Source organism: Pseudomonas sp. P4_B3, from assembly GCF_056402295.1.
This window is the reverse complement of sequence record NZ_JBFUHR010000002.1, coordinates 282927-340597: the sequence shown is the minus strand read 5'-3', so window position 1 is coordinate 340597 and position 57671 is coordinate 282927. Positions and strand designations below refer to the sequence as shown.

22 protein-coding genes and 2 pseudogenes (2 of these 24 cut by a window edge) are annotated in these 57671 nt (G+C 56.3%); 12 read left to right on the top strand and 12 right to left on the bottom strand.

Features of this window, described 5'->3' with window-relative positions; translation table 11 throughout:
• Nucleotides 1–1604, bottom strand: partial view of an NACHT domain-containing protein gene (locus tag AC1DWG_RS03485; protein WP_477762233.1) — the start only. Its footprint begins 2338 nt before the window's first position; the window shows 1604 of its 3942 coding nt (coding positions 1–1604); it begins with the start codon at nt 1602–1604; the stop codon falls past the left edge of the window.
• Between the two features lie 388 nt (nt 1605–1992).
• On the opposite strand from AC1DWG_RS03485, the gene AC1DWG_RS03480 reads away from it, so the two are divergent.
• A complete protein-coding gene (locus AC1DWG_RS03480; protein ID WP_477762232.1) occupies nt 1993–4881 on the top strand; it encodes an AAA family ATPase in 2889 nt (962 codons plus the stop codon).
• A gap of 473 nt (nt 4882–5354) precedes the next feature.
• Here the strand turns inward: AC1DWG_RS03480 and AC1DWG_RS03475 are convergent, their stop codons facing one another.
• From AC1DWG_RS03475 to AC1DWG_RS03460, 4 genes and pseudogenes are all read right to left on the bottom strand, one after another.
• Nucleotides 5355–5798: a hypothetical protein gene (locus AC1DWG_RS03475; protein ID WP_477762231.1), complete on the bottom strand. Its 444-nt coding sequence runs from the start codon at nt 5796–5798 to the stop codon at nt 5355–5357.
• A complete protein-coding gene (locus AC1DWG_RS03470; RefSeq protein ID WP_477762230.1) occupies nt 5795–6265 on the bottom strand; it encodes a hypothetical protein in 471 nt (156 codons plus the stop codon). Before AC1DWG_RS03470 ends, AC1DWG_RS03475 begins: the two co-directional genes overlap by 4 nt.
• A 236-nt stretch (nt 6266–6501) precedes the next feature.
• A complete protein-coding gene (locus tag AC1DWG_RS03465; RefSeq protein ID WP_477762229.1) occupies nt 6502–7305 on the bottom strand; it encodes a hypothetical protein in 804 nt (267 codons plus the stop codon).
• Nucleotides 7306–7611: 306 nt separating this feature from the next.
• Nucleotides 7612–7971: pseudogene (locus AC1DWG_RS03460) on the bottom strand (DUF3085 domain-containing protein); the annotation flags it as partial.
• Between the two features lie 199 nt (nt 7972–8170).
• On the opposite strand from AC1DWG_RS03460, the gene AC1DWG_RS03455 reads away from it, so the two are divergent.
• From AC1DWG_RS03455 to AC1DWG_RS03440, 4 genes are all read left to right on the top strand, one after another.
• Complete coding sequence (locus AC1DWG_RS03455) at nt 8171–11452, top strand: hypothetical protein (protein WP_477762228.1); 3282 nt, start codon at nt 8171–8173, stop codon at nt 11450–11452.
• A gap of 247 nt (nt 11453–11699) precedes the next feature.
• Nucleotides 11700–13958 (top strand): nSTAND3 domain-containing NTPase, encoded by a 2259-nt coding sequence (locus AC1DWG_RS03450; protein ID WP_477762227.1) that lies wholly within the window; start codon nt 11700–11702, stop codon nt 13956–13958.
• 17 nt (nt 13959–13975) lie between these two features.
• On the top strand, nt 13976–15169 hold the full coding sequence (locus AC1DWG_RS03445; RefSeq protein ID WP_477762226.1) for a restriction endonuclease: 1194 nt from the start codon (nt 13976–13978) through the stop codon (nt 15167–15169).
• A 100-nt stretch (nt 15170–15269) separates the two neighbouring features.
• Nucleotides 15270–19799 carry an NACHT domain-containing protein gene (locus tag AC1DWG_RS03440; RefSeq protein WP_477787209.1) on the top strand — a complete coding sequence of 1510 codons (4530 nt, stop codon included), beginning with the start codon at nt 15270–15272 and terminating at the stop codon, nt 19797–19799.
• A gap of 329 nt (nt 19800–20128) precedes the next feature.
• On the opposite strand, the gene AC1DWG_RS03435 is transcribed toward AC1DWG_RS03440, so the two are convergent.
• Nucleotides 20129–20431, bottom strand: coding sequence for a hypothetical protein (locus AC1DWG_RS03435; RefSeq protein ID WP_477762224.1), 303 nt, complete (start codon nt 20429–20431; stop codon nt 20129–20131).
• 1012 nt (nt 20432–21443) lie between these two features.
• Here AC1DWG_RS03435 and AC1DWG_RS03430 point away from each other — a divergent pair.
• The 5 genes from AC1DWG_RS03430 (at nt 21444) to AC1DWG_RS03410 (ending at nt 30811) form a co-directional block, all read left to right on the top strand.
• Nucleotides 21444–25208: a hypothetical protein gene (locus tag AC1DWG_RS03430; protein ID WP_477774113.1), complete on the top strand. Its 3765-nt coding sequence runs from the start codon at nt 21444–21446 to the stop codon at nt 25206–25208.
• A 351-nt stretch (nt 25209–25559) separates the two neighbouring features.
• Nucleotides 25560–26750 carry a hypothetical protein gene (locus tag AC1DWG_RS03425; protein WP_477762222.1) on the top strand — a complete coding sequence of 397 codons (1191 nt, stop codon included), beginning with the start codon at nt 25560–25562 and terminating at the stop codon, nt 26748–26750.
• Between the two features lie 4 nt (nt 26751–26754).
• Nucleotides 26755–27930 (top strand): caspase family protein, encoded by a 1176-nt coding sequence (locus tag AC1DWG_RS03420; protein ID WP_477762221.1) that lies wholly within the window; start codon nt 26755–26757, stop codon nt 27928–27930.
• Nucleotides 27927–29348 (top strand): hypothetical protein, encoded by a 1422-nt coding sequence (locus AC1DWG_RS03415; RefSeq protein WP_477762220.1) that lies wholly within the window; start codon nt 27927–27929, stop codon nt 29346–29348. The genes AC1DWG_RS03420 and AC1DWG_RS03415 overlap by 4 nt, the downstream gene beginning before the upstream one ends.
• A gap of 8 nt (nt 29349–29356) precedes the next feature.
• Nucleotides 29357–30811, top strand: coding sequence for a caspase family protein (locus AC1DWG_RS03410; protein ID WP_477762219.1), 1455 nt, complete (start codon nt 29357–29359; stop codon nt 30809–30811).
• A gap of 238 nt (nt 30812–31049) precedes the next feature.
• On the opposite strand, the gene AC1DWG_RS03405 is transcribed toward AC1DWG_RS03410, so the two are convergent.
• Genes AC1DWG_RS03405 through AC1DWG_RS03395 form a run of 3 tightly spaced genes read right to left on the bottom strand, consistent with a single transcriptional unit; the run spans nt 31050 to nt 50539 of the window.
• Nucleotides 31050–31829 carry a hypothetical protein gene (locus tag AC1DWG_RS03405; RefSeq protein ID WP_477762218.1) on the bottom strand — a complete coding sequence of 260 codons (780 nt, stop codon included), beginning with the start codon at nt 31827–31829 and terminating at the stop codon, nt 31050–31052.
• 36 nt (nt 31830–31865) lie between these two features.
• On the bottom strand, nt 31866–39746 hold the full coding sequence (locus AC1DWG_RS03400) for a hypothetical protein (RefSeq protein WP_477762217.1): 7881 nt from the start codon (nt 39744–39746) through the stop codon (nt 31866–31868).
• Nucleotides 39747–39757: 11 nt separating this feature from the next.
• Complete coding sequence (locus tag AC1DWG_RS03395) at nt 39758–50539, bottom strand: hypothetical protein (RefSeq protein WP_477762216.1); 10782 nt, start codon at nt 50537–50539, stop codon at nt 39758–39760.
• Between the two features lie 434 nt (nt 50540–50973).
• Here AC1DWG_RS03395 and AC1DWG_RS03390 point away from each other — a divergent pair, with 434 nt between their 5' ends.
• Entirely contained in the window at nt 50974–51408 is a 435-nt protein-coding gene (locus AC1DWG_RS03390; RefSeq protein ID WP_477762215.1) for a hypothetical protein, read from the top strand.
• 68 nt (nt 51409–51476) lie between these two features.
• Here the strand turns inward: AC1DWG_RS03390 and tnpC are convergent.
• The 3 genes and pseudogenes from tnpC to AC1DWG_RS03375 all read right to left on the bottom strand — a co-directional run.
• Nucleotides 51477–52226, bottom strand: a pseudogene (gene tnpC, locus AC1DWG_RS03385) (IS66 family transposase); the annotation flags it as partial.
• Between the two features lie 98 nt (nt 52227–52324).
• Nucleotides 52325–55840, bottom strand: coding sequence for a DEAD/DEAH box helicase (locus tag AC1DWG_RS03380; protein ID WP_477762214.1), 3516 nt, complete (start codon nt 55838–55840; stop codon nt 52325–52327).
• On the bottom strand, nt 55830–56600 hold the full coding sequence (locus AC1DWG_RS03375; protein WP_477762213.1) for a Hachiman antiphage defense system protein HamA: 771 nt from the start codon (nt 56598–56600) through the stop codon (nt 55830–55832). Before AC1DWG_RS03375 ends, AC1DWG_RS03380 begins: the two co-directional genes overlap by 11 nt.
• Nucleotides 56601–56965: 365 nt before the next feature.
• Between AC1DWG_RS03375 and AC1DWG_RS03370 the strand changes: the two genes are divergently transcribed.
• Nucleotides 56966–57671, top strand: the 5' end (the start) of a protein-coding gene (locus AC1DWG_RS03370) for a TrlF family AAA-like ATPase (protein WP_477762212.1). Its footprint extends 2288 nt past the window's final position; the window shows 706 of its 2994 coding nt (coding positions 1–706); its start codon is at nt 56966–56968; its stop codon lies off the right edge, out of view.

Below are 57671 nucleotides of genomic sequence, written 5' to 3'. Positions count from 1 at the left end.
GACTTGAGCGGGGCGAACTTGTCCCACAGCTCACCGAAGCGGTCGTTCTGGTCTGAGCAGCCAATGATCAGCGCGGCGAGGAGTTCATTTTCGACACCGTCGAAATCGACCAGGCAAGCAAGGTCGAAGGCTAGCCTGACGGAGTCCGGATCGGCATCTGCGTGCAGGGCGCGAATGCACTCAAGGGACTCATCACCTGACAAGAGGGCAAGCAGTGCTTGTAGTGCTGCTCGACGAGCGCCATACACATCCGTACTGTCGAGTATGACGGCCGACAACCGGTTCTTGAACGGCTCTAGCTTCGCCGAGGCGTCCAGCGATTCGAGAACAAGAAGGCGCAGATGCACTGGCTTGCTTCGATCTGTACCGATGTTTACCAACTCGCCCACCAGGCCTTTGCTGGCCAGTTCAACGGCGGCGCCGGTGCGCCACCAGGAAAGTGCCATTGGGTTACTCGAATAGCATTCTTCTAATCGTTCTAGTAACAGGGTGGTTGAGGCTGGATCAAGCCCGGCCAGGTCCGCGTTCTCGATGACGCCTGCTGGGTCCATGCATATCACTCTTTGGGCCAGATTCGGGCTCATGCACAACCATGCGTGCATGCCGCGCAGGCCAGAGGGCACGATGCCATGCTGATGGAACATCGCAAGCAGCCGGCGCTGGGTTCTGCGAGGCAACGGTTCGTGTGCGAGCCAGTGAGCGGCCAGGTATTCGGCAATGCTGCGGTGGATGCATTCGAAGCGATTGGCATCTAGCGCCCTGAACAGGCGGGTACCCAGCAAGTCTTCGACCCGATCGGCGTTTGGCAGTTGCCTCAGTTCGATGATGGAGACATCGGTTGATCGGGCAGGTTGTGCTTGGCGTGAAATAGCTGTGTGGCCCGTTAGCAGAAGTGCCGCACAGACTGCGCCGGCCAACTCGAACGCTTCCTTGATGGCGAACGCGTTGTTTGTCTTCAGGTCATTATGTTCGCTCACCAGTTGCTCCACGGCCTTGCGGAACAGTTCGGAGCGGCTGCGGGGGAGTTCGCCATGCATGGCGCTTTCGGCAATCAGTTTCAGTGTGTGTGGGTTGCCAAGCCAGTGGGTCAGGCCGAAGCGCTCGAGGTGCGACTGAAGAGTGATGACCCGCTCCGGGGGAAGGTATGCATGCAACTGTGCCTGGATATCTTCGTCATCGAGTGGTTGCAGGTGCAGCTCGGTGGGTTTCTGGCGGTAGGCGGCCTCGATCAAGTGTGCATGCTTCGCGCGCGACCAGTCCGAGGCACGGCAGGACAGAATGAAGGGTGGGTAGTTGCGTTTCTTCAGTTCCAGCAACACCGCCTTCAGCGCAGTTCCGGTGGCAGCGTCTGTTGACTCGTCGAGCGCATCTATCAGCATGACTGTCGAGGTAGCGTCGCCAACCAGCTCGATCTCGTCGGCTCGCACGATGTGCCAACCTGCTTGTGCGGCCAGTTGTGCGAGTAAGCGGCTTTTCCCCATTCCAGCCTCGCCCAGTATCACGATCGGGGCTTGATGCGGGTCAAGCTCGTTATCACGAAGGGGGCCGTGTCGCCCATCTTGGTGCACCAGAGTACGCGGGATGAAAGGAACTTCCTTTTCCATAGCCTGTTTCTTCAGCCAAAAAATTTCGTCTAGGTTAACCTGTCTGAAGACATCAAGAACAACGCGATCACCGCCTCAGGTTACATCTGCCAGAGCCGGCAAGACCTCCGGGTCATTTGCGATTGATCTGCCGGGCCAGCTCGCAACACCCTTAGTTAGATTTGAGTGCGACGACGGGGCTGGATGACGTTGTCGTCGAGCGCGCAGACGGCTTAGTAGACCTCCTACAGGTCAAGTTCACCTCTGCTCAAGCTGCGAATCGCGCTGGCAGATTCCCACGTTTAGTATTGGCCTGACATCAAACTCAGTTGAAGCGTAAAAAGAAGTAGCAGTGATGGCTTTCTGATTTCAGCATGGCTAGGCTGGTGCGTACCAACAAGGAGGTGTAATGAGCCAGTATCTTTTGAGTTTCGCAAGGCAGAACCTTGAAGGAAAGCCTGATGCTTACCTCATGCTCCTCTGGTGTATGTTTAAGGCTAATCAGAGTAAAGGGCGCTACTCCGACCACATCAAATCGCACATCACCACGGCGGCTGATGAGCTGCTGGGCCGTAACTATCAACGGGCTGCTGCACGCTTCAAAAGAGTTCTCGATAGCAGACCGGAATTGGATTGGGTGGCACCGTCAGGTCTGAATCCGCTGGCTAATCTGCGAGTAAAGAATTTTCGAGGGTTCGGAGAGTTCGGCTCCGATGATAAAGGCACTCTCCTTCACTTCAGCCCTCTCAAGAACATCTTCTACGCCCCTAATGGTGGCGGCAAATCATCGCTGTGTGAAGCATTGGAAATCGGCACCACCGGGAATATCAAGGAGGCCGGACGCCGCAAGACCAAGGTCAAACAATATGTTGCGCGTGGAGCAACCAGACCTCAGCTAAGCCTGATCGACACAAACAAGGCACCGGTGACGCAGAGCCTCAGTTGGTCGAGTTGCTTTATCGACCGCAACCGTCTTCAAGAATTTTCGCTGCTGGGCTCGAAGGACACGGGAAGCGCCGAGGGAGACGTCTTGGCCACCTTGTTTGGGCTGGAAGAGTTCCAGGAGGTCCTTTCCCGATTTGTCAGGCCTGAGAGTTTCGTCCTCAAGCCCTTCATGCGCCCTGACCAGACTGATTCCCTGGCAGCTTTAGAGCGCGACCGGGTTGCTCTTGGAAAGACGCGACGAATTCATGCCGCTGCAGTGAGAGCCTCTATCTCAAAAGTCTGTGCGCTTTTGGGGCTGCGAGCTGACCAAGATTACGATGTGCGTCTCAGATACCAGAGGCTACCTAAATTAATCGAGTTGAGGATTCGTAAAGCCGAGCGCCTACGAGTAGCGCAAGGCCCGAGCGTCATTTCCCTGAAGCAAGTGAGTCGTGCCTGTTCCATCGCTAACCGGCTGTTTAGACACAAGGCGACAATCGAAGCAGAATTTCTTCGACGAGCTTCGGATGTAAACTATCGGGCGATTTACCAAGCCCTTGAGGCAATCGAAAATTCGGAAACAGGCGACACTTGCCCGGCTTGTTTGACCCCATTGGATAGAGTTTCTGTGAACCCTTTCGAGAGGGCGCGGCATGAGCTTCAGGCGTTAAGTGCTTTAGAGCAATTGAAGCATTCGAAACGACGGAATGACGAACGAATCGCGTACTTGGCGTCTAGGGTTGCTACAGGGTTGACCATCGTGAAAGCCAATGAGCAAGCTGGCGTTCCATGCGTTTTGCTTACAGATGATCTTCAAGTGGCACTTTCGGACTTTCACGCAGCGACGGATCGTGCCGAGATAGCGTCGATCGTTCTCCGCTTATTTCTGGAACTCCGAGGTAAACACACCAGCGAGCTTGAGGCGTATCTCCAAGCCTGCCAACGCAAGAGCAATGAAGTGGCTCAGTCTGAAGCTCAAGCAACAGAACTCGAACTTCAGGCCAAGGAGCTGAGTCAGCTTGGCGAGGTGCTAAGGCGCCTATTCGATGAAAAGAGAACCGCCGAGAGCGAGTTTAAGATCGTTAGCAATAAGATGGCTGATCTCTCAGCGCAAAAAGCTGAGCTGATGAATGATGCAACTGACAATAGTCACTTTAACCTGCTACTAAAAAATCTTGAGATTGAGTACGGCAACCTTTATCGCGATTTTCTGACTTACAAACTGACATTGGAAAAATCCCGCATCTCCGGGATCGAAGCTAAAGCGGCAGAGTACTATCGAGCCATCAATAATCACGACGATGAGCATGAGCAAATCGATTCGTTGAGCTTTGACAAGGTAGCTGACAGCTACAGGATTAAGATATCAAATGCAGACGGATCCTCGTTAGATGCGTTCTCAATATTGAGCGAAGGGCATCTAAGAGCGCTCGGGTTGTCGTTATTGCTCGCGATGGCTCAAAAGAATAAATTTCCCTTGATAGTCTTCGACGACGTGGTCAACGCCATCGATAGCGATCATCGCTCGAATATCATCGATCTGTTTTTCTCTGACCCCTATCTCCGCCAAATTCAAATGGTGGTTACCACCCACGATCGACTTTTCTGGGAAAGGTTTTGCATCATTGCGGAGCGTCATACCCAATGCGATCAACACACCAGCAACGTGCTGAGCTATACGAATAAGGGCATCGTGGTTATTGATCACGCGGGAGGCTTTCAAGAGAAGGTATACCGCGCATTAGCTGTCTACGATATCAGGCAGGCGTTAATATATTGTCGCATCTGGTTTGAGTCAATGGTGCTGGAGTACTGCATAGAAAAGGGTGTAAGTGTCACTGCTCACTTCAATAAGTCTCAGCTTAAAAAGAGTATGTATCTACAAGTCAGTCTTGAATCGACGTTTTCACTCGTTGAACCCTATATTGATTACGATCTTACTCATTTTGACGTTATCAAGAATGATCTCGTGAACTGGGGTGGGCAGAACCAGGAACATCATGCTTTCGATGAAGGTAGTCTGAATTTCGTGCACTCCAAAACCAGCAAGGAGGTAGTCAGGATTTATGATGCAATCCGCTTGCTAGAGTGTCAGTTATTCACCGCGAGGAAAAAAGATTCCGGGGAAAAATTCCTTGCGGACATCAATGGAAAAATCGAGTGGGGCAAGAGAAAAATGGCGTCGCTTGCTCGCGCACCGGACCATGTCCAGCAGGAGCAACAGATGAGATTGAGCGCGCTCGAAAAGCGTGCCGCCGACCTTGTCCAAGAGCTTGAATTTATCGACTGTTGCCTTGCAAGCGTGGCTCAACGGGATCAGGTCCCAGAAGACCAGCAGATGCAGACTGAAAATCCTCTCCTTGAGGAGCAATAGCCCAATGCAGCTGTTGAGGGTTTATGTTGACCCAGAGCAACCTATGCCGGTACGGGGGGTGAAACGGAGTGGCTTCTCGCCACCGAAAAGTCGGTGGCGACAAAAGTAATGGCATGCCGCTTAGATTTCCAGGCTTGGCTGCTTGATCAATAAAGACTTAAACCTCTGCTTCCCAAGGGCGACGCACGAATCGGACATAGACGCCCAGGGCGTCAACTGGTGATGAGTATTTCCTTACCCCGACGTCGGAGCTGATGAGAAGGATCGGTGCACTCGGTTCCGCGGGAACCTCAGTGACCAACCAAGGGGCGAGGCTTTGCACAGGCGTCTGCAGGAACGCCGTCTCGCGCCGCAGCCCCAATGCCTCACGTACGTTCTCCTTCGAGGAACTGCGCACGTCTTTGCAACTGATGCCCGCAAAGACCTGCAAGTGAGACGGACGCTCTCCCGCGCCAGGCTCAAGTACACAAACGTCAAGCTCGTGTCGGGCTTGGCGGGGGGGCCTTGCCCGGAGCTCCGCCGTTATGTGCCCAACTCAGCGACTCAAACTCGACCGAGGTCCAAGCTTCCCCTACTAACTGTCCAGCGGCGTCGAGCAGATCAAAATGCGAGAACCTTTTGCGATCGGCCAGAGCTGGTTTACTCGCCACGACCACCTCTGACGTCTTGCCTCCCTTGGATGGTGGCCTATGAATGATTGACCCTTTTGGGTGTGCACGCCGAAATACCCTCAGTAAACGAGCTAGAACCAGCATTTCGTACAGCTTGTCGCGGGTCATCGCTTGCAGCTGAAGAGGGGGAGGTGCTTTCGCGGCAATGTCGAAGAGCGCGCCTACCGCTTTGACCAGTTCCGGTGGTGCCGGTTGGTTCTTCTTTTTCTTCTTGACGCCTGTCGCGTGGGATGTAGTCGTACTCATAAATCCTCCTTGGTCTCTCGAGGGAGAAATTCGAGCAACGCTCCCCGCAATGCAATTTGCTGCTTCGTCGGGCGCCGTCCAAGATTACGTCGTAGGCTGGATTTTCGGTTGCCGACGCGCATTTGCATTGACTCAACCTGCTGATCGCGTGCGAGCACCTCGTTGAGTTCGCGGCGAACTGCTTGCTCGGTTCCGCTGTTCACCGGAAAAGCGAGCACCATCAGTAACGACAGGGCTTCTTCAAATCGCTCTTTGGTCTCGCTGCGCCTCGCGGGTTCCGCGTTGGCATTGCTTAACTTATTATCCTGGAATTCCTCTCCAAGGGGCTCATCAGGCTCGACTGGCGCGCTGAGCTTGGCCAGCTCCATGAACTGGTGCATCAACGGCCCCTCATACGTGCAAGCTCGTCGATGTATCTCGCGAAGCGCCTGTTCCAGGTCGTCCTCACTTTGCAATGTGATCTGCATGCTTCCTCCATGAATGGTTTCAGTGTCGCGGTTCTGGCAGCTATGCGGTATTTTTCAGAGACGACTGTGCGGACTGTGAATTGAACGCTGATGGTTCCGTGCGTTTGTCGCAGAAAAATATTGACGCTTTCAAATCTCTCTTAAGAAAAATCTCGGTGGGCACTCACCTGAAGCGAATCTCCTCAGCTGCTAACGGTAATTCCAGAATTAAGTGTTTCGAGGTGATATAGGGTGCTCTAGCGTTCACGCTCGCGCTGCCGGAAGCGCTTGATGAAATCTCCATCGATCAGTTTGTCTGCGTTGAGATCAAGGACACAATTGACCAACGAAGCCACAGTGTTATCAGACACGCTGAGGTTATTCGGAATGAAGCCGGCTTCCCTTACACTGTTTTCCTTCAAGCGAGTGAAGAATGCCTTCAGGAAATCGGAGAGCCCAGGACGGCGACCCTCTGTCGCCGAGTCAGTGGCAGGGTCCTGTGCATATACTTCTGCATTTTCAGCATCTTCGCCAATAGCCTCAACGAGTGAGCTCAGCGAGGGCCAGTATTTCAGGTCGTACTGATACTGCAACATTTCCAAACCATCTTTGACGTAGGACTCGAAAAGGTGATGGTTCTCATGTTCAGCAGCAGCGTTCAGCACATCAAGTGGGTGGTAGAAGGTGTCGCAACTAAAGCTTGAGCCTTCCTTGATTTCGTCACGACGCGTGAGCAGTAGCGCAAGTGCCTCTGCAGCGGCGGCGATCTGTGCGTTGATACCCGTGAGCTCTTTGCGCGCTTGTCGCGCTTCGGTGATCTTTTCCGGACTCCATGCCACCGGAGTCGAGGTGAGGATGTCAAAGAACGACTTTAAGGCATGAGGGCGTTGCGCGAGCGACTCATGAAGTTCTTCGTAAGCGTCGCACAGCTCATTGCGTCGACTGAGCATACGCTCAATCACGCGATTCACGCTTGGCCATATCTTGTTAGTCTGGTTGTACTCCAAATCCGCTCGAAGAACTGCTTCGCAGACTTGAATAGCTTGTGAGGTGGTTGTCATCGTTCGGTTCACCTGAGGTGTAGAAGATGTGCCAAGGCTAATGTGCAAACACACGTCTGTCGGTACCTGTGCACAAAACTATTCGTTGGTTGTAGGTACCAGGTCCTTTGTTCGCATGTCCAGGAAAGACCCATTCCAACCCATGAAAGGTGTTTTTGAACCCTCCAGCCGCAAGGCTGACTACCAGCCCTAGCAATTCAGCTCTAGGGAGCAAATTGCGAAAGGATGTGATGCGAACTGGCGTCGTTACGTACCGGGTGCTGCGCCGTAACTTTTAAGACCGATGGTTGCCTGGCATGTCACTGGCTACGTCCGCAGGCAAGGGCGGAGCGTCACACTGCGCGCGAAGGTTCGCCACGACCAATAGGAAATGGCCGGCTCTCGCGTTAACCTCAGCCAAAGAAGCGGAGCCTTTGACAGGCGAAGACTTTTGGTATCAACGGATGCAGTGCTTCTCGTCAGTTGATGCCAGTCCGTGCAGGGAAATTGCATGTATGTGACCGACAGTTCTAGGTCGTCAGTGCTTTTAAGGATACGCGTGAGCATGCCTTCGTTCGGGTCGAAGAACTCGCCGCCCAGCGCGACGCGTGCTAGTTCCCAGCAGTTGTCAAATGGCACGACGTCGGGATTGCAGTCAACTGCGTAGGCTATCAGCGCCTGACGCTTGTTGGACCTCGGCCGCCGATTGCAGTATCACCGGCACCAGTAGCTGGCGGCTGGCAATCCACTAGGTCGCAAAAATATGAAGGCCGGCTCTGTTTGAGCCGCGCATCGGGTCTGTGTCAGTCTTGTCCCGCCATCGATTACAAAACTGATTCAACCGCATTCGTTTGCACGATCTCACCGCCACGTAAAAGGAATGACAATGAGTGATCAAAGCGGGTATCGGGCATTTCGTACCCATGCCATAGAGCAAGGGCGAGATGCGGTTAAACGACTGGTCATTTCCGATTACGATGAAAGTGCCGACGTTCACTCCAGATATACTCAGCGGATTGCCTTAAGAGCTGCGCGGCGTTGGGTGCAGAACAATGTCAGCGATCTGCTTGCCGAAGACTCTGACCAGGCACTTCATATCCGCCGAATGCTTGGCATACCCGCTTCGCAGTCACTGGTTAAACCAGAGGCGTGGCCCTGGTATGGCAAATTGGGGATATTCTTCGTCCCGCATTGGCTGACATGGCAATACACGCGTAGGCAGTTAGCAAAAACACGCACCTACGAAGGACGTTCCTTTCTTTACGAGACCTTTTACGAACGAGTCGTGACGTGTCGCTTGAACCGCTACACCCCAGCCGTTGATCAGGCCATACAAGGCATACCGCTGCTCTCCTATGAACGCGCAAGACAACTCGACAGACTGGATGCTGGCTGGTTCATGGCCGTGCGTAAGGTTGGCGTCGAGAGCTTTGCGAGGATCGAGCATTATGCTCGCTATGGCAGCTTCAGGTTGAAGGGCTCACTCGCCAATCTGCTGGTGCTAACCAACGTGGTGCAGACAGAAGCGGAGCTGGCCTGGCTAGACTATCAAATGAAAGAGCGCTATCACGCGCCCGAGATCACCCCTGAAGCCCTTCGCACCTTCAAACAGGCCATTGATCTATTGCTGGCCAATGGTGTTAAGCGCAAGCAGGTAGCGGGTATCTTTCGTCATGACCTGGATGCTATAGACCCGGATCGGCTGGAGGTAAACTTGCAACTGATTGTTGCTTCTGGCGCAGCAGGCGCAGAGGCGATCTACGAGGTCATTGGCGAGTCGCTTTGGCGAGCTTCCAGCGCAAATTGGGCCTTTGTATTGGATGTGGTTAAGGCCCGTTCAGCTGATCAGATTCAACACTTCAAGCGTATGCTGGCCCACTACTGCAAGCCTTCTTCATTGTTGGTCGAGCACTTGATTGCTCTGGGCGCGAGCGTCGAAGACCTCGCGCATTGCCAGACGCTCATATTGGAGCTCAACAAAAGAGAGGGAGAGGGCGAACCGCTTGCCGAGATCGCGCTGTTGGCCGGTGCTCCATACTGCTTGAGCTTCGAGCAGATAGGGCAGTGTTGCACTTACCTGGCGCGCCCCGGTGCATTGCTGGAATACTTGGCAGTGCTTGAGCGACATGGGTATGGCTACCCTGAGGCAGTTCTGGGTTTTCAGCATGCGTATACCGGCATCGGTGTCCAGAGCCTTGAAACTTGGCTTGAGATCAAAGGGCAGCGTAAACCGCGTAAAGAGCGCGAGTTGGTTGACTGGATCATGCGCTGTGCTGGCACTCTTACCGCCCAACCGTATCACTATCTGCTCACCGCCGTGCCCATGCCAGAGTTCAGTCATTTGTGCCAAGCGGAGCGCGTGGTACGGTTTGGACTAGGCACTTTGCAGTACTTGGTCGAGGACAAGGGATTGAACTCATTCAAAGCGATCATGGACTGGTACTACAAGGCACGTGGCGTACATACGCTTTGTTGCTGGGACCTGAATTCAACATCTCGTGTACTGCTGGACGATGCCTTCCGTCGTAACCACTTTGCTGCTTTCACTGAGAACCTGAGCTGTGTCATGAGGGCCATTGATGATCGGGTGTTAGCGGACATCGGTTATCGCCATAAGCAACCGGACGACGCGGCACGCAAGCGCTACGACGAACGAAGGGAAGTGCTTGCTCAGGCCGAGTGTCTAAAACTTTTGCCTCGTTTACCAGCCATCCTGAACCAAACGGGTGGCGTCCTGCTGCCGAGCATGGTTCGCCATGCGTGGTCGTCAGCTGAGCAGCTACAAGAACAGATGGACGCATTGGTGCCGTTGGTAGAGAACCTGCTAATGGGGCGCGGACCATCAGGCGCTGAGCTGCAGGCTCAGGAGGCTGAGGCTATATCCATGATCTACAAGGCTGACAGCCACAGCGTCAGGTCACAGTGGAAGAATGTCCTGGGTTTCGAATCGCACCTGGCTGGATTGAAATTGTGGGATGGTTACCCCATGCGCTGGGCGCGCTCGATTCGTCGCATGGAAAAGCGCCTTGAGCGCAGTAGTCTGCAAGCGCTGATTCAGGCAAAGACGATCAGCGCGAAGATCTGTTCAAAGAAGGACTTCACCGACGTGTGCCTGGCCATCCGTTCCAAGCGGCTATACGACAAGTCGCGTGATCCTCAGTCCGTGGCGGCCCATCTAGGTGTACTGTTCGCGACGAGTCGTGAGGACTCATTGATCGGGTCGTGGCTCGAAACCGACCTCGGACAGATAACTGCCTTGGAGGATTTCAGTGCCGACATCGCCGAGGGGCTGGAGCAGCTCGACACGCTGTTCACCAGCAACTTGCCGGACGCTCTTGAGGCGCATATGCCGGCGTTTGTTATGAGCTTCAACGATGAGCAGGCTGATAGCCTGGCCAAGCGAATGGTGGGTGAGGCTAATCTGGCCGGGTCGCAAACTGGCCGTGGAAGATTGCAGGCCGCGCTTAGACACACCCAAGCAATTGTGCTCGCGACATGTGCAAGCTGGCTGAAGCGCGAGCAGGGCAAGTTCACCGCTATGCCTGCTAACGACGAAGTCACTGAATTGCAGGCGTTCGTGTCAAAGTATCCGGCAGCGTTTTTCGCCAGGCAAGCCGCGAACCTGTGCACGCGCGATGACACGGACATGTGGAAGGAGGAGCGGCACGCGCATATGGTGGTGTTCGACCCTGTGCAACGTCGTCTTGCTGGTATGGCCATGATCTATTTCGAATCAATCCCGGAGCTCCATCCAACCAAGCGTTGCCTGATCGTTCGCGCGATCAACCCGATGGATGAGATGTTGGCTACTCATACGGTACACAGCATCGTCAACGCGTTTTTTGATGTCGCCGTCAGCATTGCTCAAGAAAATGAGCTGGTAGCGGTGCTTTTCCCGAACCCTGGTGGCATGCATCTCCTTTCCAATCAGAGCACTGTTGAGAAGTACTTCAGAAAACGCCTCATTGAGCGCGCCGAGCCTTACCGTCAGATTGAGTCGGGAGCAAGCGCTGCGCACTGGCGTACGAGACCTAGGCGCCTGAATACACGATTTTATGCCTACGCGCAGGGGCAGCAGCAGGTTTCGGAGTTATACGTCGTTTGGGCGAATAGCCGAATCATTCTGACGGCTCAGAAGCGCAGATCGGTTGAGTACATAGATCTCTGATTGAGGGCTGACGCGTTTTCGCAAAAGGCGTATCGCTATCTCGATGAGGTCACTAGGCAGTAGGCATTCGATTGCTACTCCTCACCGGAGTGAAAACGGATGAGCTACGTCTGCATCGAAGGATCAGGTCCCGAGATCCAGATTAGAAAGTAGTGCTGCCGCTATCTCCAGGCACGGCATTTCGACAATTCCGCTATGATGGCACTTTGTCCGGCATCAGGACTTGGCTGCAAGGATCGAACGTCAGATGAGCGTCCCTAAATACGACCTTCACCTCCTGGGTTGGCATAGCTTTCAGCAGTTATGCATGGCCGTAGCCTCTACGGTATTGGGTCAGACGGTCGAGACGTTCCTTGAGGGAAATGATGGAGGTCGCGACGGTGGGTTCAAGGGGACGTGGTCTCCTCAGCCAAATGAGTTGTATGAAGGCGCGTTCGTCTTCCAGTGCAAGTTCACATCGCGCCGTGATCATAATCTCACGCTGTCAGATGTAGCTGGTGAGCGTGAAAAAGTGCGCAGACTCGTCGCCAAGGGACAGTGTGATGTCTATGTTCTGATGACGAACGGCGACTGGACTGGGGAGAGCCATCTCAAGATCAAGCAGGCGTTTGAAGATGCTGGGGTCAAGCACGTTCTGCTGCTGGGCTCCACATGGATCTGCGAGAAGATCCAGCTAAACAGTAACCTGCGCATGAATGTGCCTCGGCTCTATGGTCTGGGTGACCTCAGTCAGATCTTGGATGAAAGACGGTACAAACAGACGAAGGCGCTGCTGACGGAGCTTCCTGAGCTTTCAAAGCTTGTTGTGACTGGCACCTATCGCAAAGCACTCCAGGCCCTTCAGCAGCATGGTTTTGTTCTCCTGGTTGGAGAGCCCGCTGCAGGAAAGACGACGATTGCCTCACTTATGGCCATGTGTGCGATGGATAAGTGGGGAAGTAGGGTGTTGAAGCTGGAAAAGCCCGAGCAAATTCGAGATCACTGGAATACGGACGAAGCATCGCAGTTCATCTGGGTTGATGACGCCTTTGGGGCGATGCAGTACGAAGCCGACCTGGTGATGGAATGGAACCGGATACTCCCTGCGCTCTCGACGATGATCCGAGCGGGCCATCGGGTAGTCCTGACTAGCCGTGATTACATCTACAACAGCGCACGGCGTGATCTCAAGAGAACGGCATTTCCTTTGATCGAGGAAAGCCAGGTGGTCATCGACGTGAAAGAGCTGACCCCACGAGAAAAGTCAGAAATCCTCTACAACCATGTGAAGCTTGGCAACCAACCGCGGCGGGTTCGGACGGCTTTAAAGGAGTTTCTTCCTGCGGTGGCAGCTCACAGTCGGTTCGCTCCCGAGACAGCTCGGCGCTTGGGCAGTATTGAATTCACCAGGGCCCTCAAGATCGACCAAAGAAGTATCGATGAGTTTGTCGCCAAGCAGGAGCGATGGCTCGTTGAGACAATGCAGGGCATGGATGACGAAAGCCAGGCCGCATTGGCTTTGCTTTACATGAAGCACGGAGCAATCGAAAGCCCGATAAACCTCTCAGGGGATGAGGTGAAGACAATTGAAAGATTGGGTGGTAACCAAGCCGGTTGCATCCGTGCGCTTGAGAGTCTCCGGGGAAGCTTTGTACAAGTGGCAGATACTGCTGAAGGACGCTTTTGGCGGTACAAGCACCCAACGATTGGAGATGCATTTGCGTTAATACTCGCCCAGAGTCCTGATCATCTGCAGATTTTTGTAGATGGCACACCTCTTGAGCAGTTGATGGAACTTGTGACGTGCGGCGATACGGGCATTCAGAATGCGACGATTTTGCCCTCGAGCATGTTTGCAGCGATCGTACAACGATGCTATCAGTACGTCACTTTTGGGGCCGACGTGGAGCGCATGAGGCGGGGCAGACTGTACTCTTTCCTGCTGCGCAGGACTGACCACGTATTCCTGGCCATGTACTCGAAAACTGATGGAGAGTTGACCTCCAGCCTGGCTCGAGATTTCGCGAGAAACCTATTCACGAAGTCGTCTGACCTGGCTCTGCGCTTGCTTCGGCAAGGTCATTTACCGGAGTCAGTCAGAGATGCTATCTCGACCAAGATTCACGGCTTTGTGTTCGATGAGGATGACCTAGGGTACATCTACGATGAGGACATGCATGAATTCTTTGGTGATCAGGAGCGGGAAGACTTCTACAGCGATGTACAGAAGCATGTCTTGCCTGACCTAGACAGGATTCGCCAGTCTCAGCAGGAAACGTATAGCTATGAGGATGATCCTGATTACCACCTTTCTGATTTTATTGATCAGCTAGAGGGAATACGTGCGGCTTTCCCAGAATGGCCCAGGGTGGAGGATGTGGTCGAAACCCAAAGGCGCCGAGTCGACGATTGGGTGAGTGAAGTATCACAGGAGCGGGGAGAAGAGCCAGCAGTTGGCCGAAGCGATCTGATGCGGCCATCTGCACAGGAGGGCGGCCGAAACATCTTTGACGATGTCGATCTCTAGACCAGGTAAACGAGGGTATGCCGGTGTCTGCATTTTCCGATCGCGATCTCGAGCAACGAATTCTCAACGCTCAGAACTATATCAAGTTGTGGGCGGAGAGAAATGACCTCTGGTACGACAGCGGCTTTACGTCCTACGCAGAGCGTGTGCAGGGTGAGCCAGGAGAGGAGGCAGTGGTCTTCATCCTCTACAGCAGTGGAGATTTAGCTCGTTTGCTGGATGAAGATCTTGATCCTCCCTTGCGGGCTGAGCTTGATCATATCTGCGAGTCGCATGGGTTCTGGTTCGAGAACAACGACGGTTGCTCCTACTATTTCTTTGCAACTACGGACGAAGTGCAGGCCGCTTACGATCAGTATTTCCATTGGAAGTGGGTGTGCAGCCTGATCGTCGAAGACGTTGGTGATGTGTACGCCGAGCTTTACCAGTATTTCCAAGCTCGTCCTGAACGACTCCACAACCTTAGCCCTCGAGATTTCGAAATCCTGCTCTCCCGTGTTTTCCAGACCTTGGGATATGAATCGCAGGTTGGGCCTGGGGTCGGTGATGGAGGTGTAGACGTTCGCCTCCTTCAACGAGGCCCTCTAGGCGACACGCTCACATTGGTTCAAGCCAAGCGTTACGATCCCAAGTGGCCAATACGTCTCGAGGCAGTCCAGGCCCTGTTCGGTGTAGTGTCTCTTGAGAAGGCGGAGCGCGGCATTTTTGTGACTACTTCACGGTATCTCCCAGGAGTTGAAGCTTTCGCCGGGCGGTGCGAGGGAAAGCTGGATTTAAGGACTTCAGCAGATATTGCTGATTGGTGTAGGCAAGCCCAAGAAGGGATTATTCGTGACAAGTCGTTGCTTGTGTCCGATCAGCACCTGCTGTCGGCATTGCGCTGTATTGAAGGTGGCAGTCATGCCCTGGTTCTTCATGCAGATACCGGATACCGCACGATCACCAACTCCTTCGCGCTTGTGCTCAAAGAAACCAGGCATGCGGCTCTGTTGATGCGCTTACCAAGACGGATCGTCAGTCAGGATGGACATGGCCTCGAGGGGCATGAGGTACCTATCCTGGACAACCGGATCCTCGCAGCGAGGAACGCCGCCACCGTCTTTCGAGCTAAGCGAACTGTCGACGATCAAGGAAAAGTTGATTACTGGGATGGCAGAAATCTGTATTCCAAATGGAATCGCCAGTCTTGTTTTTTCAGTCACATTGACTGAATGTTAGTATTGTGGGAGCCATTTTTCCTAATGATAAATAAAAACTTCTACCAGCTACGAAATTCAGTTCTCGGTTAAGAATGGAAGGCAATATACAGATATGGATTTTTCCAAAATCAGGGGTTTGGAAACAGGTCAGCGTCAGTCTTTCGAGTCGCTAATGTGTCAGCTGGCAAGAAGAGACAGGCCGGCCGAGGCGAAGGAGTTTAGACGGGTAGAGGGGGCAGGTGGGGATGGAGGTGTAGAAGCCTACTGGCTACTTACTAACGGCTCGAAAATCGGCTATCAGGCTAAATTTTTTACTCGCACAGGTAATATTGATTGGGGGCAGATCGATGAGTCCGTTGAGCAGGCAATCACTACTCATCCAACCTTGATCAAGTATGTCGTTGCCCTGGCATGTGATTTAACCGACAAGGCAGGCGTGAAGGGAAAGGGAACTACTGGGTGGGAACACTGGCAAACACGTGTTGCTAAGTGGAATGCTCGCCGGGCTGAGTTGGGTTTAAATGATATTGATTTTGTCGCATGGCCGGCGTCTGAAATCTCAGATAAATTGATGGCGCCAGATTGTGAAGGGGTGAGTCGTTACTGGTTCGGAGGCGTTGAGTTTTCTGATTCTTGGTTCAAAGACCATGTCGAACGAGCGCTGACATCACTGGAGGAAAGATATCACCCTGAAGATCATGTTGAGGTGGAAATTGAAAGATTATTTGAAGTTATTGGTCGAAGCAAGCTTGTAAAAAGCGAAATACAAGATTTTGCTCTGACGATTGAAGATAATTTTACTCGGCTGTCTTCGTCAACTTCAAGGTCCATCGCGGATTTGCAGCCTGATGTTGCTGCTGCTGGCCACATTGTTAGTGAGTTGCAGGGGGTTCTAGGTTTTGCTGGTTTAGAAAACTTCGACCCCTGGCCAATTGTAGCTAGTATTGAGATGGCGCGCGAACTGGTTAAGAAGATCAGAGAATTTCAGCGTAAGCTTATTTCGCAGCACTCCGGGAACGACAACTCAAGCCTAGATAAGTCCACGTATCAATTCGCGCTAGAAAAATGTAGCGGGGTGGTGGACGCGATAGATGGTCTAATTAGCTTGTTGGATTCTAAATACTTCCAGGCAGAGAGTGATCGCTGTGCGCTGATTGATGGAAGGGCTGGAACTGGGAAGTCTCACCTTCTAGGAAATGCTGCGCAGAAATGTCTGCGAAATGATCAGCCCGTTCTTCTTGTACTTGGGCAGCAACTGAGTTTGGGCAATGTTTGGCAGCAGATTACATCCCGCCTGGAGCTCACTGATATTTCTCCAGAGGCGTTGCTGCAAGCTCTTAATGCTAAGGCAGAGGCGCGAAGCTGTCGCGGTCTGATACTGGTTGATGCAATCAATGAGGGTGCTGGAGCAGCTCTATGGAAGAACGAACTGGCAGAGTTCTTCTCGCGGGTTCGTAAATATCCTAATTTGGCAATTGTGGTTAGTTGTCGAGCGGAATATACAAATTACATTGTGAGTGAGGCAGTATTAAAAAGCGTAGAAAAATTCAAGGTCTACGGATTTGCAAGTCCTAGTGAACAAAGACGAGCGGCCAAGGTGTACTTGAGTAATTATGGGATTTCTCATCCGAACAATCCTTGGTTGGCATCTGAGTTTGTAAATCCATTGTTTCTGCGCAGTGCATGCATGGCACTGGTGCAGTTAGGCGCGAAGCAGTTTCCTGTCGGGCTTCACGGCGCAAAAAGTATATTTAGTTTTTACTTAAAAAGCGTCGCTGTGAATCTGGGGGCGGGCTATGACGGAAGTAGTGAATTATACCCGTCGATGTTGAAATCATTGTTGGGGATCGCGAAGGCCATGGCTTTTGGTCGAAATGATTTCATATCGAAAGCAAGTGCTGAAGCCATTAGTAATGCTGCATTTGCAGGTTTTCCTATCCCTGTAGGTTTGACTTGGTTGACTGTGCTGCTTCGCAATGGGTTAGTTCGTCTTGATCCAAATCCGTTGGTAGTGTCAGATGATCCGTTTGCTTTAGCTGATGATGTCATCCGTTTCAGCTTTCAACGGCTGCAAGATCATTTAATTGCAGAGTCTCTGCTTGACGCCACTACTGATATCTCTGCTGAGCTCGAAGCGGGGATTTTGAGTTTTGTGCTAAAAGACTCTAAAGTTAGATGGGAGTGGAGTGGCTTAGTTGAGGCTCTGTCTATCCAAGTTCCCAAAAAATTTGGTGTTGAACTTTTTGATGTGATGCCGGGCAACTCGAAAAAGTGGTTGTTTAATCGTGTGCTCCGCGAGGCGTTTGCTGAAAGCATTCGCTGGAGAGATACCGATGCGTTTACCGAGAGAACTCTAGAGATTTTTAATGAGCTGGCACTAGAGGATGAACAATATTTCTTTATTTTGATTGAGCTTTGCGCGGGTAAAAAGCATCCATGGAACGCTGAGTTTCTTCATGACAACTTAATTGAAAGGAAGCTTGCTGATCGAGACGCCTTCTGGACGGTTAGGGTAAATGAACTTTATCTCGACGAAGGAGGTGCTGTTGAGCGGCTTTGGAGCTGGAGTATTCAAGACCAGACGCCCAAGACAGACGGAGAGGTGCAGTATTTGTGCTCTCTAGCTCTAGCTTGGCTCACAACGGCCTCCAATCGAGAGGTTCGCGATTACTGCACTAAAGCCTTGACTTCTTTGTTTGTCGCTGAAGTTAGGCTTTATGACAGATTGTGCGCGGCGTTTTCCAGCGTGGATGATTTGTATATTCTGGAGCGCGTGCATGCTGCGGGATACGGGGCGTCTTGTATTGATCCAACCATTCATCGTCTCAAATCGTACGCCGGAACTGCTTATAATTACGTGTTCAACACGAAAGACGTCCCTCTTTCCCTGCTTGTTCGCGACTATGCACTGGGGATAGTGGAAAGGGCAGTATCGCTGGATTGTTTAGATGAGGGCGTGGATTTGAATGCCTGTCGACCTCCATATTCATCGGCGCCTGCCAAACTGAATGTTTCGGACGCAAAGCTGAAGCGTGTAGCCTCTGCAGCCGGGGACGATACAATCTACTATTCATGCGCGTGCTTGATGGGGGATTTTGCTAGTTACGAGGTTAAGCCTCGGGTCAGAGATTTTTTGGACGCTGTGCTGACCTCTCCTGCACCGAAGTCACCCAGAAAAATTGAGGAATCATTCAAAGCGGAGGTCATAGCGCCGTACGCTAAGAGAGCAAAAATATTTGAGAAGATGCAGGAGCAAAAATGGGGTAGTAATCCTTTTACTGAGCTTTTAAAGGCCGGTAATAAGAAGAAAGCCAACATCGACGAAGCTATAAAAGCCATGGAGGCCTACCAGGCAGATTTGATGGCGCTTTTGTCCGATGATGAAAAAACTAGGTACACCCTTGAGTACAGTCACAATTTTGATCTTAAATCTAGGGGTACTCGGCAGCTGGCCAGAATAGATGTAGAAAGCGCGCAGCGGTGGGTTGCCCAAAGAGCTTATAGATTTGGTTGGACGTCCAAGCTGTTTCCGGATGATAGATCTAGGAGCGATGGACGTGATACGAGGCAGCGAGCTTTAACTGAAAGGATTGGGAAAAAATATCAGTGGCTGGCGCTTGATGAGTTGTTGTGTCGGCTGGCGGATAACTACTGGCTTGCTGAGTCGTTCAATGAAGACGCGAGGGTGTATCAAAATCCGCTCGATGTTGGTTTTCACAGAGATATTGATCCCACAATACTTATGCCTCCAACGGATGAACAGAAAACTCCATCAAAATTCTATGGCGTAGATCTCTGTGCGATAGATGTTGGCTCAACAAGCGAGGATGAATTATCTGCGTGGCCATTCTCTGCTGATTTTACAACTGAGTTTCCCAGTTTTATTTCTCGGATTGATGCCAGTGGGCGACATTGGTTGACGCTGTATGAGCATGCTTCGAACAGAATAAGGTACGAAGATGGTCGAGTAACTCAGCATGGGTTGAGGCAGGAAGAGTGGCGATTCCTGCTGCCGGTTGTAATAGATAAAAAGGATAGGCGTAAATTTATTCAATACCTTGAAGGCGAAAAAAGTATTGATGTTGACAGTTGGTCTCCGACTCAGCGTACGGACGCAGGATTTCTTCTTGAAGCTCCATGGCGTTCCACTTGGCCTCAGGAGATGTACTCTGACTTCAATTTCAGCAACGGAAAATCAATAAGAGTGGCGACTCCTTGTGTGAGATACTTATGGGAATCACATCTGGACCGCTCTTTGCCGAGCGGGACTGACACAATTTTGCCAGCTCCTTGGCTTGCGCGAGATTTAAAATTGAACCCTGCTCGCGGCACATTGGGTAGCTACTGCACTACTGATGGTAATGTTCAATTCATTAGTAGTGATGCGGCCAATGATGGGTCTTATGCATTTGTCGACAGGGAGCTTTTTGAAGATTTCCTTAAGCAGCATGGTCTAACGTGTGTTTGGATCTTCGTTGCAGAGAGGAGTGTGTGGCCTGGGGGATCTAACGAGGATGCTGCCTGGAGGCGTTCTGAAGGGGTCGTCTGGTTTGAGCGTGGCAAGCCTAAAATGATACAATGGGCGAAAGATGAGGCCAATGGTCAATCTAAAGAGTTTTTACCTGGTGCTATTGAAGAGTAATTAAGTAAGCGTTGGTAAAGCTGCCGCTATTTCACCGATTAGCAGTATTGTTCGATGATGAGGTAGCAACCAACGGATATAAGCAGTTAAGTAAAACTCCAGAGTGAGCGCGATCAGTCAATTTCAAATGCGCGCTCTTCTTTGGTTTTGTTCTGATTGCGGTAGGTGTGCGGTGGGCACTCCGATCATCGCCGGTAGCTTGATAGGAAATGGTATGGTGTTTGGTATTTTTGCCGTCTAATCTTACTAGCATTCCGCGTTATGCGGTCATGCTAGAGCCTGACCAGAATCAGGTAGCACGCCCGGTTCTGGCCAAGCTATTAGCGGTTTTACTTACGCGCCGAAAACTCAGCTATCCAGTTGTGCAACGCTGTAACGTCAGCCTCAAACACCGCCAGTTCAAGCGCGCTGCTCTGCAGCTCTCCTGATTGAGCATGCTCGAACACGGAGTAGCGGGTCATCAAATCATCAATAAATGAGCAGTCATCAGCGGTTACCTTGGCAACTTTATCTAGCTTGCCCTGGGTATTAATCGCGCGGCGGAAGCGGCCCACCACATCTGCCAGCAGAATGTACTCGATCGCTTTCTCCACGATGATTCTGAAATCACTACAAGCACTCTTGGCGAGCACCTCATAGCTATCGACTTCGGCATTCTCTGGTGCTTCTTCAAGCGCTTGATCGTGTGGTCGATCAGGCCCTTCACCGCGTTAGCTGGTTTGGCGTCTCGGGCACTTTGAGTAGCCACGATGCCGGCGCTTTTGTCCATCCTGCACCGTTCCGCTGAAAGCCTCAGGCCGGTCTATCGACTCGCAGAGAGTCCGGTAGGAGCTGTCCTCATCAATGGCATGCTTGGCCTTAGGCTGGGGGCATCCTTTTCAAACCATCCAAAGCATGCCCTCAGACACCCCCGGGTGTGGCAATCAGATAAACAGCCTGCCCGACGAAGCCTAGAGACTCTCAGGGTCGCCAAAGAACATCTGAATGAGGCTCTATTTCGATAGTTTTAGGCCGAAAATTGCCGGTTATGCCCATGCATTTGCCCCCACTCGCACTCAGTACACGAGCGATTGCGAACGGGTATCACTGACAGTGATCCAGTATGGCACTTGGTGGTTTTCGGTGGAACGCCCCATTTGAAATTGGCAGGTACGCCCGGAATGATCGTCATTGATCGCATGTTGCAGGCGCGCGGTGAAATCTTTCTGCGCTCGTAGCCAAATGCGTGGCTGGTCGAGCGCCATGATGAGCGGTCGCTGACTGCTGGCCAGCTGACCATTACTTCCAGTCAGTTGGACTACCATGCGCCGCGCGTATAGGTTTGCTTCCTGCAGGCCATACCTAAGTCAGTCATCTTGGTCGTTTTCCAGTTGAGTGCTGTTCGAGTGAAAAAAATGGTTCGTAGCCGCCCGGCAATCCATACCTCTAGAACAAGCTACACAGGTGACGCGTCTTGTGTTCATTGGTCACTTTTTGCGACGTTAAGATCCTTGCTACACGCACCTCATTTCAGTCCGCGCACCTGTCATTACTAATCTCCTCGGTGGTGGCAACTCCGTTCCGACGTAGAGTAGAGTGGCTCTCTGCCACCTGGAGGCGTTTTTACTCAGCGAGCATTGCTGGGACATTCAAAGGAGATTGACGTTGAAGTGGATCAAAGCGCTCGAACTGGAGCAGTGGGCCGATACGCTCCAAGCTAAGGATAAAATGCCAGGCCTCGTGGCCGAGTTGATTTGGGGTACTGCTTCGAAAGTCAGGAGGCTGAGGTTCCTGCAGGGTGACAAGGGCCAAGTTCGTGGTTTTGACGGATTTCTTGACGTCGACTCAATCTCCTCCTTTGTGCCTGATGGGATGTCTATTTGGGAGTTTGGAACCAACGGCGCCGGAAAATCCAAGGCTGAATCGGATTACAAGAAGCGCACTGATGAGGTCGATGAGAAAACCAGGACCAAGTGCACATTGGTTATCGTGACGCCTAGGACTTGGAATACGCCGACCGAGAAAGTGGAGGACTGGCTTGCTGAGAAAAACGGTCTCAAGGATTGGAAGAGTGTTGTCTATCTTGACGGCCCTTTGCTGGAGGATTGGCTTGCCAAATGCCCGGCCGTGGCATCTCGGTGGGCGAGTTGCGAGCTCAGAATCGCACCTCAGAATGGTGTTCTCAGTACGGAGGAGTTTTGGCAGTCCTTCTCAAGTCGCTTCGCACCTCCACTCGTGGAAGATGTCTTGCTCGCCGGACGCGAAACTCAAGCCGAGGAGCTGCTGCAGAAAATTACCCAAGAGGGCGGGCGCCTGGCATTTGCTGCTGACACCCCCGATGAGGTTATAGCTTTCACCGTCGCCGCTATACGCATGGCTCCCGAGGCGGTACGCAGACCGCTCGAAGCACGTACCGTGATCGTGGAGACAGAGGACGCTGCGAGATTTCTGATTAACACATCAAATCTCATCTATTTGCCTCGAAACGCTGCTCGCAGCTGCGCGGGGCAGCTCAAGTCTTATGGGCCCACAGTTATAAGTGCCGGCGCAGACGAAAAAAAGCACGATCACGTTGAATTGCGTCGACCAACTAGCCGTGAACTTGGTAAAGCTTTCGTCAAGATGGGTATGTCGGACGACGAGGGGTACGAGGCTGCACGCAAATGTGGGCGAAGTCTGGCAGTGCTGGCAAGGCAGTGCCCTGGCGGCACCGCTGAAAAGCCTACGTGGCTCGAAGATGCAAAACCGCTAATACCGGTAATGCTCGCGGGCGCATGGGTGTCCGGTAGCGAACTTGATCAGTCTGTTTTCAGCTCTCTGAGTCAGAAGGACTACGACGAAGCGGAGGACGAACTGCGCAAGTACCTGGTCATGCAGGACTCGCCCATCGAGTGCGTAGGCAATCTGTGGGCAACCAAGGCGTCAGTTGATGCATTCCTGCATCTTGCCCCCCTAATTGGGCGTAGGCACCTTCAACTGTTCAAAGATGCTGTGGCCACCGTCTTTGACAAAGCAGCACAGTCGCACACCCCCCCTAGTGCGGATGAGCCGTTCGTGCTCCACGATAAGCGTGAGCGCGAGACCTCACACAGCGACCACCTTAGAAACGGTTTGATGACCACACTGCTTCACATGGCTGTACTGCACGAGCCAGCAGGGTTCACCATTGCAGGTGGTCACCCTCAAGCTTTCGTAGATGACCTAATTCGTTCGCTCCCGGGTTTATCGTCCGATCACAGGCTGATGGCAAGCTTGGGACAAGATCTGGCGTTGCTGGCGGAGGCATCTCCTAATTCTTTTCTAGAGGCCCTTGAGCGTCAGCTTGAGGGCGCATCGCCTTCGATCCGTCCCATTTTTGACGAGCATCCTGGGATGCTCACCCCTGTCACATATCACTGCGGTCTGCTGTGGGCGTTGGAGGTGCTTGCTTGGGATTCCGTGTTGCTTGATCGAGCAGTGCTCTGCCTTGCGAAGCTTGCTGCAATTGACCCAGGTGGCAAACTGAACAATCGGCCTATCAATAGCCTGCGAGCCATTTTCCTCTCGTGGGTACCAGGGACCGCGGTCAAAACAAAGCGCCGGTTGGCTGTCTTGCAGGCAACTGTGCAAGCTGTTCCGAGTATCGCTTGGCCACTGCTCGCTAAGCTGCTGCCTCAATCTAGCGACAACAGTTCACCTACGGAAAAACCAAAGTTTAGAGAGTACGAGCAGGATCACGGTGAAACCCTGACTTACGGTTTGGTCTGGGAAAGTGAAGCTAAAATCGTGGCACTGGCGATCGATGAAGTCGGCCTGAGTGCGGAGCGTTGGAGCACACTAGTTGACGCGTTGCCCAACCTTCAAAATGACCCGTTTGAAGCGGTTGTCGACCGTCTCGACGAGGTGCTGAGCGCTTTGGAGGGGGACGCCCGAACGATAATCTGGAAGGCTTTGCATCGAGAGGTTAAGCGTCACCAAAAATATTCTAGCTTCGACTGGGCGATGCCGCAGGAGCGAGTGGAAAGGCTGGCGCACCTAATCGACAAGTACTTGCCCACAACGCTGGTGGAAACCTACAGTTGGCTCTTCGATGATTTCATGCCACCTGTTGAAGGGGTTGATGACGAGGATGCTGATCCGATCAAGGTTGTTGACTGCGCTCGCCTGAGTGCTTTGAAGGAAATCCACGAGTCGCTGGGAGTCCAGGGATTCCTGGAATTGATGGGGTGCGTGAAGGTTCCACGGCTGGTTATCTATTCAGCCCGAGGTCTTGAGCTGCCCTATGACCAGCTCTTCGAACTGTTCAGCAGCCTTATCAGCAGCTCTGTTCAAGAACTGGAACTAGCGGCGGGTTCGGCGATGGCGGATGGAATAGCTCGCTATGGGCAGAGATGGGAAAAGGCCGCACGCGCGGCTCTACAGAATGGCGTACTAAGTCCCGATCGTATCGGGCGAATGTTTGAGTCTCTGCCGGAGCAGATGCAAACTTGGCTGTACGTAGCGTCATTTGGCGAGGAGATTGAACGTGCCTATTGGACGCAAAAATCACCATACCCCATTGCTGCTGGCACAGAAGAGCTTCTGTTTGCCGTCGAAAAATACCGCGCTGTGGAACGCCCTACTGCTGCATTGAGTGCTGTATCGCGTCGGCTCAGTGAAATCCCAACAAATGATGTCGTGTCTCTACTGGCTGATGGCGTTGCAGAGCGAAATTCCAGCCCAGGAGCTCGGATGGCGTCTAGCTTCTTTGACATTGAGAAAGTCATCAGCGATTTGTCCGAGCGATCGGATGTCACGCTTCAGCAATTGGCGGGCTTGGAATTCATCTACCTTCCTGCGCTTCGTAACGATCCGCGAGCCCTGCATAGAATGCTGCTTGAACAACCCAGTTTCTTTATGGAAATGCTCTGTAAGGTTTTCAGGGCGAAAGATGAGGATCCAAGGGAAGTCTCCGAACATGATCGAAAATACGCTACTAACGCTTATCGCTTGCTCAAGAGCCTTAAGACGCTGCCCGGACAAACCGATCAAGAGGTGGACGAGCCTGCGCTGCTGGGATGGTGCTTAGACGTTCGACGATTGGCTAAAGAGCAAAATCGTCAGGCCATTGCTGATCAATTGATCGGTCAAGTATTGGCTCATGCTCCGTTGAGTCTAAAAGACGAGGCATGGCCTCATGAGGCCGTGCGTAGTGTCATTGAGTTATTGGCATCCGCGGAGATTGAGCGTGGCATCAGCATCGAAAGGATCAATATGCGGGGTGTATTCAGTAAGCAGATCGGGGAGGGCGGTGACCAAGAGCGTGCCCTGGCCCGTCAATCTCGTGAGTGGGCAGAAGTGTCCTCGGAGTTTGTACGTACCAGCGCAATGCTTCAGCGTATTGCCCAATCTTGGGATGCTGACTCCGAGCGTGCAGACACGGCGGCACAGCAGCAAGCCTTACGCTTTTGAAAATGAGGGGATCGTGGCTTCAAGATCACGATGCCCCTTTTGAGATACTTGCTTGTATTCCGTTCAAGGAGCTCGCTTATGCTGACTGCATTCCAGTATGGCACTTAGTGGTTTTCATCGACTCGAGTTCGGCCTTACGTTTGCTGCGTTACTGCTCACAAGCCTACCGCTTCCTCATTCCAGAGGGCAGTACCTGGGGCTCCTCAACGCAGGATGCTTGACGTTTGAGGCTACGAGCATGATTACCTTTGTTTCGCTCAGCAGCGGCAATCCTTGGATATTAGACGAACTTGCTATCGGTATTCCCGACTGCAATGTATCGATAAAAAGTGAGCAATTAAGGGAGCGGTCATGCCATTCGTCTTCGTTCATGGCGTTAACAATCGGAAAGGCGCTGAATACGATCGGGAGGAACAGGTAAGAGCAGCGTTTCTCCGGAAAATTGTCGCACCTGTCGTCGGAATTGATCCGGAGCACTCTGTCTACGCGCCGTATTGGGGGGGAGACGGAGTCAGCTTCTGGCGAGACCTAGAGGTGATCCCGAAGGGTAGCGAGGTGGAAACCTTTGGGGGCGGCGGCAGCGAGCTCCCCCCATCCTTGGGTATCAGCGTGGCGGACGGTGTCGTACAGAACGGCGATACCCTCGATGCGCTGGCGCGACGTCGTCCCGATGTGGCTATCGACTTGCTGTTCGACGCCGTCATCCAGGACGCCCAGACCGATGCGGACATCCGCGCTGTGGCCAAGGCCTATCAATTGGCTCAGGATCGATTGGCTGATCTCGATGCGCCATGGCTGGCTGAGTGCACCAAAGACAACGTGCTGGATCAAGTGTTCGATGGTATTAACCCGGTGGAGAGTGCCGGGAACGTCGAGACTTTCGGCGGCGGTGGCCTGTGGGGCATGCTAGAGGAAGGCGCAAAACGCCTGACGCTGCTCGGTCCTGATCAGCTTTCCCATGCTGTCGTGGCCGCGTCGCGCCGGCCCTTGACGCGCAAAGTCGCCACCTTCATTGGAGATGCGTTCAGGTATCTGGCGGAGCGCGGCGATGGCACGACGCCTGGCCCGATCGCTGCTGCCGTCCTCGAGTCGCTGCGTGAGGCCTCCGCCTTAGCCCGCGCAAAGGGCGAACCCTTGGTGGTCATCAGCCATAGCTTCGGCGGTGAAATCGTCTACGACATCCTCACACATTACGCCGAAGGTTCGGATCTCGAGATCGATGTCTGGGTTACGGTTGGGTCACAGGTCGGGCTGTTCGAGGAGATGTCGCTGCTCTGGGCTAGTCCCGGACGAACAGACCCCACCGCCGTTCCTCGTGAGGCCATCGCATCGCCAAAGCGTGCGAAGCGCTGGCTGAATATCGTCGACACCAATGATGTACTTGGCTTCCTTGTCCTGCCGACGTTCACAGGGGCTGTGTCCGCTACCGTGCATGATTTCAAATACAACACCGGCTTCCCCGTTACTGGCGCGCATTCCGGGTATTTCAAGTGGCCGAGCTTCTATAAGAGGTTGGCACAACGTATCAGTGGGAGAGCCTAAGCTGATGACCCAGATTCGACTGTTACTGTCGTCCGATGCTCCAGGCACTCATGTATTAATTATCGGTGTCGGGTATTACCAGCACCTGCGAGGAGGACCTGATTCGCGCGATAGGGTTCACCTGGGGCTCAATGTGCTGGAGTCGCCGCCGGCCTCCGCCATGGACCTGGCCCGTTGGATAATCGGAGGGGATGGCATCGGTGGCGGCTTGAACAACCCAAACGCGCCACTCACGACGCTGGAGATCCTGGTTTCTTCGCAGCAGAGCGAACAGCTAGATGTGGCCGGTGCGCAGTATGCGATAGAGCGCGCGTCGCTGCCGCAGGTCCAAAGCGGGTTCGATCGCTGGCTGGAAGAGGTCCGACGCCATCCCAACAACGTGGGCATGCTGTATTTTTGCGGACACGGCGTGATGGGCAATGGCCCGGAGCACATCCTGCTGCTAGATGATCATGGTGCCAACCGCAATCGGCCTTTCCAGACCGGTAGCTTCGATCTGTCAAACACCGTGCGTGCGTTGTGGCGCCAGGTGAGTGCCCAGCTCTACATCTTCATCGACGCCTGCCGAACCTATGACCGGCGCGTCGGCGACCGGATGGGAGCCCGACCGGCTCCCTTATTGGACGACGGAGCGTCCTCGGCTAACATTAATCGCGGCACCACCTGGATCGAATCCACGGGTGAGGGTTTGCCAGCCTATGGCGACGTCAACGGTGTGTCCCGCTTCACAGATGCCTTGCTACAAGCACTGGACGGCTATTGCGGTGCCCCGCAGCCGGGTACCCCCGTATGGCTGGTCAACGGTAGTGCGTTGTCGCAAGCCGTGCCCAAGTTGCTGGCGATGGTGAACAAGGAGCGCGGCGGTGAGCCGCAGGCCTGCGCGCCCCATCCCTCGGGGGCTGTTGATGCGCCGTTGCATCAGACCATGCAGATCCCCAAGGTCAAGGTTGAGATTGAGCTCTCGCCAGAGGCGCTGCGAGTGCTGAGCCGATACGAGATCCATAACCTAGTCGATGCAACGGTACCGCCCATCATTGGTGGTCAGGTCGCCGGCATCTGGCGCACGGAAGCCCGCAAAGGCATGTATGAGGTCCGTATCGCATCGACTAAGCCCTATGCAAGTGGTGCCCAGTTTTTCGAGCCGCCGCACTATCATTTGCCCGTCGAGGTGCAACCATGAGCCGGCAATCGCTGCAGATCCAATTGGTGATACGGGGTGAACGCGGTTACTCACGATCTTTCCTTCCCGTGAGCATCGTTGACGCCCGAGGTCAAGTGCTCAGCACGGGCACGGTCACGTCGCGGAGACCTACAGAATTGGGCTACGAGCGCGGAGACAACCCTGTCTTCGTCCGATTGAACCTGCCCAATGGCACAACGGAGACGCGACCACTTTTGACGGGCGACCGAATATGGCACGACGAAGTGACGTTCCGAGTTGGTGACGATGTCGCTACGTCCGATTGGATGGCTTGGTCTGCCGCGCGACTTGATGTGAAGCGCCAAGGTGGCGCCTTGCTAAACCAGCCTGGCATGGAGGACGCATGGTTTCAACTTTGGGAAAAGACCCCGGACGCCGTGCGTTGGCGTCAGGTCCCGATTGAATTGCGACTACGCGAGCTTCACCGCTCGCGGGAGGCTATCCAATTGGAGCTTGGATATTCGCAGTATCCTCGTGCTCTGGTGGTGCGTCTCGACAGCGATAGTCCCCAGATCGTGTCGTTGCCGATTTTTGAAACGAGCGTGCTCGTGATGATGTTGCGGACGCTCTCCGGAAGGGTGAAGCCTCGGGTGGTTGTTGGCGGGTATAGCCCGAATGCCGAAGCCATCATGGAGTTCCTGCGAGCTGGCCGGCTAGGCTCGGTGGAAACGCTACTCGACCCCGGAAGCGAGCTCGCGCACCGGCTGCTGCACCTCAAGGTTGAGGATCCCATCGCTGCGACCGCGGCAGCCTACTACCTGCTTCGCAAGCGAGATTGGGATCGGCTGCCCCCCCTTTGGCTGGATAACCTTGCACACTGGTATGAAGGAATTCCAGATGCCCAATTGATCCGTGCCGCTAGCCGGATCGAGCGTGGGATGCCAATCGGCGATGCTGCCAATCTTGCGGTGGAAACACTGTCGCATTTCCTTGATCGCGGCATTCCACTGTTCGCCGAAGCGACTTGGTTGTTGAGTGATCTCCTGGCACTCGCGGAGAAGGCTGAGGAGCCGCTCGACGCTCGGATGGCCAAATCGCTGCGCAAGATGCTCGCCTCCTCTCGTCCGTCAGGTTTGAGCTTCGGATTCGCGGGTAACGCACCGGACAGGCCGATGGCCGCGCACGATGCTTTCGAGCAGCGCCAAGGTACACAGAGTGGGCAACTGCTTGCCGAAGCCGTGCGACAGATACGCGATCTCTCGGTTTTGAGGCCTGCCTTGCTGCCGTCACCGCTGGACTTGGAGCCGGCGAGCCGGCAGCTTAGGGTCGCCGTCGACGCCCTCAGAACGGGCGTGGACGTGCTGCTGTCAACTCCGAGGCGCTCCGTGCCGGGCAGTGCAGCCAAAACACTATTTCTGCGAGAAGTGCTGGGCGAAGAAAAGAGAGACGCGCAATGAGCCGGACCATGAATGCGCTCTTGATCGGCAATGCGGAATACGAAGACGGTGATGTACTTAAGAACCCGGCCAACGATGCGCAGGACATGGCGGCCGCCCTGATGCAGTGCGGCTTCACGGTGATCGAGAAGACCGACTGCCACCGCGAAGGAATGGATCGCGTCCTCAAGCGATTCCAACGCACGCTGAAGGGCAGCGATGTGGGGCTATTCTTCTTCGCTGGGCACGGGGTACAGGTCCAGGGGGAGAACTATCTCGCAGCGGTAGATACGGACGCGAGCGATGAGATCTCGCTCAAACACTCTTCGCTCTCGCTCAACCGGGTGATCGAAGTCATGGAGAACTCTGGCTGCGCGACCAGTATCATTATTCTTGATGCGTGTCGCCGCAATCCGTTCGGCCGGGCCTGGACGCGCGCGATTGCCTCTCGCGGGCTGGCACCGGTGTATGCGCCACGCGGCACGCTGATCGCCTTCGCAACTTCGCCGGGCCAGAATGCCAGCGATGGCGCAGGTCGGAACGGTGCCTACACGGCTGCGCTGCTGCAGCACCTGGCTACGCCCGACTGCTCTATCGAGAACATGTTCAAGCGAGTGCGGAACTCGCTGAGCGCTGCGACGAGAGGCAAGCAGATTTCTTGGGAGCACACATCCCTGGCCACCGAGTTCTTTTTCAACCTGAGCCTGGGAGTGCGCATCGATCTCTATGACGAGACGGCGCTTAGTGACAGCCTGTTCGTACTGGATGATGCCAAGGCCTCGCACCGCATGATCCGGGAACTCAAGAGCAGCACGTGGCCGCGCCAGAACCCGGCCGTGCTTGAGCTCACCTCCGCGGTAGCCAATCGAGTTTCCGTCGACGGTCTCTTCGTGTTGGGCCGTAACCTGTATCAGGCGGCTTGCGGTGAGTCTAACGCGGCTGTGGCATACATTAGCGATTTCGCGACTCGCTCAGCTGGCATCAAAGAAGAAAAGCGGAAGGCACTTCTTGATGGCATGCTCTTCGAGGCGTTCTATGATCGCGACGGGAAGCTACGTAAACGCTTCAAACTGCGCAAGTTTGGACCGTTATTTGCCTTGCAGCGCCACAAGAGTCTTCACTCGAGCTTCGACTTCATCGCGGAATGCCTGTTGCCAGATGCAGCTCGTTTCCATGCCATCCCGGGCAAGCGTCATGAGGTAGTGGTCGACGTCGTTACTGCTCCTGGTGCCCGTGAAGGGCACCACATACTTTCCGCAGTACACCACGGGGGTGAGGACATCCTATGGGTTGAAGACGAAGACTATGAGCCGAAGCCTGGCGATCCACCGATGCGCGAGCGGCTAACGATAGACAAGTTTGAGGCACGGCTTGCTGAGCAGATGGTGGTGGCACCACATCTGCTGTGCATCAACTATCTGTCGTTCGCACGCGAGGGCACCGAAAGAGTTCACTTTCCTTATGGTTGGACCGTCAGTCGGTAGTGAGGGCAGACATAGTCGTTCTCAGATCAGTACTCCGGTGATTGGCAATGGATGTCGAGGCGGGTTACCGATGCCGCAACCGCAAGGCATTGAAACGGTATGGGTCAACGGGGTGTTGTCGTTCAGTCAGAGGCCCCGCACTGGTGAGCGGGGCGGGCGATTCCTTCGGCGTGGGGACTCGTTCACAGATGACTCGTTCGAGAGTTGAATGTCCTGAACGTGTTGTGCAGGCGCGTTACTAGACCACCTTCAGCTTGGCAACGCTCTTGCCATCGCCCACTCGACCGAAGTTAAGGGCTGCGTAAATCGCAGACCAGTTTCCAGGAGCACAGGTAATACACCCATCGGATTCACGCCCAGGGTGAATGTACCTGTCGCCCTGATGCCCGATTCGAAACCACACGGTAGCAAATTCGCCGTAAGGCAGCCCCAGGTCATGGGGAAAGTCAGCGATCTCGACATCGTGCGTGCCTTTGGGAGGCGGGGAGGTTGATTTGGTCCTGGCGGGAAACGGTCCCACCGACTTCGAGGTTCCTCCCTCAGCCCAAGTCACTGTGACGCGTCGATCGTAGGTTTTTCCGTCGATGACCACTGGACTGGTTGCGACATCAAACAGCACTTCCACGCTGGATTTGCGCTCTGCCGTTTCCTTGAGGTTGCCCTGTTTGATATCGAATGTGTTGTTGGCATAGATGCCTTCATTGATTACACCGAAATCCCGACCATCCACCTGAGAGGTCACGGTGACGGCTATCCCGGATGGCAACGATGTCCGAGTGCCGGACATGTTGACGCCCATCCAGCCATCTGTCGTGGCCGGTATGAACTTTTTCAGTGCTAGCAGGCTGGCAGGTTGTGAAGAGGCCTGCTCGGGTATCTCCCCTCTCAACAGACGGCCCTGGAGCCTGTCGACCGTTTCCTGCAGATCCGTCAACTGTTGCTTGAGCCGTTGGAGCTCCCCCGAGTCGGTGGACTTGCTTGCTTGGCTTTCAGTCTTGGGGCTTCGATGCTTTGGCATATTTTTCCTCACTTAAGGCCGAGTGGGTGTTTTCTCTCACGAACTTGAAGGCACGTGCGTAGTGGGCCAGTCGACTTCGGGATCGTCCGGCAACCATGTTCCACCGACGGCGTTGATCTTTTGCACCGCATAGCGTCGTGAAGCTTCGAGAGTGCCTGGGGAAAAAGTCTGCCAGTGATAGACCGCCCGACGGCGCACGATGCCGTCCAGCAGATCGCGTGGGTCGACCAGTTCGATGTCTGTTGGGGCCGGGCCGTCGGCATACAAGGAGACGCCGACGTTGATCCCTTTCGGTGTCCATTTGGTATCGCTCATCGCATTGGTGTCCCAACCGTCAAGGGTCAGCAGCGCGAAGCTGGCTGGGTTCGGCGTGAGTTCAGGGGTGGCGAGCATGCTGAAGGACAGGCTTGCCAGAGGACGACTACCGTCCGTGTCTTCGACCAATACCACGCGAAGCATGAGGATATCGCCAGCCTGCAGGGCAGGCGAGGACTCTGGTTGCTCTTTGATCTGCGATAGACGATCGGTTTCGATGGAGAACGTGAGGGTGTCGACCGAGCGATCATGATTGAGCTTGAGCATGAACGCCATGCTGTCGGCATCGTAGATTGCTCCGATAATGGCCGGGTTGTTTGCATCGGTTTGGAACAAGCGCGTAGCGTCCGGTTCGTTGATGCGGATACGTTCCAGATGAAGTTTGACGCACTGTAGCGGTGCCCCTTCAGTTGCAGTCGGCGGGTAGCCAGCAACCTCTTCGCTTTTGAAGGTGACGCTTTGAAATAGAGGCGCAACTTTGTCCCCAGGCGTCGCAGACCGAATTGCCAGGGCAGCTTCGATACGTTCGCCGGGTGCGAGTTTGGAAAGGTCTGCCGCCAAAACGATATCGTTGCGCGGGTTAGCGGGCGAAGTTTGTCGGCTCACTTGCGCGAGTGAGGTCAGGCGGTCGTTGTATTCCGGGTCGTCGAACCGAACATACACAGGCGTTTCGACCTCGCCTTGCGCTGTTGCGCCGGTCATTAGTGCGAAGCGTGCGCGGCGATGCAGCCGGAACCCGCTGGCCTGCGTCTCGATACTCAGCAGCAATTCAAGCAAAACCGGTGTTCCCGGTGGTGAGCTGCGGACCGCTTCCAGGGCAGTGGCCCCCGTGAGGGTGTTTGTGAACCCCTGCAGGACCACCGGCTGTGCCTGTGAGTCGCTGGCCCTCGGTAGCGGTGGCAGGTTGGCTTTGACGATCGTATAGCGGTTGGCTCCGATCACCAAGGCCGCCATCTCGATCGACCAAGCCTCATTGGGCACTTCCCCATAATCCTCCATGGTCTTGAGCGTGATCGAACCTGCCCAGTCGCCCCGCAGAATACCTTTGGCTGGCGCGTTCATCTGGATCTTCGATGCCCAGCGCGAACGCGGAGCGCGGTTCAGGCCCGGCGGCTCGCTACTTACGCCGACTCTGGACACGCGTTCACCATGCACCAGCACGGATTGCGCCGTGCCCACGACGACATGGCCGAGCTCGTGGGAGCTGGCACGTGGCCGATCATTGGTTGCGAGCAGGGGTGGCCTGGGCTGCCGAGTGTGCACCGGCAGTTCACTGGCCCGAGCGCGTTTATGGACTTGCAGAGTGCTTTCTTCCAGGGAAAGACCCATGCGCGACGCCGACCAGGAGCCCGGGCGAAGCGAAATACGGGTGGTGCTCGAGAAGGCCGGGGCAAAGCCCCGTTCTGTACCCTCGGACTTCACCTCTGGGGGCGTACCCGTTGCATGTGATGCAGGCAACAGGCCGCGGGGTGTTGCCGCACCAAAACCTGATGGCAAAGCGAAAGTCAGCTCATAGGGCCCTTTGTCTGGGGCCAATGCAAAAGGACGCAAAGCAACCGTTTCCCGGTCAGCGAGCCAATAGGTTTTACCTGCCTCGCAGGACAGCAATGCGTGTGCTCCTTCGCTCAAGGTCCAGCTTGTTTCCACCCCCGTCGCCGTAAGACGCGGTGTCCAGGACGCATCGGGCCCGGATGGGAGCGGGTCGCTCGCCAGAAGCGCCGGTCGGACCCGCAGCGGAGAGTAGCCTGTAAACAGGCGCTCACTGGCAGGCGCCACTGGCCCGGCCTCGAGCTGCGCTTGTGGCTGCGGCGCCGCAATGTCGACCAACGCTCGGTGGGACTGGAGAGCATCGTCGGCAGGGTCGTTAGATCTAAGCAGGTAAGTGCGCGGGAGGGGGATATCGGGTAGCAGGCCGAAATCCTGCCTGCGGATCATCAGCAGGGCCTGGCTGGCCCAGGGCGCGCTCAACTGCTGGGCCCGCCTGGCCCAGAGCAGGACTTTTTCGCGTAACACCTGCTCTGTAGTCTCGCTGTCAATCTGCAACGCTCGCGTCGCCACACTGATGATGCTCCGCCTGTCCCTGGAGATGGCTTCGACCTGCAGGATAAAGGGGATCTCTGCCTTCGGGGATGTTGCATTCAAGTCTGGTTCGTCGCTCGGCACTACTACAAGATTGGCGGCGGCATTCTCGAGGAAGCGTCGCAGCGCATTGGCATAGACCGATAGCTTGAAGTCAGTACCCCTTTTGAGGTCGTTGTCGTTGGCATCCTTCAAGCTAGCGAAGAAGTCGGCGGCCTCGATGCGCTGCGAACCGGCGAAGCCGAAGGCCAACGGATGCGTGTCGGCTGCTGCGCCCGCGTTGTTGTCAGCAAAGAGACTGGAGAGGATGAAAGCCGTTCCGGCAGTGGGCAGTTCACCGTCGGGCAGGGCACCACCGGGGCTCCGCACCAGTGGCTGGAACACCGCCCGGTGCGCCTTGTCAGCGTTGAACGCGGTGACTGCGCTGGCGCGATCGGCAACGGCGCGGCTGGTCAAGGGCGATCGTGCCAGCTTGCTCAGCGCGGCTTCGATGGTGGGAAATCGATGGGCCTCATAAGCGTCGCTGTCCGGCAGCCAGCGCGTGGTGTGTTTTCCGGCTTCCAGCCGCGACGCGAGCATGCGCTCCAGGGCAGGAGATGCCGCGAGTGGCGCGGGGCCTCTGGCCCACAAACCGAACCCTGGCAGCCCCAGCAGCAAGGGGGCGGCTACACTTTTGGCCAGCGTTGCGGTGTCTGGACTTGAGCGGTCGAAGGCAAGCAGGACGTGGTTGGAAAACTCGATCGCCAGCGCTTCACAGGTAGAGACGGCTGCCTTGACACCTGCGGCGAGCGGCCCGGCGAGACCGCCGCAATCAACCACGGCGGCGTGGTAAACATGGGGAGCAGCCCTCAGGCGCTTGGCAAGGTCACCGACCAGTGGCGCGAAGCCGGTACGCGAGAGCCTGATCTCCGAAGGCAATGCCGGCGCTATCCGCTCCGACAGTGCAGCCGCGAAAACCTCTGCCGAGGATAGCCAGACGACCTGATAGACCTTCCAGCACATCTCAAGCGGCTCATGACCATCTTTGGTTACCCGCGAAAGCTTGTGGTGCACTTCGATCATCAAGGGTAGGCGTCGCTGCTCCGCATCGTGTTTGTTGAGGCTATCGGGCGAGATCGCCTGACCGTCGAACACCAGCCGGACCTGGTGTTGGAAGCTGCCGTTGTCGACGGCGAAATCCGCCGAACGCCCACCGCGCTCGGCTTGTTCCTTGATCACCGGCCAACTCAGTGCGTTATTCAGCTCGAGCTCGCCGTGCAGCCGATAGCCAAGTGACGGGATTGCCCCCTGTTGGTGAGCGTCGAGACTGTCAAGGCTCAACTCGATGCCGGCCCTGCGTACACCCTTGAAGGTAAAGTTTGCACGCAAGCGTCTGTCCAGGACTTTGAAGCCGGGCAGACCGTCTGTACCCTTCACCGGGATGAGCGCCGCCAGAGCTGTGCCGACTGCATGCTTAAGGGTGAAACCACCGAATAATCTGACCTTCTTGTTCTTGATCTTCTTCGCCACCCAGCGCAGTGTCAGCACGCTTTGATCAAGCACAAGGTCGCTCTGGACCGATACATCGGCTGCTACCGTCGTCTTGTCGGAGAACTCATGGACCAGACCGGACGCCGTGGAGGATTGACTGACCAGGTCGTAGATGATTTCACCTTTGAGGCTAGCGCCAGGTTCTCCGAGAAGGAGGCTGTAGTGGAGGGTGGCCGAGGCGCCAGTGGTTGGAACAATATTGTTGTCCGCGTCATATTCTGCCGCTGGCAGCGTCGCGGCCAGCCTGGTCGGGGTGAGTTGGTCCATCAGGTATCGCGACGATTGAGGGCCTGACTCAATGATCAATCCGCGCGCATCATGCTTGAGCGTGCGCTTCACGCTGAACGCCTCACCGCCGACCACGAACTCTATGGTGGCCGTTGTGTTACCGCCCAGCCCAGGTAGGCTATCAAGGATCACCCGTGGCGCGAGGAGGGCGTCTGGGCCTGCAAAAGGGAGTTCGATCTTGCCATCTACCGCCAGTGTTGCTTTGTACTGGTTGCCGTGGCCAGTGAATTCCAGCGTCAATGCGACCTTTCCCCGGGCCGCCGGAAGGGCTTTGGAAACCGGCACGCGCAGGCGCCCCAGGATCTGGATCCTGGTCGGCAGGGCAGTGCCGATCTGCACAACTTGCTTCAGCTCCATCGCTTCGAAAACGAGACCGTCGACGATGATTGAAGCGTCACGCAAGTCCTTGTAGGCCAACGACCAGCGAAAGCCCGCAAGATGATTGTTTTTCCGGCTGGCGCTGTTGGCGCGCTGCACCGAGTCCGCGGTGCCAGTGCCGAACCAGTCCAGGAAGTTCGTTTCTTCGCCGGACCCCGTTACGACGGGAACGTCTGCGCACCAAAAACTTGCCTTGCCAGCGTTGATCACGACGATGGGATCGATCAGGGTCATGAGCCTTACAGGTTCCTTTTCCCCTGCGTTATTTTTGTCGGGCCCTTGTGCATTGTCTTTGACGGTTCGTATGAGCACTTCGCCGGGGATTGCCGGTTCGGATGAGAGTCCGTATTGGTCGATGAAGCCGCCATCGCGACGGCGGAACAGGTCGGCCACGCCGAATCGCAGCTCAATCTTCTCTGAATCGCGCAAAAAGCTGCCCTCCAGACCAACCAGATCGTTGTACGCAGGCAATCCTGCAAACTGCCATGGAGTTTTAGAGGCGCTCGCCAGATTGAATTGATAGCGGCCAATTGATGTCAGCTTTTTCTTCGCAACCGTCACCTCGGCCGCGACCGACGGTGGTTGGCTCAGCGGGTAGCTCATCTCGCCGAAGACGCCTTCGAGGGTCCATTTATCCTTCGAAAGCCTGCGAAGCAGCGTCCGACCATCGAGGGCGGCGAGGGCCGCCCGACGGTTCAGGTCGAGACGCACCCGGTCCCAACCATTGGTCGAGGTGATGTAATCGAGTTGATTGGGATCGGCATTATCGACTTTCAGCCTGCAACTGGGGCCGTTGCCTTCCAGAGGGGTGAAACACGCCTCACTGACCGGCGGCAATGTTCCATTGTGACCGGCAAGATCAGGGGCGGGAGCCGGTGGTGCCGATGCCAGGGCATAGCGTTCGTCACGCAGTGCAAGATCGTGCCGGAAGAAGGCGCACACCCCGGTGGTATCGTAATTGCCCCAGCCGGCTCCAAGCTCCAGCCCTGTTGGCTCCCGTTCGCCGACTTGCAGCGATACGCTTGGCAACGTTGTGACCGCCATGGCGATCTCGTCAAACCAGGGTTGCGTCTTCATGAGCGGTGCAAGCGGGCGTGTCAGGGTTGCGGTTTTGAAGGCGCCGAGCTGGGTCCACTCCCCCTTGATGGTGATTGCCATCGTGGGGGTATCGAATGCCAGGGGCGCCTCATACCTCAAGCGGGCGGCCAGCGGACGCTCGTTGACGACCAGCGGGGCCAGGGCCCGGACGCCGGAGGGTAGTGTCCGTTGCGTCCCGGTGACAGCCAGCGGCAGTGTCTGGATAGTCGGCAGGCTTGCGTGGGCCAACCACATCCAGGGTTGCAGGCTACCAGGCCAGTCCTGGTCCCGAGGCCGAACGTCCAGGTGTGTCGTCAGCGTGACTGTTGCCCCCGACGCGACTTGAGCTTGCCCACTGTCATTGGCGTTGATCTTGAAACCTGACAGTGAGGCTTCGAGACGGATCGCAGGTCCCGCGAGGGTCCGCCCCTGTTGCCACAGCTGCGCCTCGATGCCCCTGAGCAGGCTCGCGGATACGGCTCGCAGGCCAATAGTGCGCAGCGCACGCTCGGCGTGATCGGGCAGCAGACGTTCGGAGGTCTGGGCAAAGGGCGTCACAAGAAAAAGGTTATCGAACGACGCAGTGGCTCCGGACACATTCACTTGGGCGCTGACCACTACGCTGCTTTCGATATGGATGGCAAGTCTGGCGGTGCAGGCGGTCGCCGAGCCCAGGCTCAAACCCCAGATACGTTGTGCCGGGTCATGATGGCGGCGCTCCGGACGATTGCCGAAGGTTAGTGCACCCGACAGCCCGCTGGGCATTGAAAGCTCTGGCGCTGCGGATTGCGGTTCCGCCCTCTGCCCAAGGGCAGTCAGCAACGTCGCGAGATTACCGGCGATGGCGTTGGGCAGTGGCCAATGCAGCCAGCCTCCGGTAATCGGCGTAAAGGCCCACAGAAGGTCCAGCGGCATATGCGCGACGGGAGGCGACAGGCCCGCCGCCTGGCGGACTGTCTGCGCCGTTTCGATGATTGGCAGGGCCAGCGTTATTTCTGGTGTCTCCTGCGATGCGGCGCGTTGGCGGAAACTGAAGCTCTCGCCCTTGTCCTTCGAAAAGTCGTAGAGGGCCACGATGCCCTCGGCGGTGGCGGGGTCGCCGACGGTGACCGACAGGTCGAAACGACCTGATCCCTTGGGACCGGGTACGCACCGGACACCGTTTGCCTGGATGGTCAGCGTCGAGAGGGCGCCTGCACCGTCGGGCTGATCGGAGAGCCGAATGTCGAGCCCTGGGCAGGTGATCGTCAGGGGCTGGCCGATGCGGCCAAGCAGCGGGCCTTCAGCCTGCGCTTCCTGCCAGAACAGGTGTTCGGGCAGGACAGGAGCGTTGGGTGCGACCTGCAGCCAGTTAGGCCGGCCAGGCGCCTCGTCGCTGCGGCGCAGTATGGCTTCCAGCTGCCGGGTCGTGTCCTTCCAGGGATCGTAGCCGGTCTGCGGATCGATCCATGGAGTGAGACCGCGTACCGATCCACCCGTGTCCGGATCGACTCGCACGGTAGCCTTGAACCAACCGCTTACCTTGAGTGGGCTCTTGTCCTTGTCGCTCATCCACGGAATGGCTCGGCACCCTGTCAGGCAGAACCCGTCGGGTAGGAGCACGATCTGGTTCCAGTGCTCCGGCGGGACCGCTGAGGACGGCTCAGGCGGCTCCAGGCCAAGCTTCAGCCGCAGGTTTTTCATGTAGCTCGCGTCGACAAGGTAACGCAGGCTACCGTGCAGCAACTGCATTGCTGGCAGGAAGGTCCTGGTCATGCCAGCGGGTACCGGTTGGCCACCGAACGGCGCAACAACGAGCGGTGTACTGGCCGTCGGCTTGGCGCCATTGATAAAGCCGAGCTCGGTTAACTTGACCTTGCGCACCGTGTCGTTGTCGTCGACATTTTCGTTCGCGATGGTATCAACAGCCAACAGGCTCATCCGCGTTGCAGAACGGTTGCTGTCGTCGGCCTGGAGCAGGCTGGCGACCTGAGCACGGAGCAGAATGGGCGTTGCGTAGGCGTCAAGGCCACCGAGAGTGTGCGCCGTGCCTTCCTCGAACAGCAAGCGCAGCGCCGGAGTCTGGGCCGGGTCAACCGCCTCGTGCAGCGTGATGCCAAAGGACCAGAGCACTCCCATCAGCCGGATCCTCGGCAGCTCCAGGGTGGTCCATTGACGCGCCGATTCTTGACTGGCCGAACCGCCGTAGTCCTTGGTACGTGGGGTGAAGTGCGGCGGAAACAGTGCTCTGTAGATGTAGGGTTCGGCCACGATTTGTCTCCCTATTCGTCCTGCCAGATCTGGGGCACACCGTTCCCACGGCATACCTGAACGACAGGTGGGCGGTAGGCTACGGATCGATAGGCCGCGGCAGCCAGCTCGGTGCAGAGCGTGTTGGTGGCCAGTAATTTTGTTATCCCCACCTTTCGTTCACCTTCCAGCCTTTCGTTCAGGCTGTTCAATGCATCTGTCGGATCACCGTCCTCGGGATCGAAAGCGTCAATCATGAACAGATGAAAATCGTCGTTCTTCCGCTGATCTTCAGTTATCTGTTCCCAGACAACGCCTGCCGAGGTTTCCTTGCGTCGCCAGACCTGAACGCCCTTCTTGCTCCAGGCGGGGGGAAAGGAAGTCAGAGAGCGAATGCGGGCATCGAACAGGATCGCGAAACTCGCGGTTTCAACCCGCTGGAGCAGTCCGATTGCAGCATCGAAGGCAAGCAACCCGGCGGCGCGACGACGTTCGACATCAAGCACTAGCCGCACGCCAATGAAGAAGTCGTCAGCCGTAATAGGCTCGGCGGGCACCTGCGGGTCTGCGGGGGGTGCGGTGCTGGGTCGTACGAGGTAGCGGCCGCCCATCAGCGGGCTATTCTGCGTCAGTACCGTGGAGGTGGCGTCTTTGATGACCGTCAACCGTACGGCAAGGGGCGCGAGCTGAAGCATGCGCGGAGTGTCGGGCCACTCGTCGGCGGCCAGCAGTACGTCCGGCCACACCTGAGCGAGGGTACGCGGGTGAGCGAGTGGCAGCATCTGCGCAGCTTCAGGTCCCGTGCAGCGGGCACTGAATACCGGCGCAAGGGGAACTCGAACGCGCAGGCCGGTCGGCCAGGTAGCCTGGTCCTCGATGGTGATTGGCAGCTTTTGCAGGTCGCCGCTCAGCCAGTCGAAGCGAAAGGCCGAGGCCGGCTTTACCTGCGAGGTGCTGGCGGACACACAGGACACCTGGACAAGAGGCATCGTGACGCCATCGCTTTGGTCGACGAGGAGCACCCGGGCATGAGGGTCTGGCAGCAGGCCAACGGGCGCTATCCTGTCCCTGGTTTTCACTTCGTAGGCATAGTGGTTTGCAAGTGCGTATGGGTCGAGGCTCTCGATCAGACGTGCGAGCCGTATGCGCAGGACTTCCCCGGTCGGGGCGAGGTGCGGGCGGACTCGGCTGTCGCTCTGCGCAAACCGTGAGGTGCAGGCGCTGGCGAACGCGGTCTTGTGATCATTGACGATGCTCCAGGGCAGCGGCTCCCGGGTCACCACCGCCTTCGACTCAGGCAGGGGGCGCAGGACATCGGGTGCCTGGGCCGGAAGGACGGTGGTCTTTTGGCTGGACCAGATTCGCTCGCCAGCATCGGCGAAGAGCTTGACCGACTGGATGTAGTAGTAGGGCTCGGCACTGACCACATAGCGCGAGGCGCCCCAGCGCGCATCCGGTGTCTGTGCCAGCAAGGTCTGCGCGGACGCGGTGCTGTCGAACGCGATCGCCTCGGCAGTTTCAGCGTCCAGCGGTTCGGGCAATTGGACGGTAATGGGCGTGTGCAAAAGTTCGGCGTTCGTCAAGGTGCACATCCAAGCCTCCTCGGCGAAGCGTCGTGTATAGCTGTACCAGATCGCGCCAAAGCTGATCTTGCGTCTCGTCGGCAGGTTGTTTCCAATCGCCAGGTCCCGTTCGCCGTGAACCACGACCAGATCGTGATAGCGACGCCCGTTCTCACCGGCGCGCGCCCAGGCGTGCAGCAGCTTCGGCGGCTCCAGTTTACGTACGCGAGGGAAGATGACATGGGCGACGTCGCGGTCGCTGGACGGCGGCTTGATCAGAGGTTCGGTGCGTTCCCCGTTCACGATCCCCAGCCAGGAACGCCAGAGCCGTTCGTAACGACCGACCGGTACCACCGCGTAGGCGCGTTCCCCGGCCCATTCCTCATCGAGCAAGCGCGAATGGATCAGCGTGCCACGACCGTCGACGGCAATGCGCAGCGGCAAGAGGCTTTTGGGCTGCGCCGTGCCGATATAGGTGTACTCGTTTTTCGAGTCCAGCGACCAGGCAATGGGTGCCGAGCGGAAGAAGCGCGCGGACCAGATCATGTAGGCGGCCCGCAAGTCATCCATTGAAGCTTCGACGCGGGCCAATTCTCCGCGCCAGGTTGGCATGTTGCCAGGCGTCGATTGGGGGCCGCTTTGCAGTTCTTCGGGAGTGTTCGCGAAGGCGAACTGGAGGTAATCGAGCAAACGCGTCAACGAGGTGCTCCCCTGGTCTACCAGGCGTTGTTTCCAGAGCCTTGGGTCGACAGGGAAGCGACCGAACGGGGAGAGCGTGGTGTCGAGGTTCTTGATCCGACTGGGCAAGAGTGGGAGAGGATAGTTCGCATAGTCTTCGTAAGGCTCGAAAGTGACCCGGGCGATGCGCAGGGCATCGGAAAAGACGGTTTCGTAGTTCTCTTTCCCGTTTTCGAAACGGACAAAGACCACATCTCCTTTTTTGAGCAACGAAGCGTCGTGCTCTATAGCCTTCGCCAGGACAAGCGGCTCTCTGCTGCTATCTTTGAAAACTACCTCACAATCAGCGGATAGCTTCAGGATGGCACCTGACTTCGGTTGCCCCGTGAGGCTGATGACCTCATAAGAAAAGACCTGTAGCGGCTTTTCGTCCTCGCCGGTGAAGGCCCGATCGGGAAGTGGGCGCAGGGACAACTGGATCATCGAAAGCCCGATATTCTCCAGCAATTCAGAATCGGTGCCAGCCCGATAAGCGTGTGGATGCTGGATGGGTAGATCGATGTACAGGTGTTTGCGAAGCTCGATCTCGATGTCGCTTCCCTGTACCCGTTGTGCCTCCTTGATGACCTTGTCGATAGCATTCAGAAGCTCGGTCTTATGAGCCTGGGCATCGAGCAGGATGCCGGTGTAGGGGTCGCGCAGCGTGATGACAGCAGACAGGCCGAGGCGCTCCAGTGCTGCCCAGCCATAGGGGTCGAGCGCTTCGGTATCGGCCATGAGCCATTTCAACGGGTCAGTGATCGCACTGCCTTTGCCGGCGATAACCTGGACCTGGCGCTCGGCTTGCGAGCCCTGTCCGGCCTCATCCACAAGACAGCCCACCAGCACCGCAAGGTATTCGTGAAGCAGGCCATTGGTCGTAACGCGGCCCAGGTCGCGCCATCGGTCAAGTTTTCCAAGGTCTGTCTTTCCGGCGCGCATGGCGGTGAGGAAGATGGGTGTCGGCCAATGGAGTTCCGATTCTGCCCATGAGAACCAGACGGGCCATTGTTCTTTCATGTCGTCGGGCATGACGTCGCGTTGGTGGAGGAAATCCTGGGTCAGGACGAAGAGGGGCGTCTGTGCTTCCCAGTTCGGCACGTCCGACAGGGTTGCGGGCGTCTGCCGTGCCAGGGCAGCGTTGCTTGGCACCAGTTCCGTCACGTGCTTCCATTGAGCGGTGAAGCCGCTGTTGGATTTAAGGTCGGCATTGAGCAGGGATTCGAGTGGGCACTCGAACAGGTTGTAGGCTGCATAGGCCGTCAGTGGACGTTGGGCATTGCCAGAAGACGGTTTGGCGTTCCATGTGATCGAGATCATACGGGCACGTCCGGGTCTGTCCACGAAGACCAGCTGATCCTTCTGTATCCCCATCTCCGTTTGCACCTCTTTCTGCATCACAGGCACCTTGACGCCGGCGACCTGCGCAACAATATCCTCGCACTTGACCTGGGGCAGCCCTGAATCGGCATTAGGAGTAGGCCACTCGAAATGCGGCAGAATCCGCAGTGGGGCGGATTTGCTTTTGGCTGCATCCCGGGTTTCGTTCGCAGCGAGCAGGTGCAGTTGCACCGGTGTCAGGCCGGACAGGCCTGTCGCTTTCGCGAGCCACTCCCCGGCGCGGGTACCGGCATAGGAGGTCGCGCGCACGAACAGTCGCCACGCGCGCCCGCCGTCGACAGCAGCGGATCGCCGTTGAAAGAACCACAATGCGTCCTCACGTTGCGGGCTCTTGTCGGGAAGTGCGATGCCATGATGGTCATAGACATCAAGGCCTTGCAGATCGATGCAACGATCGAGGTCCAGGGTGAGCAGTCGATCAGCCGGTGCGGGCTCGTCAGGGGAGTTGTTGGCGGGCGGTTTCGGCACGCTATAGGAGAAGAATTGCTGGGAGTCAGACGTAAAGCGCAGCAGCGGCTCAGGCAGCACGATGACAATATCGCCTGGCGCCAGCGCCTGCCCGGTGACGCTCATGAGGCCGCGGTCGGTGGTGTCAAGCGCCTCGTCGGGGTAGGCGCCCAGTGGCAGGCCACGCAGGGGGCGCAGGACCAACTGCCAGCCGGCGGTGGCGGCAACGCCTGGGGTGGTGGGCAAGCTGGGCTGCCGCCAGGTGATCGCAGCGCTGATCTGCGCTGGCGCGTTGGCTTTTACCGCTGCGGCATTGAGCAGGCCCATCCTAAGGTGCAGGTCTTCCGGCGGCAGCGGTGTGAGTACCGGCTCGAAGGTCATGACGCTCGAGAAGATTGCGCCCCGTGAGCCCGTCTGGCTGATGGGGACAATGCTGACGCCCACCTGGACCAGGGTCTGGACCCCGGCGAAGCCTTTGGGCAACAGCTGTTGGGTGCTGGTCAGGTACTGATAGGAGGTGCGCCGGTAGGTCGACTTGCTGGCGACGTCGGCCGGACTGACTGTGACGCACTTGAGTGTCGTGCCGCGAGACGCGTCGGAGAAGGTGATCTCGTAGCACCGCAGGTAGGACTCCACGTCCTGTTGGGCACCTTTGGCGAAGGAAGGCGCAGTGCCTGCCCAGTTGATGTCGAACCTGACGCCGATGCTGTCCTCGTCGAAATGAGGATTGATCTGCGGAATGTCCGGTGAGTTGTGTTCGAAGTCGAGGGCGTCGAAGTCGATCACCGGTGCCAGCTCGAAGGTGCCCCAAAGCACAGCATCCGCACCTTTGGGAGTCTTGACGAACTTCAATGTCGGGTACTTCGTTGCAGACGAGGTCTCGGGACGTTTGTTGATCCACTCAGGTTTGCTCTTGGCACGCACACACACAATCATGCCCAGGTGGAACAGCGATGGTTTATCGGGCGGCGGGGAGGGCGAATCCGGGCGGCCCGAGACAAAGCGGGTGGTTTGCGCAATGCGTACCAGGTCATCGTGCAGCGCCTGGAGTAGTAGAGCCTGGTTGCCCATGGCCTGGGCCTTGACCTGGTCGCTTGAGTCGTTGATGGTTTCATCGGGCTCAAGCATCTCGGCGATGAAATCTTCATTGGCGCCAGGTGCATTGTGCGTTGGCGGATGCGATCGCACCTTTTGACTCATCGCAGTCCTGGTGTAAGGCCAGGCCAGCGTGGGTGAATAGTCGGGCCAGTTCAACGGAAATGACTGTTGATCCTTTTCTACCTCGCTCGGGTTCTGGAGGTGCCAGCAGCCGGCAACCAGCTGGTTGAGGCCAAAGGGTGTTTTTTGATCATCGATTGGAATGGCGCACTTGCGCAAACGGATCTCGCATTTCGGTTCTGTGTCGGTGTCCACCCACATCCAAGTGTTTGAAGCCTTATCGAGGATCGGTACGAAAATATCCCCTGACAAGTCGGTGAGATCGAGATAGGCATAAAGATCATCTTGATCGTTGACGGGTGGGTAGAACACCGATTCCACAGGCCCCGGCATGATCCAGACGAACCACATCTGCTGATCATCGTCACGAGCACCGTCCACGTGCACGGTCACAAAGTCATCCCGACGAGGATCCGACGGATCGAGTGGGAGCAGGTCGTCCATTGCCAAAGCTATCCCCGGAGTGACCGTGGCAAACGCCTTCAATGCTTCGGTATTACCCAGACCGACCTTGTCGAACCCCGGCATGGGTGGCGCCTTGCCGGCTTCCAGCAGTGAACCCATGTAGGGGCTGAGTCTGTTTCGGGCCTCATCGAGGCCACTTTCGTTGAGCCCCACCGCCACATGGATCGCCAGCCTGCGTCCGAAGGCGCCAACCAGCACTGTCGCACGGCCACGAAAGCCCATATTGAGCCCTTGTGTGCCCATTTCGAGGGCGACGAGGATCTGCAACTCCAGGGCGAAGCCGATATCGATGCGGATGGAGAAGAACTGGGTCTTGATTCGAAACCACGCGGCAACCGAGAAGCGTACGCAGATGTCGAGCCCGTGAGCGGCATAGACGGCACCCTGGTCAGGCTTTGAGGGGTAGGTCCCGATCAGCATGCGAGTGGCGAACTGGATAATCGCCTGAGCCTCAACCTTGGCGCCGATAAACCCCGCGTCAATCCCGCCAGAAAGGCTCAATTGGCCACGGGCCGAGAAGAAAATGCCCTGGATCATCAGGTCGCGCTCGATGCGCATGAGCACGCCACCCCGGCATTCCAGATTCAGCCCACCGAGCTTGAAGCCGAAGGCCAGCCGGTCCGGCCAACCGAGTTCGGCATGGAACAGGCCAGGCTCGATCAGCAGAGTGGCTTCGAAATGGCTGAGCTTGAGGATGTCTTTGATGACCTCGGGTACTGGCTGGTCCTTTGGCCCCATGTAGGGGTTGGCGCCTTTGGCAACATGCGCAAGGAAGCGGCTCTGGGGGGCTGAATAGATCATGAAGCCTGAAGCCAGTGGGCGCGATCTCATACCCGACTCGTCGCGAAAAAAGTCGTCGACACTGATCGGGTACCAGAGCTTGGCGGCTGTCACCAGGGTGAAGTCGGAGCGGAACGCAGCGATGACCTGGGCGACGAGGGTTTGCACCTTCTTCTCGGTAACCGCTTGGTAGGCCAGCGGGCTGCTCTGGCCGGTGCCGACGGTGAAGACAGCGTCCATCGCGATGGTCCAGGGCGTGCCGTTGCCTGACAGGTCAGTGATCCAGCTATCGATCCGTGCTAGCGACTGGTAGCGGTCCAGTGCCTTGAGCATTGCCTGCAATAGCTCGCGGATCGTTTGGCGCTCGCGGAACTCCTTGACCAGCGTGATGGTGTAGCGATAACCGAAACCCAGGCCGATCTGGCGCAGGTAGAGCGGCAGCGGCGCGATCTGATAGCTGATCTTCGAGGCCTCGATGGCGATGAACCAGGCGCGCTTCCAGTCGGCGCGCTCATCCTCGCGTACCTTGACGAAGGCAATGGCCGCCGAGAGCTCCGGGAAACCGGGTATCTGTACGGTCCCTTCCCCGGCGAAACCTTCTTGGGTCGTGCTGTCGTAACGGTCTACGCGACCGGCGATGCGAAAACCCTCTGGCGACGAAATATCGACCCGTAATCCATCGAAGTAGATCTGCGGCAAGCCTTTGCCACCGGCTGGCATCCCGATGTACATGGCATGGAAGTCCAGCTTGGCTGACAGGATGTCGCCGATATCGGCAAATTCGCATTGGCCACCGATGATGATTGCCGCGGTCGGGTCCTTGAAGCCAGCGAACTTCGGATGGAAGCCGATGGAGCGGACCGTCATGCGGAATAGCTTGAACACCTCGAAGGTCTTGGGTTGCTTGAGCTCAACCACCAACTGCACATTTTCGATGAAGCTGTCCGAAAGCGGAGCGCGGATGAACTCGATGCGGATCGACCTGAAATCTGCCAGCAGCCCGGTGGTGAACTCGTTTTCGTCGGGGCTGAAGCAGGCGGAACCGGTGATCTCGAAGTAGAAACTCCGGTCGCCGTCGGCGCCGCTGCTGTAGTGCAGGCCAAGTTGTTCAAGCTCGAACTTGAAGCGCGTGCCACGGGAGAGAATCGGCTGGCCCTTGTTGCCTAGTGTGCAATCGAGGTCGGCAAGCTCAATTGAGTTGCCTGTCTGTTTCAATGCCAGTATCAGCTTGATCGGCGTGTTATCGAGAATATCGGGTAACGCACCGTCACCGTGGATGGTCAGGTAATCGAGCTTGCTGGCGCGAATTCTCAGACTGGCCTGCTCCAGCGCGAACGACTTGCTCAACCCCTTCAGGCGCAGAGGGCCAGGGATCAGTGCGGCCTCCAGGTCCAGGCCGCCGGGCCCTAGGCAGAAGCTATCGACTCGGAAGGCAAGGCTGTCGCCCCCGAGGTTGTCGTATCGAATCACCAAGTCGCAGTCGTCGAGCAACGTCAGCATGAAGCGGCCGCCGTCGAGGGTCAGCTTGAAGACGTCCATCCTCTTGGGTATTTCTGGGGTGGGAGGTGGCGCAGGCTCTTGATGCTTCGGCTTGCGTCTGAGCGCTGTGAGTTTCAGGCCGAAGAGCGTGATTTCCGTGCTGAACTCGAAATCGTCGGGCGCGGCGTCCAACGGCGCGGTCAAGGCCCAGGGGGGAGTGGTATCGTCACACTCGATGCGAAACGCCAGCTGCGCATCGTCGGCCACGCAGAGTGACAGGTCACGTGGATCGAAGCGCAGGATCACTCTGCCGGATACCAAAAAATCCGAGCCGAGGCGGAATGTCAGTTCGATTTGCAGGTCGAACCCCGTCACCCCCTGCGGTTGGCAGATACTGGCGATTCGGAACGACACCTTTTGATCCGCGTCGGCAGCGGTGCCGAACATCTTAAAGAGCTGCTCACTGGCAGCGATCTTGACTCCCAGCCGCCAGCCATCGGAGGTAAACGAGGGCGACTGAAACGCGTCGAAGGCCAAAAGTGCCGCTGGCATACGGATTTTGGCCGGTCCAGGACAGCCGGGATCGGTTCCCGTTGGCGAAGGCTCCTGGAAGTTATCAAGCAGCGATACGAGTGGAGCAGCGTCTGGTGGAACAACCTGAAGGAAGCGGGGCACACTGCCGACACGCCAACCGAGTGTGCGGATCGCCAGGGGCGTAGCACCGGCATGGCCCAGCGCAACAGTGAGATAGGGTTGGTCGCCCTGACCTGAAGTGTCTGTCATCGGACCGGTTTCTGCCACCTGACGGGTTTCGTTGCCGGCTCGGTCAGTCAGTGAGAATCCGAGGCGGGCGACAGCGATAGCGGGCAACGCTTGTGTGGGATCGGAAGTCCATGTCGGGAAGAACACCAGATGACTGACACTACCACCCTTGTCCTGCTCGGCCCCCAGAACAATCGCCTGCTCGACCGGTCGCGCGATGGTCAGCTCCAGGGCCGCCAGCCGGTGGCGCACAGCTTGCGGTGGCGGTGTGTCGTCGACACCAGTCGAACCTTGTTCCAGAGGAATCGGGAATGCAATCATCTGCCCTGTGGTAGGCAGATTCAGGCACCCGTTTTTTATGGAGGATGCCAGTGGAGCAACCTGTTGTGCCAAAACCGTGAGGGGCGCGTTGACCGATTTCCAGTCGAGCCGCAATTGTCGGTCGCTGCCTGAACTGATGATCTCCAGTGCAAAGAGGGTTTGCGCCTCGTCAGCCCCTAGCGAGCCAGCAGGCTCGTCACCCAGCAGGTCATGGGCCAGCGCCTTGAGAAAGCGCGCGCCGGCTTGACGCCAGGCCAGGAATAGCCGCGGCCCTTCACTGAAGTCACCTTCCAGGAAGGTCATGCCGTAGTCGTTGGGGGTTCCGCTGACGGGGGGCGGGGCTGCCTTCAGATCCGCGGCGAAACTCAGAGCTGGGACTTTGAAATTGCTGTATGCACTCGCAAAGGGCTCCGGAACGTCTTCGAACAGAGCCGGGCCGGCGAGCAGCGTATCGGTCATCACCTTGGCGTCGCGAACCAGCAGGCGCAGGTCCGTCGTGTGCATGGCACTCTTGCCACCGCCCTTGAGCGCGCTTGAAATCTGCAGGTCACCGATCTCCAGCAGCAGCTCGAAACAGCCGCTGAAGCCACCTTGTGGACGATTCTTGGCGAAATAGCCGAGGCGGACCCGCCAACAGGCCGCGCTGAGCGTGAGTACATCGAACGGCAGGGCGAAGTCGCAACGCTTGACTGCTTCTTGCGGATTTCGTGGGTAATACTTCTCGAATACGGTCACCACCAGCTTGTATTGGCCAGTGCTGTCCCACTCGAGGTTCAAAGCGCCGCCCACGTCGAACTGCGAACCGCTCCAGGTCACGAAGAAGTTCGTCGCGGCGACACTRATCGTATAGGTGTCCGCGGTGTTCGGATGCACGCGCAGGTACTTGTACTGTGCATCGATACCCAGTGGCATACTCAGGTTTACAGGCCGGTCCAGAGTCCAGTTGGGCAATGAAAGCTGGATTTCGTCTGGCAGCTTGAAGTTAGTCAGTTTTGCGAACCAGTTGGTCAGTCCGTCGAAGTGGAACAAGGAATCGGCGCTTTCGAACAGGCTCAGACTGGCCCAGTCCATGGACAACCCGAAGGTGGGAACATCGATCTTCAATTGCAGGTTGGGGATACCGAGCTCGCCCATGTTGGGAAGTACGGCGGCCAGGTACGTGCAGATTTCAGCTTCGACAGTGGCGTCGGCTTCGATCTTGACGCTCGATGTTGAGTCAACCCCGCCGGCGCCTGCCTTAGCCTGGATCGCCCAGCAGGCGATGAGGCTGAAGCAGGGTGCCTGCACGCTCCAGTCGCCGCCAGGTGGCCGGGGGCGCAGCACCACCTTGATCGAGGCCAGGGTGGCGCTGCCGGCGGCATGGAACGACAGGCCGGCGATGCCAAGTTCGCGTATTTCCGCTGGATCGGCACCACCCTGGGGGTTGTTGAAGTCGAGCTCCAGGGTGACGACCCGGGTGAGATTGTCGTACGTAAAACCTGCGTTGAGGTCGTCGCCCGTCACCGCAAACGACACGGAAGAACGCTGCGTTCCATCCTTATCAGCCACCGAAAAGGCAATCCGTTGGTTGCCGCCAGGATCTTGCACCTCGATCTTCAGGCTCAAGCGAGCCCAGGTATTGCCAATCAAAACATCCGCAGGTGAGCTGAAGAGTGCTTCCATGGTCTGTGCATTCGTCGAGTGGTTAGGCGCCCTGAGAGATCAGGGCTGTGCAGGGGGCATTCCGCCGTCGGCAACAGCCGAGCAGTTCACCCGCTTGGCCAGCGGTCTTCAGCGATCTTTGCCGGATTGGTCTGTTGCCCAGGGATGACTTCGGTGCTGTTCAGCTCGAACGGGGCGCGGATGGCTTTGTTCTTGTCATCGTCCATAACGAACCTGCAAAGCTTGCGAGGAGGTCGTCGCAGTTAGGTAGGAAAGCTAGGAGTGGTTAGAGGTTTTGGCAAGTTTTTAGCCGTGATTGAAGAAGGTCGGTATCGGAGGGGCGCAACGGTTGAGAGTCTTTTCATTTGTGTAGCGTCGCAGGTTGTTACTTGCAGCAATTGCTAATCCCACATGGGGTGCTAAACCTATCCAAAGCTCATGCTGAGGGATAACCCATGATTGCCCAACACGTACTGCAGTTGATCGCACTTGGCGCCATTGCGGGGGCTTTTGGTCAAGGATTGCGCGTAATAGTCGGAGTCAAAAAGGCCAATGACGAGGCCAGTAGTCAGGGAAAATCGCTTCGTGAGAAAGGCTTTGATACGTCTCGCATGTTTTTTAGCCTGTTTATCGGATCTATCGCCGGAGGTATTGGCATCTTCACCCTCACGGGTTTTTCGGATGAGGTGGCCAACAACATCACGATGCAAATGTTCTTCGGTGTTGTAGGCATCGGCTACGCTGGGACGGATTTTATTGAAGGGTTTATTCGAACGCAGCTTCCTAAAACTAGCGAAATGTATACCGAGAAGGTTTCGATTGCGCGTTCGATGGCAGCTCCCTCTGCGACGCCGATTTCCACGTCCGCGCATGACGCTATTAAGCAGTAAGCGATCCACCGTCCTCACGGTTGGCGGCCAATGAAGCGGATTTAGTCAGGCGTTACCAGCCGGCAGTTTCACGGTAGCAAGGCTTCGTAGTCTTCCACCGACAAGGGCTGCGGCAGTCGCGCCAGTACATGGCGTAACCACGCATAGGGTTCCTGGCCATCGGCTTTCGCGGTCTAGATCAGGCTGTAAAGTTGTGCGCTGGCGGTGGCGCCTTTTGGGGGGAGCGCTGAATAGCCAGGCCTTGCGTCCGATGACAAACAGCCTGATCGCACGTTCGGCCGGGTTGTTATAGATTGGCAGGTGCCCCGGCTTCGACGTAGCGCGCGAGCTTGATCCAGATGCTGGCGACATAACTCACAGCTTTACCCAAGGCGTTTTGAGCCGTAACCAGGGGCGCCGTTTTCTCCCGTATGCAGTACAGGCACGCTGCGCTCCTGGCGAACAGCCAAACGCTCGGTATCATCCCCATCCTTCACGTCGCGCTCACGTCGTGCACGGCACGCCCGGTCTTGCCCTTGGGTTGCACTTTCTGTGCATCGATTAACTCGCGCCGGGCATGGGCCCAGCAGCCCAGGCGCTCGATGCCATCCCGCAGGGCGATGGCGTTGTAGCCAGCATAATCGTCTGTCATGACTTGGCCACGATAGCCCTGGAGCAAGCGCACGGGCACGTCTTGCCCGCGGTTGGTTGCGTAGTCGAGCAGCACCACCGGGTACCCGGGCGGCCCGCCGGTTTGAACCCGCATCCAGGATTGGCTGCTGGGCTCCCGACCTCCCTCCTTGAGCAACCGCCCCCCGGGTTTCGTCGCACGGGATGAGACGTCTCACTGGGCGCGGAGGGTTTACGCCAACCAGTACCTAGTGATGTTTGCATCATTCATGGGAATCGTTACCCTTAACTATGTGACCGCTCCCGTTCAGACGAGCCAGAGGTCATCTGGGCCCAGATAGCTGAGGGCTAGTTGTCCGCTCTGTGGTATTACAGTCGCCCGTAAAACACCACCGCGAGCCGGGTTTAGCAGGTGAGACAGAACACCCAAGGTTAATCCCTCGGCGGAAAGAACGTGCGGCAGGCCTTCCCAGATATGAAGAGATAATACCGAATTAGGCGGTGGGGGTTCAGCGTGCCAAAGAACGTTGGCCGTATAGTAACGTTCCGCCCAAGTTCGACTGTGAGCGGGGACGGATTCTTCGGTAAAGCTGAGCCACAGTGCTCTCGTTTCAGGTGTCGGCCAATCGTGTTGGACTGACGAAGCGACGACTTGGGGAGATTGGAGCCACACCCGTAGTTCATGTGCCGTTGTAAACGCAGCCCCTGTATCGTTGACCGCTTTGATGGCGGCTAACCGCGAATTAAATCCGGCTTGCATAAGTATCGATGCCGACCTATTCATTGTGCCAGTCTCGACTGCTGGCATAACGAGGCCAAGCTCGTAGTCGTCCAAAGCAAGGCCGAAATCTCCAACCACGTCTCCATTCGCGGCAGCGCGGACACGCAACGCTTCCATCGCCCAAGGCAGGCGGTAGACGAGTCCCCCTTCGATGAATTGCAGGGCGTTCCCTTCCTGGCCAGCAATCAGAGCGCTCAATGATTCACCTAGAAGCCAAGAGCGCAGGATTTCTCGCCAGTTGGCAGGGAAGGGATCGGGCGCGAATGGATAGAACGTGAATACCCGCTCTGCGATTCCTGCTATGGCTCGTATGGCTGTCTCGCTATCTCCGATAAGCAAGGCTCCATTAGCCTCGATCAGTAATGCGTTAGCTTCTACTGCAACGGCGTCTAGCGATTGGCCAGCCTCCAAGCCAAGACCTGCTAGGTAGTAGCCTCGGCGAGTCGCAGCAGTAGAGCGAGCCCAAATATAGTGGCTTCGGGCCAAAAACGCCGACTTCATTATGGCGCGCGACGGCTCGTCTAATTGCATGAGACGTCTTTGCCAGAGCGAAGATTGTAAGATCGCGTCGAGTGCGGCTTCGATCCCTTCATCCGGCACATCGGAATCGCCGATCAGACCGAGTATCGCAGTGTCGAACGTCGCAATATTCCGCTCCCAATCCTTCCGAGCACGATCCTCATTTGCCAGTTTCTCACCAACTACTACCGGAAAAGTCCAGGCAACGGCGTTGTTCACGACATACTCCATAAGCTGGTTAAAGTCGCCTCCTATCCGTTTGTGCATACGCAACAGCAGCGAGCTGAGAAGCATGACTAATCCGCTCTCCATATCGCGTGCGCCTTTGTTCTCGATCAGCTCGACCCATTCATTGTGTTTCTGGTTTCGCCGATCTTCGAATATCGGAAAGAGGACGAGACCCTCTACATCGATATAGGCGCGACCGGCACGACCGATAATGTTCTTAAATTCCGATATCTTGATCTTCTCACCGTGTCTATACAGTGAATGCATCACGATCGCTGTGGCAGAAAGGTTCAATCCCTGCGCTAGCGTTGGCGACGAGATCGTAATGCGCAGGCTGCCTCTACGAAGCAGGTGCTCTACTTCCTTACGGTAAGCCGTGGGCAATGCCCCGTGGTGCAGCGCAACGCCGAGTCGCAGGCATTTGAGGATGTCGCTATCTACACCCAGCCATTCTGTACCAAGGGCAATCGCAGTCTGCAGCACGGCCGGATCGACTGTGAGTAAGGATCGCAACGCACCACGCTCGTGAAGATCGACGATGATCTTCGCAAATGGCTCGACACTGCGTCGCTCAGGACAGTAGATCAAGACTGTCTGACCATCCTCAACAAGGCGCCAAGCCGTAGCGAGGCTTAGCTCTTGCTGGTCATCGGGAAACAGACGCGTGCGCGGCCTCTTTGGCGACACGAAAAGTTGAGGGACGCTACCGGTTATGTAGCGAGGTACGAATGGACGTTCATCACCTACACGGAGATTAAGACGCGCTGTTGGGCTACTCCAAACGACCTCGCCGAAACGCAATCGGGTTGGACGCCAGTCACCCTTGATCGCGCTGCCCGGTTGATCGCGTCGAAGCCATGCTGAGAAATCCTCCATTTGTTGACCGTCGGGTAGGATTGCTGAGAGGCAAACGATCCTGCGTTGCTCTGCGTCCGGCCGCCGGAGTAAGCGTTGAATCTGCACTTCATAGCGAACCTCACGTTCGCCCGGGCCGATCATATGTCCCTCGTCGAAAATGAGCAGGCCGACATCGTTTAGCAGGGCGGGATCATTGCGTAGCGCAAAATCGATCTTTTCCGGAGTGGCGACAACGATGTCGCGCCCCCGGATTGCATCCTCATCGAGATTCGATACGCCAACGCTGCCATAGAGCGCGGAGATTGTTTTGCCTAATGGGCCGAAGGTTCGCTGCAGCGTGGTCTCAGTTTGGGCTGAAAGGGCACGAAGGGGGGTGATGAAGACTACGCGTTTTCCAGCAGCCAAGCAGCGGAGGATGCACAGTTCAGCGATGCGTGTTTTCCCGGCGCTTGTAGGAAGGGAAACGACAAGATTGTCCGTTTGATCGATAGCACGGGCGGCAGCCTCAATCTGTGATGGCCAGAGATCGATCTCAGCTTTAGGACGGCGACTCAGAGAGGCGATAAAAAGTTTACGTAACTCCACCCACCCTGGTGCTGCGCCCCCCGCCGATATCAGAGGAAGCTTCTCATGAAAGGTGTTTGACCAGAGGTCGGACAGCAGATGGATTGCTATGCGATGAGCCCACCACTGAGGAAGGAGGTTGAATTCAGCGCAGACAGCTAGATTCTCTCTCAGGCGTGCAACTGCGCGGTCTACAAGCTCCTGCTCACCCCTATCGAGAGCCAACATGTAGGTAGCGAGTGCGCCGAAGAAGTTGTCGGTGAGGGCTAGGTCTAAACCCTCAAACAAGTAGTCATGGCCATCGCGGTCGATTTCGGGGGCGCCTTGCGCCATTCGCTCTTGTATCAGGGCCGTGATCCTTACATCAGATCCTCGACCACTAAGGCGATAGCCGTAAATAAGCGTCTGAAGGCCGTTTATGTCGCGACGCATTAGAAGAGCTAGCGCTTGTTCAAGCGGAGAGAAGTTTTCCTCATTGGCGACTATCGCGAGGAGTGAGTAAGCGCGCGCCGAGAGATGAGCAAGATGATAACTCGCGGCCGCCATAACGAAATGAAAGTCTCGATCACTCTCCCTACGATCACCTTTTGCCATCACTGCTTCAAGTGCAGTTGCTGCTTGTACGAACGCCAAGCGAGCTTGGATTGGATCGCCATCCATCTCGAGTAGGCGCAGACCTAGACCGAGCAAGCCATACGCGTAACTGTGCAGTTCGAAGCTAAGCTGCGTGCCAAACGCGGGAGCGCCCGCAGGTAGAATGCCGTCCCGCCAAATGATTGCCCTTGCCTGCCCCTGCGCGATCAATCTGCCTCGAAAGCCGGGTGCTGACGCGGCCTCGATCGCGGCGATGATCGCATCGCGACTAGTTGCCATCGGCGATCACACGGTCATAAACGGCGCCTACGAAGGCCGCATGTTCATCCACCTGGAGCCCTACGGCCCATTGGTTTATGGTGCCAGGATAGGCCTGGAGTGATTGGCTAAGCATCGCCCCAGGCGCGTTGCCGGAGAAGGTGAAAAGCAGATGCTGCACGTTCTCGAGAGGGATGCCGTGGCGCACCAATGCGTCATCAATGGCATCCACTAGAGGGATATTGTCGAGGTCAAGTAACCGCGCTGAAATGAAAGATAGTGCATGTGCAGATGGCCTTCCCTCATCTTTGTCTAGGCCTGCGCGCGCTTCGTTGAGTGTTTGGGCTCGCAGGTCAATTCGGCTCTTAGCTTCCGTTTTTAGGAACTTGAGGCGCAGGGTGGCTGGGTCGAGGAGCATGCCGATCACGTCGTCTCCGCGCATTGCCATATTACGGTGATCTTTCCAGCGCAGCCGTTTGATCGGCGCCCGATACCCACTATGAGCATTGATCCATTCGGTGGCGTAGATTTCACCCAGGTCACCTGAACGAATCTGAGGCGTTTGCGGCAACAGTCCATTAATCAAATGTGCGGCGCCTGTTTTACCCAATCGCGCTAGAGCATGAGCGATGCGATCCTCAGCCGCGTAGTGGGAGGGAATTGCTGCTGCGGAGAGCTCGATAGCGTTTTGGGCATCTGCGGCTCGCCCCCTCATGACTCGCACATAATGATTACCAACAGGGGTGTCGGCCCAATCGCACCAATCGTTGAATTGAACCATGTGTTTGTCCTAATCCTGTCAAAAGCAAAGGCCGTAAGCTTGGAAAAAGTATGAGGCTTTAGGCTTCTCGCCGTGCCTTATGGTCCAAGACCAGCGTAAACGCAATTTCTACTGAACTGTTGCTGGCGGCGCAAAAAACTGTCGTCCGAGCGGTGTTACGGGTGATCCCCCAGAAGTACCTTGATTCGCGATGAAAGCGGATGGCTCTAAGATAGTTAATCTGTCCGGGCCAAGCGGTGCTAATTGCACCCTTCTCAGGTATAAACGAATGCGGTGCCATCCTTGCCCGAGAAAGATAGGACGGGATAGAAGGCTGTCAAGGACGCTTATACCTAGTATTTACAAATGCTGGCGAGGAGGTTGTTTTGGTTTCAGGGACTGGATTGCACCGCGGATCGGAGTGGCGCCGCTGGGAGCCGCACATTCACGCTCCTGGCACGGCTATGAACAATCAGTTTTCCGGCCCGACAGCTTGGGAGGACTATCTTGCTGCTCTGGAGCGTGCGTCACCGGCGATCGAGGCGATCGCTGTAACTGACTATTATGTTACGGACACTTATCAAGAGGTCCTACGCCACAAGGCAGCTGGACGCCTTCCGGACACCCAGCTCATCTTCCCGAACGTTGAGCTAAGACTGGACGTAGCTACCGCAAAAGGTGGGTTCGTCAACCTTCACCTTTTTGTGAGCCCAGAAGATCCTGATCATATCGAGGAGCTCCAACGGCTTTTGTCGCGCCTGCAATTTAACGTGATGCGCGACCGCTTCGATTGCACGCGAGCTGACCTCATCCGACTTGGCAAAAAAGCAGACCCAAATATTACGGACGACCAAGCAGCATTGGCTTACGGAGCGAACCAGTTCAAGGTCAACTTCCAAAAACTGCGCGAGGTGTTCGGAGAGAGCGAGTGGGCAAAGAAGAATATTCTCATTGCCGTTGCGGGTGGAGCAAACGATGGAACCTCCGGAGTGCGTGAGGCTGCGGATCAGACTATCCGACGTGAGATAGAAGGCTTTGCCCATGTTATTTTCGCTAGCAGTGCCGCCCAGCGCGAATTCTGGCTTGGTCAAC

Excerpts from the sequence above, each read along its gene's own strand:
- AC1DWG_RS03480 (WP_477762232.1), top strand. The coding sequence starts at position 1,993 with ATGAGCCAGTATCTTTTGAGTTTCGCAAGGCAGAACCTTGAAGGAAAG.
- AC1DWG_RS03475 (WP_477762231.1), bottom strand. The coding sequence starts at position 5,798 with ATGAGTACGACTACATCCCACGCGACAGGCGTCAAGAAGAAAAAGAAG.
- AC1DWG_RS03470 (WP_477762230.1), bottom strand. The coding sequence starts at position 6,265 with ATGCAGATCACATTGCAAAGTGAGGACGACCTGGAACAGGCGCTTCGC.
- AC1DWG_RS03465 (WP_477762229.1), bottom strand. The coding sequence starts at position 7,305 with ATGACAACCACCTCACAAGCTATTCAAGTCTGCGAAGCAGTTCTTCGA.
- AC1DWG_RS03455 (WP_477762228.1), top strand. The coding sequence starts at position 8,171 with ATGAGTGATCAAAGCGGGTATCGGGCATTTCGTACCCATGCCATAGAG.
- AC1DWG_RS03450 (WP_477762227.1), top strand. The coding sequence starts at position 11,700 with ATGAGCGTCCCTAAATACGACCTTCACCTCCTGGGTTGGCATAGCTTT.
- AC1DWG_RS03445 (WP_477762226.1), top strand. The coding sequence starts at position 13,976 with ATGCCGGTGTCTGCATTTTCCGATCGCGATCTCGAGCAACGAATTCTC.
- AC1DWG_RS03440 (WP_477787209.1), top strand. The coding sequence starts at position 15,270 with ATGGATTTTTCCAAAATCAGGGGTTTGGAAACAGGTCAGCGTCAGTCT.
- AC1DWG_RS03425 (WP_477762222.1), top strand. The coding sequence starts at position 25,560 with ATGCCATTCGTCTTCGTTCATGGCGTTAACAATCGGAAAGGCGCTGAA.
- AC1DWG_RS03420 (WP_477762221.1), top strand. The coding sequence starts at position 26,755 with ATGACCCAGATTCGACTGTTACTGTCGTCCGATGCTCCAGGCACTCAT.
- AC1DWG_RS03415 (WP_477762220.1), top strand. The coding sequence starts at position 27,927 with ATGAGCCGGCAATCGCTGCAGATCCAATTGGTGATACGGGGTGAACGC.
- AC1DWG_RS03410 (WP_477762219.1), top strand. The coding sequence starts at position 29,357 with ATGAATGCGCTCTTGATCGGCAATGCGGAATACGAAGACGGTGATGTA.
- AC1DWG_RS03405 (WP_477762218.1), bottom strand. The coding sequence starts at position 31,829 with ATGCCAAAGCATCGAAGCCCCAAGACTGAAAGCCAAGCAAGCAAGTCC.
- AC1DWG_RS03390 (WP_477762215.1), top strand. The coding sequence starts at position 50,974 with ATGATTGCCCAACACGTACTGCAGTTGATCGCACTTGGCGCCATTGCG.
- AC1DWG_RS03380 (WP_477762214.1), bottom strand. The coding sequence starts at position 55,840 with ATGGCAACTAGTCGCGATGCGATCATCGCCGCGATCGAGGCCGCGTCA.
- AC1DWG_RS03375 (WP_477762213.1), bottom strand. The coding sequence starts at position 56,600 with ATGGTTCAATTCAACGATTGGTGCGATTGGGCCGACACCCCTGTTGGT.